Source organism: Thermovibrio guaymasensis (assembly GCF_003633715.1).
In the GTDB taxonomy this organism is placed as follows: domain Bacteria; phylum Aquificota; class Aquificia; order Desulfurobacteriales; family Desulfurobacteriaceae; genus Thermovibrio; species Thermovibrio guaymasensis.
Genome location: NZ_RBIE01000004.1, coordinates 1 through 57671, shown reverse-complemented (window position 1 = coordinate 57671; position 57671 = coordinate 1). Strand labels below are relative to the sequence as shown.

General features: G+C 43.5%; 58 protein-coding genes, 2 tRNA genes and 1 rRNA gene (1 of these 61 running past the window's edge). 31 read left to right on the top strand and 30 right to left on the bottom strand.

Annotated elements, in window-relative coordinates:
- Positions 1–438, top strand: partial view of a PfkB family carbohydrate kinase gene (locus tag C7457_RS07705; protein ID WP_121171717.1) — the end only. The gene continues 549 nt to the left of window position 1, outside the view; 438 of the gene's 987 nt are visible here — the last part of the coding sequence; its start codon lies beyond the left edge, outside the window; its stop codon occupies positions 436–438.
- On the opposite strand, the gene C7457_RS07700 is transcribed toward C7457_RS07705, so the two are convergent.
- From C7457_RS07700 to C7457_RS07655, 10 genes are all read right to left on the bottom strand, one after another.
- The gene (locus tag C7457_RS07700) at positions 430–1713 is read right to left on the bottom strand and encodes a peptidylprolyl isomerase (protein ID WP_121171715.1); all 1284 of its coding nucleotides are present in this window, start codon (positions 1711–1713) and stop codon (positions 430–432) included. The genes C7457_RS07705 and C7457_RS07700 overlap by 9 nt on opposite strands.
- A gap of 77 nt (positions 1714–1790) precedes the next feature.
- Positions 1791–5885, bottom strand: coding sequence for a hypothetical protein (locus C7457_RS07695; RefSeq protein ID WP_121171713.1), 4095 nt, complete (start codon positions 5883–5885; stop codon positions 1791–1793).
- An 18-nt stretch (positions 5886–5903) separates the two neighbouring features.
- A complete protein-coding gene (locus C7457_RS07690; RefSeq protein WP_121171711.1) occupies positions 5904–6323 on the bottom strand; it encodes a hypothetical protein in 420 nt (139 codons plus the stop codon).
- 123 nt (positions 6324–6446) lie between these two features.
- Positions 6447–9089 (bottom strand): alanine--tRNA ligase, encoded by a 2643-nt coding sequence (gene alaS / locus C7457_RS07685; RefSeq protein ID WP_121171709.1) that lies wholly within the window; start codon positions 9087–9089, stop codon positions 6447–6449.
- 63 nt (positions 9090–9152) lie between these two features.
- Positions 9153–9593 carry a regulatory protein RecX gene (locus C7457_RS07680; protein ID WP_121171707.1) on the bottom strand — a complete coding sequence of 147 codons (441 nt, stop codon included), beginning with the start codon at positions 9591–9593 and terminating at the stop codon, positions 9153–9155.
- On the bottom strand, positions 9583–10680 hold the full coding sequence (locus C7457_RS07675; protein ID WP_121171705.1) for a type IV pilus twitching motility protein PilT: 1098 nt from the start codon (positions 10678–10680) through the stop codon (positions 9583–9585). The genes C7457_RS07680 and C7457_RS07675 overlap by 11 nt, the downstream gene beginning before the upstream one ends.
- Complete coding sequence (gene recA / locus C7457_RS07670) at positions 10673–11668, bottom strand: recombinase RecA (protein ID WP_121171703.1); 996 nt, start codon at positions 11666–11668, stop codon at positions 10673–10675. The genes C7457_RS07675 and recA overlap by 8 nt, the downstream gene beginning before the upstream one ends.
- Positions 11669–11700: 32 nt before the next feature.
- A tRNA-Ser gene (locus C7457_RS07665) sits at positions 11701–11796 on the bottom strand.
- Between the two features lie 4 nt (positions 11797–11800).
- The gene (locus C7457_RS07660; protein WP_121171701.1) at positions 11801–12244 is read right to left on the bottom strand and encodes a nucleoside deaminase; all 444 of its coding nucleotides are present in this window, start codon (positions 12242–12244) and stop codon (positions 11801–11803) included.
- 20 nt (positions 12245–12264) lie between these two features.
- Positions 12265–12341 (bottom strand) — tRNA-Arg (locus C7457_RS07655).
- Between the two features lie 94 nt (positions 12342–12435).
- Between C7457_RS07655 and C7457_RS07650 the strand changes: the two genes are divergently transcribed.
- The 14 genes from C7457_RS07650 to C7457_RS07585 all read left to right on the top strand — a co-directional run bounded on the left by C7457_RS07650 (position 12436) and on the right by C7457_RS07585 (position 25266).
- Entirely contained in the window at positions 12436–15063 is a 2628-nt protein-coding gene (locus C7457_RS07650) for a valine--tRNA ligase (RefSeq protein WP_121171699.1), read from the top strand.
- Between the two features lie 110 nt (positions 15064–15173).
- Entirely contained in the window at positions 15174–16235 is a 1062-nt protein-coding gene (locus tag C7457_RS07645; RefSeq protein ID WP_121171697.1) for a hypothetical protein, read from the top strand.
- 12 nt (positions 16236–16247) lie between these two features.
- Complete coding sequence (locus tag C7457_RS07640; protein WP_121171694.1) at positions 16248–16988, top strand: McrB family protein; 741 nt, start codon at positions 16248–16250, stop codon at positions 16986–16988.
- Positions 16981–17985 carry a hypothetical protein gene (locus tag C7457_RS07635; RefSeq protein WP_121171692.1) on the top strand — a complete coding sequence of 335 codons (1005 nt, stop codon included), beginning with the start codon at positions 16981–16983 and terminating at the stop codon, positions 17983–17985. The genes C7457_RS07640 and C7457_RS07635 overlap by 8 nt, the downstream gene beginning before the upstream one ends.
- Position 17986: 1 nt before the next feature.
- Positions 17987–18355, top strand: coding sequence for a hypothetical protein (locus C7457_RS07630; RefSeq protein ID WP_121171690.1), 369 nt, complete (start codon positions 17987–17989; stop codon positions 18353–18355).
- On the top strand, positions 18330–19412 hold the full coding sequence (locus tag C7457_RS07625) for a 5-methylcytosine restriction system specificity protein McrC (protein WP_121171688.1): 1083 nt from the start codon (positions 18330–18332) through the stop codon (positions 19410–19412). The genes C7457_RS07630 and C7457_RS07625 overlap by 26 nt, the downstream gene beginning before the upstream one ends.
- A 159-nt stretch (positions 19413–19571) precedes the next feature.
- On the top strand, positions 19572–20423 hold the full coding sequence (locus C7457_RS07620; protein ID WP_121171686.1) for a hypothetical protein: 852 nt from the start codon (positions 19572–19574) through the stop codon (positions 20421–20423).
- Between the two features lie 72 nt (positions 20424–20495).
- A complete protein-coding gene (gene ybiA / locus C7457_RS07615; protein ID WP_211321830.1) occupies positions 20496–20960 on the top strand; it encodes a riboflavin biosynthesis intermediates N-glycosidase in 465 nt (154 codons plus the stop codon).
- The gene (locus tag C7457_RS07610; RefSeq protein ID WP_121171682.1) at positions 20957–21616 is read left to right on the top strand and encodes a hypothetical protein; all 660 of its coding nucleotides are present in this window, start codon (positions 20957–20959) and stop codon (positions 21614–21616) included. The genes ybiA and C7457_RS07610 overlap by 4 nt, the downstream gene beginning before the upstream one ends.
- Positions 21613–21981 carry a gamma-glutamylcyclotransferase family protein gene (locus tag C7457_RS07605; protein ID WP_121171680.1) on the top strand — a complete coding sequence of 123 codons (369 nt, stop codon included), beginning with the start codon at positions 21613–21615 and terminating at the stop codon, positions 21979–21981. Before C7457_RS07610 ends, C7457_RS07605 begins: the two co-directional genes overlap by 4 nt.
- Positions 21978–23162: a WYL domain-containing protein gene (locus tag C7457_RS07600; protein WP_121171678.1), complete on the top strand. Its 1185-nt coding sequence runs from the start codon at positions 21978–21980 to the stop codon at positions 23160–23162. The genes C7457_RS07605 and C7457_RS07600 overlap by 4 nt, the downstream gene beginning before the upstream one ends.
- A gap of 199 nt (positions 23163–23361) precedes the next feature.
- Positions 23362–24192 carry a hypothetical protein gene (locus tag C7457_RS07595; protein WP_121171676.1) on the top strand — a complete coding sequence of 277 codons (831 nt, stop codon included), beginning with the start codon at positions 23362–23364 and terminating at the stop codon, positions 24190–24192.
- Between the two features lie 39 nt (positions 24193–24231).
- Positions 24232–24894: a hypothetical protein gene (locus C7457_RS07590; protein ID WP_121171674.1), complete on the top strand. Its 663-nt coding sequence runs from the start codon at positions 24232–24234 to the stop codon at positions 24892–24894.
- A 24-nt stretch (positions 24895–24918) separates the two neighbouring features.
- Positions 24919–25266: a hypothetical protein gene (locus tag C7457_RS07585; protein ID WP_121171672.1), complete on the top strand. Its 348-nt coding sequence runs from the start codon at positions 24919–24921 to the stop codon at positions 25264–25266.
- A gap of 140 nt (positions 25267–25406) precedes the next feature.
- Here the strand turns inward: C7457_RS07585 and argF are convergent, their stop codons facing one another.
- Genes argF through C7457_RS07565 form a run of 4 tightly spaced genes read right to left on the bottom strand, consistent with a single transcriptional unit; the run spans position 25407 to position 27905 of the window.
- The gene (gene argF, locus C7457_RS07580) at positions 25407–26336 is read right to left on the bottom strand and encodes an ornithine carbamoyltransferase (protein ID WP_121171670.1); all 930 of its coding nucleotides are present in this window, start codon (positions 26334–26336) and stop codon (positions 25407–25409) included.
- Positions 26333–26566: a hypothetical protein gene (locus C7457_RS07575; RefSeq protein ID WP_121171668.1), complete on the bottom strand. Its 234-nt coding sequence runs from the start codon at positions 26564–26566 to the stop codon at positions 26333–26335. Before C7457_RS07575 ends, argF begins: the two co-directional genes overlap by 4 nt.
- Positions 26542–27027, bottom strand: coding sequence for a type II secretion system protein (locus C7457_RS07570; RefSeq protein ID WP_121171666.1), 486 nt, complete (start codon positions 27025–27027; stop codon positions 26542–26544). Before C7457_RS07570 ends, C7457_RS07575 begins: the two co-directional genes overlap by 25 nt.
- Complete coding sequence (locus C7457_RS07565; RefSeq protein ID WP_170137389.1) at positions 27027–27905, bottom strand: N-glycosylase/DNA lyase; 879 nt, start codon at positions 27903–27905, stop codon at positions 27027–27029. Before C7457_RS07565 ends, C7457_RS07570 begins: the two co-directional genes overlap by 1 nt.
- A 78-nt stretch (positions 27906–27983) precedes the next feature.
- On the opposite strand from C7457_RS07565, the gene C7457_RS07560 reads away from it, so the two are divergent.
- From C7457_RS07560 to C7457_RS07550, 3 genes are read left to right on the top strand one after another with little or no spacing between them, the layout of a single operon-like run.
- On the top strand, positions 27984–29483 hold the full coding sequence (locus C7457_RS07560) for a tetratricopeptide repeat protein (protein ID WP_121171661.1): 1500 nt from the start codon (positions 27984–27986) through the stop codon (positions 29481–29483).
- Complete coding sequence (gene hemW / locus C7457_RS07555; RefSeq protein WP_121171659.1) at positions 29470–30567, top strand: radical SAM family heme chaperone HemW; 1098 nt, start codon at positions 29470–29472, stop codon at positions 30565–30567. Before C7457_RS07560 ends, hemW begins: the two co-directional genes overlap by 14 nt.
- A 40-nt stretch (positions 30568–30607) precedes the next feature.
- Positions 30608–31009, top strand: a complete 402-nt coding sequence (locus tag C7457_RS07550) for a YkvA family protein (protein WP_121171657.1) — start codon at positions 30608–30610, stop codon at positions 31007–31009.
- Here the strand turns inward: C7457_RS07550 and C7457_RS07545 are convergent.
- Positions 31002–32090: a WYL domain-containing protein gene (locus C7457_RS07545; protein ID WP_147422191.1), complete on the bottom strand. Its 1089-nt coding sequence runs from the start codon at positions 32088–32090 to the stop codon at positions 31002–31004. The two genes, C7457_RS07550 and C7457_RS07545, sit on opposite strands and share 8 nt — an antisense overlap.
- A 68-nt stretch (positions 32091–32158) precedes the next feature.
- On the opposite strand from C7457_RS07545, the gene C7457_RS07540 reads away from it, so the two are divergent.
- The 7 genes from C7457_RS07540 to C7457_RS07510 are packed head-to-tail and all read left to right on the top strand — an operon-like array spanning position 32159 to position 37326.
- Entirely contained in the window at positions 32159–32410 is a 252-nt protein-coding gene (locus C7457_RS07540) for a nicotinamide mononucleotide transporter (protein ID WP_121171653.1), read from the top strand.
- Complete coding sequence (surE, locus tag C7457_RS07535) at positions 32400–33161, top strand: 5'/3'-nucleotidase SurE (protein WP_121171651.1); 762 nt, start codon at positions 32400–32402, stop codon at positions 33159–33161. Before C7457_RS07540 ends, surE begins: the two co-directional genes overlap by 11 nt.
- Positions 33162–33746 (top strand): YqaA family protein, encoded by a 585-nt coding sequence (locus tag C7457_RS07530; RefSeq protein WP_121171649.1) that lies wholly within the window; start codon positions 33162–33164, stop codon positions 33744–33746.
- The gene (locus C7457_RS07525) at positions 33743–34324 is read left to right on the top strand and encodes a 4Fe-4S dicluster domain-containing protein (protein WP_121171647.1); all 582 of its coding nucleotides are present in this window, start codon (positions 33743–33745) and stop codon (positions 34322–34324) included. The genes C7457_RS07530 and C7457_RS07525 overlap by 4 nt, the downstream gene beginning before the upstream one ends.
- Positions 34284–35243 (top strand): DNA polymerase III subunit delta, encoded by a 960-nt coding sequence (holA, locus tag C7457_RS07520; protein ID WP_121171645.1) that lies wholly within the window; start codon positions 34284–34286, stop codon positions 35241–35243. Before C7457_RS07525 ends, holA begins: the two co-directional genes overlap by 41 nt.
- A gap of 8 nt (positions 35244–35251) precedes the next feature.
- Entirely contained in the window at positions 35252–36535 is a 1284-nt protein-coding gene (gene rseP / locus C7457_RS07515) for an RIP metalloprotease RseP (RefSeq protein WP_121171643.1), read from the top strand.
- Positions 36535–37326, top strand: a complete 792-nt coding sequence (locus C7457_RS07510) for a TlyA family RNA methyltransferase (protein ID WP_121171641.1) — start codon at positions 36535–36537, stop codon at positions 37324–37326. The genes rseP and C7457_RS07510 overlap by 1 nt, the downstream gene beginning before the upstream one ends.
- Here the strand turns inward: C7457_RS07510 and C7457_RS07505 are convergent, their stop codons facing one another.
- Positions 37327–38034, bottom strand: coding sequence for an N-glycosylase/DNA lyase (locus C7457_RS07505; protein WP_121171639.1), 708 nt, complete (start codon positions 38032–38034; stop codon positions 37327–37329).
- Positions 37997–38554, bottom strand: a complete 558-nt coding sequence (locus C7457_RS07500) for a DUF2062 domain-containing protein (protein ID WP_245939617.1) — start codon at positions 38552–38554, stop codon at positions 37997–37999. The genes C7457_RS07505 and C7457_RS07500 overlap by 38 nt, the downstream gene beginning before the upstream one ends.
- A gap of 74 nt (positions 38555–38628) precedes the next feature.
- On the opposite strand from C7457_RS07500, the gene rpmB reads away from it, so the two are divergent.
- Positions 38629–38817: a 50S ribosomal protein L28 gene (rpmB, locus tag C7457_RS07495; RefSeq protein WP_121171637.1), complete on the top strand. Its 189-nt coding sequence runs from the start codon at positions 38629–38631 to the stop codon at positions 38815–38817.
- A 23-nt stretch (positions 38818–38840) separates the two neighbouring features.
- Here rpmB and C7457_RS07490 read toward each other — a convergent pair whose 3' ends face one another.
- From C7457_RS07490 to queA, 6 genes are read right to left on the bottom strand one after another with little or no spacing between them, the layout of a single operon-like run.
- Complete coding sequence (locus C7457_RS07490) at positions 38841–39455, bottom strand: TlpA family protein disulfide reductase (protein WP_121171635.1); 615 nt, start codon at positions 39453–39455, stop codon at positions 38841–38843.
- A complete protein-coding gene (trpC, locus tag C7457_RS07485; protein ID WP_121171633.1) occupies positions 39440–40219 on the bottom strand; it encodes an indole-3-glycerol phosphate synthase TrpC in 780 nt (259 codons plus the stop codon). The genes C7457_RS07490 and trpC overlap by 16 nt, the downstream gene beginning before the upstream one ends.
- Complete coding sequence (gene glmU / locus C7457_RS07480) at positions 40216–41607, bottom strand: bifunctional UDP-N-acetylglucosamine diphosphorylase/glucosamine-1-phosphate N-acetyltransferase GlmU (protein ID WP_121171631.1); 1392 nt, start codon at positions 41605–41607, stop codon at positions 40216–40218. The genes trpC and glmU overlap by 4 nt, the downstream gene beginning before the upstream one ends.
- Positions 41608–41618: 11 nt before the next feature.
- On the bottom strand, positions 41619–42059 hold the full coding sequence (locus tag C7457_RS07475) for an NUDIX domain-containing protein (protein ID WP_121171629.1): 441 nt from the start codon (positions 42057–42059) through the stop codon (positions 41619–41621).
- Entirely contained in the window at positions 42059–42952 is an 894-nt protein-coding gene (locus C7457_RS07470; protein ID WP_121171627.1) for a DUF3108 domain-containing protein, read from the bottom strand. Before C7457_RS07470 ends, C7457_RS07475 begins: the two co-directional genes overlap by 1 nt.
- Positions 42882–43913 (bottom strand): tRNA preQ1(34) S-adenosylmethionine ribosyltransferase-isomerase QueA, encoded by a 1032-nt coding sequence (gene queA / locus C7457_RS07465; RefSeq protein ID WP_121171624.1) that lies wholly within the window; start codon positions 43911–43913, stop codon positions 42882–42884. The genes C7457_RS07470 and queA overlap by 71 nt, the downstream gene beginning before the upstream one ends.
- Positions 43914–43978: 65 nt before the next feature.
- Between queA and trpE the strand changes: the two genes are divergently transcribed.
- The gene (gene trpE, locus C7457_RS07460; protein WP_121171622.1) at positions 43979–45457 is read left to right on the top strand and encodes an anthranilate synthase component I; all 1479 of its coding nucleotides are present in this window, start codon (positions 43979–43981) and stop codon (positions 45455–45457) included.
- Positions 45454–46887, top strand: coding sequence for a replicative DNA helicase (gene dnaB, locus C7457_RS07455; protein ID WP_245939616.1), 1434 nt, complete (start codon positions 45454–45456; stop codon positions 46885–46887). The genes trpE and dnaB overlap by 4 nt, the downstream gene beginning before the upstream one ends.
- Here the strand turns inward: dnaB and C7457_RS07450 are convergent.
- From C7457_RS07450 to C7457_RS07425, 6 genes are all read right to left on the bottom strand, one after another.
- Complete coding sequence (locus tag C7457_RS07450) at positions 46884–47768, bottom strand: polyprenyl synthetase family protein (protein ID WP_121171620.1); 885 nt, start codon at positions 47766–47768, stop codon at positions 46884–46886. The two genes, dnaB and C7457_RS07450, sit on opposite strands and share 4 nt — an antisense overlap.
- A gap of 9 nt (positions 47769–47777) precedes the next feature.
- A complete protein-coding gene (gene plsY / locus C7457_RS07445; RefSeq protein ID WP_121171618.1) occupies positions 47778–48368 on the bottom strand; it encodes a glycerol-3-phosphate 1-O-acyltransferase PlsY in 591 nt (196 codons plus the stop codon).
- Between the two features lies 1 nt (position 48369).
- Positions 48370–48891 (bottom strand): CDP-diacylglycerol--glycerol-3-phosphate 3-phosphatidyltransferase, encoded by a 522-nt coding sequence (pgsA, locus tag C7457_RS07440; RefSeq protein WP_121171616.1) that lies wholly within the window; start codon positions 48889–48891, stop codon positions 48370–48372.
- Positions 48891–49985, bottom strand: a complete 1095-nt coding sequence (gene dnaN / locus C7457_RS07435; protein WP_121171614.1) for a DNA polymerase III subunit beta — start codon at positions 49983–49985, stop codon at positions 48891–48893. Before dnaN ends, pgsA begins: the two co-directional genes overlap by 1 nt.
- A gap of 255 nt (positions 49986–50240) precedes the next feature.
- Entirely contained in the window at positions 50241–51647 is a 1407-nt protein-coding gene (gene dnaA, locus C7457_RS07430; protein WP_121171612.1) for a chromosomal replication initiator protein DnaA, read from the bottom strand.
- Entirely contained in the window at positions 51647–52711 is a 1065-nt protein-coding gene (locus C7457_RS07425) for a glycosyltransferase family 4 protein (RefSeq protein ID WP_121171610.1), read from the bottom strand. The genes dnaA and C7457_RS07425 overlap by 1 nt, the downstream gene beginning before the upstream one ends.
- Positions 52712–52755: 44 nt before the next feature.
- Here C7457_RS07425 and C7457_RS07420 point away from each other — a divergent pair, with 44 nt between their 5' ends.
- The 3 genes from C7457_RS07420 to dxs all read left to right on the top strand — a co-directional run bounded on the left by C7457_RS07420 (position 52756) and on the right by dxs (position 57186).
- A complete protein-coding gene (locus C7457_RS07420; protein ID WP_121171608.1) occupies positions 52756–54465 on the top strand; it encodes a proline--tRNA ligase in 1710 nt (569 codons plus the stop codon).
- Positions 54465–55271: a RecB family exonuclease gene (locus tag C7457_RS07415; protein WP_121171606.1), complete on the top strand. Its 807-nt coding sequence runs from the start codon at positions 54465–54467 to the stop codon at positions 55269–55271. Before C7457_RS07420 ends, C7457_RS07415 begins: the two co-directional genes overlap by 1 nt.
- Positions 55272–55332: 61 nt before the next feature.
- On the top strand, positions 55333–57186 hold the full coding sequence (dxs, locus tag C7457_RS07410) for a 1-deoxy-D-xylulose-5-phosphate synthase (RefSeq protein ID WP_121171604.1): 1854 nt from the start codon (positions 55333–55335) through the stop codon (positions 57184–57186).
- Positions 57187–57588: 402 nt separating this feature from the next.
- Here the strand turns inward: dxs and rrf are convergent.
- Positions 57589–57671: ribosomal RNA gene (gene rrf / locus C7457_RS07405) — 5S ribosomal RNA — on the bottom strand; the annotation flags it as partial.

Sequence of the window (57671 nt, the reverse complement as noted above, 5' to 3'; positions counted from 1 at the left end):
CACATGCTCTTTATGAACAACCACGAGGCGAAGAGGATAAAGGAGATTTTAAAGATACGGAGTATCAAAGAGCTAATTAAGGAAGAAAAGGGACCAAACCTAATCTGCATCTCCTTAGGAGCCCAAGGCTCTGTAGTTTTATTTAAGTGTAAGAGCTTCAGAGTTCCGGCAGTTAAACCGGAAAAGGTGGTAGACCCAACTGGAGCAGGAGACTCCCACAGGGCAGGATTTATCTCAGCCCTCCTTAAGGGTTACACGATTGAGACAGCTGCAAAGATCGCCTCAACTGTTGCCTCTTTCACCATAGAGGCAGAAGGAGCCCAAAAGAGCCTTCCCAGATGGGAACAAGTAGTCAAGAGGTACGAGAACTTCTTTAAAGAGCCCTTCCCCCAGCCCCAAAAGAGCTGGGAAGAGATAAAAGAGGAACTCCTATCTTAAGCAGGACAGGTTCTCAAGCTTGACTTTGTACTCCTTCCAGAGCTTAGAAAGTTCTTTCTCTTCAGCCTCTCTAAGCTTTCTCTCTTTCAGCTTTAACTCAATAAACTTCTTTGCCTTCTCAAAAGGAATTGGTCCACCGAGAATATACTGAACCGGATAAGCCAAAGCGTACCTGTTTTCTGAAAGTGAAATAATTATAGCTTCCTTGCCCTTTGGATTACCTATTGAGAAGATAGCTACCCCTATAGGGTCTTTAGCGTCCTTATAGTAAACCCTCTCTCTAGCGTTAAACTGCCCAAACCTCTTAGCAACTTCCTGCCAAGACTTTCCCTTATCTAAGAGTTCTTTAGCCTCTTTTGCTCTCCTTTCGTCTGAGAAGTAGAAAACGACTGCCTTGACCCTCTCAGGCATCTTAAACTTTTCCTTATTTCTCCGGTAGTAATCCTCAACCTCTTCAGGCTTTACCTCTATTTTCTTTGAGAGCTCCCTCTTGAAAACTTCTATTGCCTTACCGGCAAAGTACTCTGTAAACATCCTCTTAAATTCAGGGTCTTTATCGTAACCTGCCTTTAAAGCCTGACTGTAGAAGTATTCAGTTAAGAACCTCTCCTTTAACTTCTCCTCCTGCTTCTTAGGGTCTTTCCCCAACTTCTCAGAGACCTTTATACCGCAACACTCAATTGTTAATTTACCGTCCTTCTTAACTACCTTTAACTTCTTCTCAATCTCCGAATACACCGAAGAGACGGCCCTATCATAAGCTTTAACTTGAAGTTCGTTTTTTATAAACTCCCTATCTCCCTGACTAATCTCCTTAGGGTCTTTGTTGGGAAAGAGCTCTCTAAACCTCTTCTCTATCTCCTCCTCGCTTATCGGTTTAACTCTCTTCCTGGCAAGGTCTGAAACAAACTTCCTGGAGAGGTATTCCTTCTTAAACTCCTCCATCTCCCTATCAAGACCGTACTCTTTGGCAAGACCGCTATCCTTAACGTAAGCCAGAACGAGGCGGCGGTTAACCATCCTCCTTAAGAGCTCTTCAGGATGGTTTTTAAAGAACTCCTTAGCTTTAGGGTTTAGGAGTTTCCACGTGCTCCTGTAATCGGCAAGGGTCACCTTAATGTTCTTCCCTTTAGCCAAAACCGTATCATCTGAACACACTCTACTTTGAAGGCCCTTTTCCTTTTTAACTTTTTCAGCTTTTGAAACTTTTTCACCGTTAGAACAGGAAAGAAGGAAGAGCGTAGCCGTCAGGAGAATTCCAAGTTTACCTCTCATATTTCCTCCAAATTTAGGTGAGCCAAAATTATAAAAGGGGGCGCAAGGCCCCCTCCCACAGGAATCAATTTTAGTACTTAATGCTTCTTCCTTCTAAATCTGAAGAGGCCAAGTAGGCCGGTTAAGAGAGCTCCAAGGTTAACTAGACCGTTTGCAGCACTTTGAGGAGCTCCCATTGAACATCCTCCTCCACCGCCTCCACCGGAAGAGGAAACTTCAGCAGTCGGAGTAGAGGATTTCTCACCAAGAACTGCAACTACCGCCTCTCCGTTCTCTTCAGACCTGGTTGTTAAATCAACCTCAGCTACAAGGTCATTTCCGGAAACAGAAGGTTTAACTTCAACCTCCGTTCCCTCTCCCTTCTTAACAGCAACAACAGCCTTATCAGGGTCAACCAAGGAAGCTGCACCCTTGAACGTCAACTTAAACTTCTCTGAAGTTGAAGTTAACTTAACTCCGAGAATAACTTTACTGAGTTCAAACTCCTTGGCAAGGTCAAGGAGCTCCCTGTAGGTTTGGGGCTCTTTTCCGAGAACTTCAGAAATTGAAGTTCCATCATCCTCAACTGCTATATCAACTGTATGCTCTTTGCCACTAACAGTTACCTTAACCTTCACCTCTAAAGCAGAAGGTTGGGAAACTAGAGTAATCCTTTCCGGAATAACTACTGTAGATTCCGGAGCTCTCATGAGGGCAAAGACGAGCTCTCCCTCTCCTGAAACACCTTCCCTTAAAGCTGCAACGTTAACTGTAAGTTCCTTTGTGTAGGAGTCGTACGAAGCCCAACCTCTACTTATAGCTTCACTCACAGAAATTGACGTTGGCTTAAAGTTATCCTTGTCAAGTTCGTAGTAGACATTCTCACCTTCAGATTTCCTTACCTTGTGGATTTTTGCACAGTTGATATAGAGACCCTCAGGACCTACAACTTGAAGTTTAGCAAGGTTAAACTTGATCTTCTCTATAAACTCAGAGGGAATTATCGGAGTAAATACTGGAACGAGGGTTTCACCCCCAGCATCAAGGATTTCCTCAGCGTGATGTTCAAAGCCGAGAAGTTCTGGAAGTTCATTCTTAAGTCTTAAGACAATAGCTCTCCTTGGAACTTCATCACCGTGGAGAGCTTCCGTTTCAACCTCTGCCTCAATTCCGTCAAACCTCATCTTCCACTGGGCCTTCTTACCAGGAAGGGCAAAAGCAACTCCATCTATTCCTGAACTTTCAACGGGAATAGGAACTAAATGTCTATCAACATCAACTCCATTTGTAAGGGCGTTAACGAGAATGTCTCCAGCAGTTGTAACCATAACCTCTCTACCGTTCATACTTCCATACTTAGGTGAACCGTCGGGGTTCTCCGGAGAGTTAAAGAAGACCTTAACAGCCTCCTTGTAAGCAGAAGGAGGAATCTTAACCGGAACTGTTACGATTTCCCTACCGAGTCCAAAGTACTTAACGTTTCCTTTCTCATCCCTTTCAATGAGCTCCTTTAGGCTACTTGAGTTAATATCAGCCATGTTAGCCTGAGGAAGTCTTCCCTCCTTTGCATCGTGACAGGACGAACAGTTAAGCTCTTCACCGTTCACAACTTTTCCTGAACCGAGAGCATACTCCTTAGGGAGAACTCCGTGATCAATGCTAAAGGGAGCAATCCACAGGTAGAAGACTGGGTCTGGATTCTTAACTCCTTCAGCTTTAAGAACTTCAGTTATAGCTGCCTTCATATCCTGATACTCGGAATCGGTATCAATTTCAGGTAGGTAGTCTCCATTGTCATCACAGATGTACTTACCGAGGATAGTCTTTACACAGACCTTACCGTCGTGGATGAAGTAGGCTGGGACTCTCTTTTCACTCTGGCCGGCTGGAAGAACTCCCTTTGAAGCTGAATCCGACTTAACGGCACCGTCAAGTGCAGCTGCCATCTCCCTAGTGTACAAGACCTTTCCTGTTGACTTGTCGTACCAAGTTACAAGTGTAAGTGGATCGGCAATCCTGTACATAAACTTCTGGCCTCCAGGAGAATCGGGCCTGAAGCCGTTGTTGATAATTACAGGAGCCCAAGCCCACGGGAAGGCGTTTTCAGGAATCTTCCATATACCAAACACGCTCTGCTTATACCTGAGTGCAGCCTGCCTTGGATCAAAGTCAACCTGGTAAATCGGAACTACAGTATCCTTTCCATTTTCCGTTCTAACTATGCAGAAGGGTTGGGGAGCTCCATAACCACCAATTGGCATAAACGGACCAAACCCAGGAGTAAACATACTCTCTGGTAGCTTTCTAACAGTTCCATTTTCTAAATCATAGCCGAGCATTCTGTTATCAAAGTTATAGGAGTACCCGAGAACGTCGTAGAAAGTCCTAAAAGTCCAGTGGGTCTTAAACGGAATGTGGCAGACCTCACAAGCAACTTTCTCCATATGGACAGCAGAAACTCCGTTTGGCCCGAAAGCGTTTAAGTGAACTTCAGCCGCAAGCTGCCTTGAACCGCCAAAGTGACAGTCTAAACAGGTCTTAAGTGATGGGTTATAGTCAAGGGACTGATCCCAGTGACCACCCCAGTCGTTCCCCTTAAGGAAGTCATGGTGGATTGGGTGATATTCCTTCTCCTCGGTAGACAGTGAACCTTCACCGTGGCAAGACAGACAAGTCATACTTCCCTTTTCACTGTCAAAGTGAACATCGTAACCGATAGGAATGTCATCAAAGGAAACTACCGACTTGGCTGTCAACATCCTTCCAAAGGCCTGTTGTTTCTGATTTTGATCACTAAAGTCTGTATTAACGAAAGCATCGTGGGGTAGGTTCCCTTTATTCTCTCCACCCCTGTGAAGATCGTAGGAGAAGACGTCTCCCCTCTTAACTACCTCAGCAGCAACCCCTAAAGTTCCCTTCCTCGTAACCCACGTATAGATGTCACCGTTAGAGGTCTCCCCACTCTTATAAGGAATCGCCATATGACAGTAGGAACAGACGTATCCCCATTCCCTATCCTTATTACCGTTAGTCATACTGGGGTAAGGATTATTAGCGTCTCCCAGTTTCGTTGGAACAGAATAGGTGTAGTCCTGAGGATGAACTTCTGTAGATGGAACGTTCTTATCCCCTACCCTATTTTCAAGGATTGGTAGATCAACCTCTCCTTTAGAGTTAAACTCATCAGAATCGTAGTAAACTTCCGGTCTCCAGAAACCCTTTTCATCTTTAACAAACCTTACGTAGGCAAGTGGAACGCCATCTCCATCAGTATCAACTCCCATGAGGGAGGCTGTAGAGATGTACTTAAAGAAGAATCCAGCAAAGGTTCTATAGACAACACTCCCGTTATCGTCCTTAAAGGTTACAGAACCTCCGTTTACGTAGACCTCTCCACCATCCTTATCCTTAGTAGTTTCGGGGTGTTCAAAGTAGGTAACCCTTGCAACTTCCCTAGTTGCACCGTTAGGATTGTTCGGATAGAGGTAGAACTTAAGCTCTTGATTGTCCTTATCCGTTATCCTACTCTTAAGGTTAGAATCGTTATAGACGCTATTTAGAACCGAAAGGGGAACTGAGTTGTAATAAGCTGAGTCAACTTTCTCAACTTTCTTTCCGTTTATAACCTCCCCAATCTTCGGTGGAAAACCAAGGGATATAACGATTGTTTCACCATCGGAGGTCATCCCCTTGAAAACCATAACTCTCGGGTTAGCAGGCATTATTGGGTAAACTTTCGTACCGTTAACTTCAGAGTAAATCCTCTTATCTGATGAGGCATCTGCATGGCACATAAAGCAGTCTGTATCGTTAACTCCTGACCTTTTGTAGTTGAAAACGCCCGGCTTTCCAATGTAACCTGCTCCTACTTCATACTCCGAATATCCCAGTAGATCTCCATCTATACCCGTCTTAGACAAGTACTCTTCATCGTGAATAAACCAATCTTTATCCTTAAGGTCTTCCCAAAGGTCCGCTCCTAATTTCTCTTCAAGAACCTTATCAAGGTCCTCTTCCTCCCTTCCAAACTGGGCTGCTCCCCCTCCAGCGTGACACGAGTTACAGGTTATGTTGTGATTCATAGTTCCCATGTCAAAGTTAAAACCTTTGTAGGAAGACATATTTGCAGGATTTACGCCGTCAACAGAGCCATCTGGAACTGCAGGGTCCTTTAGAGGTTTCTTTGCCGCCAACTGGCGGTAAGAGGGCGGTCACCAACCTCCGTAGTGGGACTTACTCCTGAAGTAGCGCATTTTAAGAACAGCGTTTGTAACGAAATCCTTAGTTCCTGTATCGTCTCCCTTCGTTTCGTGGTTATCCATCCAGCCCATATCGTGTAGGCCAACTGCACCGTGGTGAGAAGCCCTTACATCATCTACTATACCTTCGTGACACTGGCTACAGGTCTTCTCAAAACTAACGGGAGTTCCCCTAGGAAGGGTTACCGAACTACCGCTTCTACTTTGAACAGTTACGGTCTTTGAAGTGTCTAGGTTTTCAGAAACAGGATTTCCGTCAACGTCAATAAGCTTAACGGCAGGGTGCTGAGCAAGGGCCTGAGAAGTTAAAATGGCAGATAGTATAAAACCAGTTGAGAGAGTTAATTTCTGCCTCCTCCACTTTCTTCCCATAGACTACCTCCTAAGAATCCCAATTAATTTATAATGCAGGATTCAGTATTTTAGCAAATTTAGTTAAGTGGAGGAGGCATATATTCGGAATTTTTTATTCAACTTCCAAACAAAAAAGGAGGCCTAAAGGGCCTCCTCTACTTTCCTCTTAAACAGGTTGAAACCTTCTGATAGTTTTGATAGATCCTTTATTCCCCCTTGGGCCATATCGGGCCTTCCTCCCCCTTTACCTCCAAGAAGAGGAGCTATCTCCCTTATAAGCTGGCCTGCATGGAGCTTATCGGTTAAATCTCTAGTCAGGGCCACAAGAAGGCTTGCTTTACCATCCTTAATTCCGACGAGCATTACCGCGCAACTTCCCGCTTTACTCCTTATAACGTCCGCAATTTCTGCAAGCTCTTTACCGCCAAAACCATCTAGTTTAGCAGTAATTACCTTTACCCCCTTAACCGACGGGGAGTTTTCAACTATTGAATCAACCTGACTGGAGGCAAGCTTCTTCTTTAACCTCTCAACCTCCTTCTCCTTCTCTTTGAGCTCTTCAACTAAGCTAGAAACTTTCGTTAAGAGCTGACCTTCTGGAACCTGGAGCTCCCTCCTTAAACCTTCAACGAGCTCCTCCTTCTCCCAGACCCACTTCTGAGCTTCTTCTCCAACTAAAGCTTCAATTCTCCTGGTTCCAGCAGAAACTGAGGACTCAGAAGTAATTTTGAAAAACCCGATATCACCGCTCCTCTTAACGTGGGTTCCTCCGCAGAGCTCCACGCTAACGCCGCCAACGTCAACTACTCTAACAACTTTTCCGTACTTCTCCCCAAAGAGTGCTATAGCCCCCCTCTCTATTGCTTCGTCGTAGGGGAGCTCTTCAACTTTAACAGGGTAGTTATCCATAACCCACTTATAAACCAACTCTTCAACGTTCTTCAGCTCTTCTTTTGTAGGAGCTTCAAAGTGGGTAAAGTCAAACCTTAACCTGTCTGGAAGGACTAAAGAACCAGCTTGCTTAACGTGGTTTCCTAAAACTTCCCTCAAAGCCTTGTGGAGAAGGTGGGTTGCAGTATGGGCCCTCATAATAGCCCTTCTCCTTTCCTCATCAACTCTGGCCTCTACAAAATCCCCGACCTTTACACTCCCGCTCTCTACCCTTACCCTGTGGCCAATAAGGTTTTCGGTTATGTTCTGAGTATCTAAAACCTTACAGAAGCAGTTATTTCCCTCAATAACACCAGTATCTCCAACCTGTCCGCCCTTTTCTGGGTAAAAAGGAGTTCTATCAAGGATTAAGAAAGCCTCCTCTCCCTCTCTTAGCTCATCCACTAACTTATCATCCTTAAGTATCCCAACAACCTTCGCATACTCCTCAAGGTGTTCGTAGCCTGTAAATACTGTAGGATTCTCTTTTGATAGCTCTTGTAGTTCAGGTGAGACAACCTTCTGAGTTCCTCCCTTCCAAGCTCTCCTTGCCCTCTCCTTCTGCTCCTGAAGCAGTTTCTCAAAAGTCCTTAAGTCAACTTCCATATCCTCATCGTTTGCAACCTCAAGGATAAGATCCAGAGGAAAACCAAAAGTATCGTAGAGTTTAAAGGCCTCTTCTCCCGGAATAACTCTTTCTCCCCTTGACTTTAGCTCATCAATTACTTCTTGAAGTATATCTAATCCCCTCTCCAGCGTCTTTGAGAAGCGCTCCTCCTCCTTCTTGACTACCCTTTTAATAAGGTCTTTTTCCCTAACGAGTTCCGGATAGGCTTTACCCATAATCTCAACTACTTTATCAACTCCTTCAAAGAGGAAAGGCCCGTTTATACCAAGGAGCCTTCCGTGCCTGGAGGCCCTCCTTATAATCCTCCTTAAAACGTAACCCCTTCCCTCGTTTGAAGGAAGAACTCCGTCGGCAATCAAGAAAGTCATAGCCCTTAAGTGATCCGCTATTACCCTCATAGAAACGGAGCTCTTGTCATCCTTTCCGTAAGGAATTCCACTTACTTGGGACGCCCAATTAACAAGGGGAAAGAGGAGATCAGTTTCGTAGTTTGAAGGAACGTTTTGCAGGACAGAAGCAATCCTCTCAAGGCCCATTCCAGTATCTATTGAAGGCCTGGCAAGGGGCTTTAAGTTTCCTTCCTCGTCCCTCTCATACTGCATAAAGACCAAGTTCCAAATCTCCAGGTATCGGTCACAGTCACACTTCCCTATTCCGCAGTTCTCACCGCAGGCAAACTCCTCTCCCCTATCGTAGTAGATTTCACTACACGGACCACAGGGGCCCGTATCTCCCATAGCCCAGAAGTTGTCCTTTTCACCGAGCCTGTAAATCCTCTCCTCGGGAACGCCTACCTCGTCCCTCCAGATTTTGAAAGCTTCATCGTCCTTTTCGTAAACTGAAACGTAAAGCCTATCTTTTGGAAGTTTAAAAACTTCTGTAACCAGTTCCCAAGCATACTTTATTGCTTCCCTCTTAAAGTAATCTCCGAAGGAGAAATTACCCAACATCTCAAAGAAGGTGTGGTGACGGCCGGTTTTCCCGACGTTCTCCAGGTCGTTATGCTTACCCCCAGCCCTCATACACTTCTGGCAGCTAGTAGCCCTCTTAAAGGGCGGTTCCTCCTTTCCAAGGAAGTAGTCCTTAAACTGAACCATTCCGGCGTTTGTAAAGAGAAGGGTAGGATCATTTTTAGGAACCAAAGGAGAGCTCTTTACAACAACGTGCCCTCTCTCTTTAAAAAAGTTAAGGAAAGTTTCCCTTATCCTGTCTGAACTCCACTTCATCTCTTCTCCCGAACCTAATTTCTTAAGGGAAATTCTATTAGAACTTGAAGTAAGTTGTAGGCTTTAAGATAGTTGATTACCCTGTGCCAAACTCAGGATCTTTTCAACCTCAAGGAAGGAAAAACCCCTCTGAAGTAAAAACCTCTTGGCCTTAAACTTATCCCCTGGGTACTTTTTCTTAACCTCTTTAATGATGAACGAGTAGTCGTAGGGAAAGGAGAGTTCCACTTCCCTTATAACTTCAGACTTAAAACCCTTCTGTCTTAGACTGTAAACTATTTTCCTCCTTCCCCATCCCTTTTTAACCTTTGACTCAAAGTAGTTCCAAACGCTCCTATACTCGTTAATGAAACCTTGAGACGATATTTCCCCTACAACCTTTGAAATTTCCTTGTCTGGAACTTCAGGGAACTTCTCCTTTAGCTTTTCAGCTAGAGCTCTTTCTGAGTAATCCTTCCTAAGGAGTAACTTAAAGGCATAGGAAGTGAGGTCTTTAAAACTCATCAGCTCCGCCTGAAAAGATACCTTCCATCTTAAGCCTCAAGTCATCAGGTCTTGTTGCATACTTAAGGGCATCTTCCTTAGTAATTAGACCCTTCTTCCAGAGTTCATAGAGGGACTGGTCAAAGGTCTGGGAACCGTAAACCTCGTGCCCTTTCTCAATAAACTCAGGAATTTCATCGGTAAGCTCAGGATTCATTATCCTTTCCCTTATTGCCTCAGTAACAATCATAATTTCAACTGCAGGAACCCTTCCCTTCCCGTCTGCCCTAGGTAGCAACCTCTGGGATATGGTAGCTTTAAGGACAGAGGCCAACTGAAACCTTATAGCCTGCTGCTGGTCAAGGGGGAAGAAGGAAACTATCCTGTTTATAGTTTCCTTAGCGTCAAGGGTGTGAAGAGTTGAGAAGACCATATGACCAGTTTCTGCAGCGTCAAGGGCAGTCCTAACCGTTTCAGGATCTCTCATCTCACCAACGAGAATAACGTCTGGGTCCTCACGAAGGGCTGCCCTTAGAGCGGTAAAGAAGTCATCCGCGTCGTTCCCTATTTCCCTCTGGTAGAAGAGACACCTCTTATCCTTATGTAGGTACTCTATGGGGTCTTCAATAGTTATAACGACCCTTGAATCCTTTTCGTTTAATTCCTCCAGCATTGCAGCAAGAGTTGTTGACTTACCAGAACCTGTAGTACCTGTAACGAGTACGAGGCCCCTTTGGTAAAGGGCTATCTCCTTAACAACTTCCGGAAGGTTAAGGTCCTCTATCTTTGGAACCTCAACCGGAATTGCCCTCATGACAATTGCAAGTGTTCCCCTCTGTCTGAAAAGGTTAACTCTAAACCTACAAACTCCCGGGAGAGAGTAGGCAAAGTCAAGGTTCTTTATGTACGGGAGCTCCTTTCTCTTCTCTATCGGAAGGATCTTCTTAACGAATGCATCAATATCACTAACCTCTAAAGGAGGAAGGTCTAACTTTACCAGTTTTCCATTAATCCTTAGTATAGGTGGGGCCTTAACCCTAAGGTGAAGGTCGGAAGCCCCAAGTTCATAGGCCCTAGTTAAAAGCTGATCAAGGTCAACCTTAGCCACCTAAAGCCTCCAGTATCTTCTCTTCTATCTCCTTGGCCACTTCTGGATTCTCCTTAAGGAACTGCCTTGCATTCTCTTTTCCCTGTCCCAACCTCATATCCCCAAACGAGTACCAAGAACCACTTTTCTTAACAAGGCCCAGTTCTTCCCCAAGGTTAAGGAGGTCAGCCTCACTGGAAATTCCTTCACCGTAGTAGATCTCTACTACAGCTTCTCTAAAAGGAGGAGCCAGCTTGTTCTTAACTATTTTAACTTTTGCCTTATGACCGATCCTCTCATCACCTTTACCCTTAATCTGACCTACATTCCTTATCTCCATCCTCATTGAAGAGTAGAACTTCAGAGCCCTTCCACCTGTAGTTGTCTCCTGAGGCCCCCCGTATCCCATCATTCCAATCTTTTCTCTTACCTGGTTAATGAAGATCAAAGCACAGTTACTCTTACTGACTGCAGCAGTCAACTTCCTTAAAGCTTGGGACATCAACCTAGCCTGAAGACCAACGTGTGAATCTCCCATATCCCCCTTTATCTCAGCTTCGGGGACTAAAGCAGCAACAGAATCAACAACTATAACGTCAATAGCTCCGCTCCTCACTAAAGTTTCAGCGATCTCAAGGGCCTGCTCTCCACTGTCTGGCTGAGAAACGAGGAGCTCCTCAAGGTTTATCCCCAACTTCTTAGCGTAAGTAGGGTCAAGGGCGTGTTCTGCGTCTATAAAAGCTGCAATTCCTCCTTCCTTCTGAGCGTTGGAGATAACGTGAAGGGCTAGAGTTGTTTTACCTGAGGACTCTGGACCGTATATTTCGGTAATCCTTCCCCTGGGAATTCCTCCGATTCCCGTTATCCTGTCAATCGCAATTGAACCGGTAGATATTGCCGGAACCTTCTCTACGGGCCTCTCGCCGAGGAACATTACAGATCCTTCGCCGTACTCCTTCTTAATTCTCTTTAACGCGTCCTCTAGTACTCTTTTCCTCTCTTCTTGCATAGGTACTCCTCAGAAAAGGGGTTTTAAGAATGTGGCGGAGAGGGCGGGATTTGAACCCGCGGTGGAGGTTTTTGCCTCCACACCCGATTTCGAGTCGGGCGCCTTAAGCCGGGCTCGGCCACCTCTCCTTAATTAGCGTAAAAGCTTAAAAAATTCCTTTAAAAGCTTAAGGGCCTCTGGTAACTCCAACTTTAAAACTTCAGGCCTGTGGTTTACCCTCTTATCCGAAAGGATTTTAAATATACTCTCTACCCCTCCAAACTTTGGGTCGGGAACGGAGTAAACGACCCTATCAACCCTTGATTGGATTATAGCACCAGCACACATAACGCACGGCTCAACGGTGGAGTAGAGGGTACAGCCCTCTAACCTCCAGGAGTTTAATTTCCTTGAGGCTTCTCTGATTGCAAGGATTTCAGCGTGGGCGGTAGGATCCTGAAGGAACTCCTTTCTGTTGAAAGCTCTGGAAATTACCTGCCCGTCCTTAACAACAACAGCTCCAATAGGAACTTCGCCGTAAGAAAAGGCCTTTTCAGCCTCTTTGAGAGCTTCCCTGAGGAAGAGAAGGTCTTCCATTAGCTAACTCTGATCAAGAATGGCGCGCCCGGCAGGAGTCGAACCTGCAACCTTGGGATCCGTAGTCCCACGCTCTATCCAGTTGAGCTACGGGCGCGGATTTCGGGAATAAATTTATCCCCGCAGTATAAGTTTTCAACCTCAAAAAGGGCTAAAATTTGCAAAGCTTTAAAGGATAATAGGAGGAGGAAATGGAACCAACGTACAATCCATCTCTCTTTGAGGATAAGTGGTATAGGAAGTGGCTTGAAAAGGGATACTTCCACGCAGACGAAAAGAAAGTCTTAAGGGGAGAAAAGGAGAAATTCAGCGTAGTTCTCCCTCCACCAAACGTTACAGGAGTTCTACACGTTGGCCACGCCCTTAACTCAACCCTTCAGGACGTTATATGTCGCTGGAAGAGAATGAAAGGGTACGAGGTCTGCTGGGTTCCAGGAACTGACCATGCGGGGATTGCAACCCAGTGGGTAGTAGAGAGGGAGCTTGCAAAAGAGGGCCTTACAAGACACGATGTTGGAAGGGAGGAGTTCTTAAAGAGAGTGTGGGAGTGGAAGGAAAAGTACGGAAGCAGGATAATAAACCAGCTTAAAAAGCTGGGAACTTCCTGTGACTGGGAGAGGGAAAGGTTTACTATGGACGAAGGCTTCTCAAAGGCGGTTAGAAGGGCCTTCGTCAGACTTTACAAAGAGGGACTCATCTACAAGGGAAAGAGGTTAATAAACTGGTGTCCGAGGTGCCATACGGCTCTTTCCGACCTAGAGGTAGAACACGAAGAGGAACAGGGCAACCTCTGGTACATCCGATACCCTATAGTTGGAGAGGACGGCTACATAGTCGTTGCCACGACTAGACCTGAAACTCTCCTCGGAGACGTTGCAGTAGCGGTAAATCCAAAGGATGAAAGATATTCACACCTTGTAGGAAAGAGAGTTCGCCTACCTATCGTAGGAAGGGAGATTCCTATAATCGCCGATGAGTACGTTGACCCTGAGTTTGGAACTGGAGCAGTAAAGATTACTCCAGCCCATGATTTTAACGACTATGAAGTTGCTCAGAGACACGGCCTGCCTGAAATCCAGATAATGGACGACTGGGGAAGGATTACGGTCCCTCCTTTTAAAGGAATGGACAGGTTTGAGGCAAGGGAAGCCATAGTGACGATGTTAAAGGATGAGGAACTCCTAGAGAAAGTTGAACCTCACATCCACTCTGTAGGCCACTGCTACAGGTGTAAAACAGTAATAGAGCCTTACCTAACAGAACAGTGGTTCGTAAAGACAAAGCCACTAGCAGAAAAAGCAATAGAGGCAGTTAAGACAAACGAAGTAAAGTTTATACCGAAACAGTGGGAAAACACATTCTTTGACTGGATGTACAACATAAGGGACTGGTGCATATCAAGGCAAATCTGGTGGGGACACAGAATTCCTGCATGGTACTGCCTTGAGTGTGGCCACGTTAACGTTGCAGAAGAGGCACCAGAAAAGTGTGAAAACTGCGGGAGCTCCAACCTAAAGCAGGACGAGGACGTCCTTGACACTTGGTTTAGTTCCTCACTTTGGCCTTTCGGAGTATTCGGCTGGCCTGTGGAAACTGATGACCTTAAGGCCTTTTACCCTACAGACCTTCTGGTCACCGGCTTTGACATTATCTTCTTCTGGGTAGCCAGGATGATGATGATGGGCTACCACTTTACAGGTAAGAGGCCCTTTGCAGACGTTTACGTTCACGCCCTCGTAAGGGATGAAAAGGGCCAGAAGATGAGTAAGACCAAGGGGAACGTCATAGACCCCCTTGAAATGGTGGAGAAGTACGGGGCAGATACCTTAAGGTTTACCTTAACTGCCTTGGCCGCACAGGGTAGGGATATAAGGCTCTCAGAGAAAATTATTGAGGGTTACCGCCACTTTGCAAACAAAGTTTGGAACGTTGGAAGGTTCGTCTTAAACGCTACAAAGAATATAAAAACAGAAGGTTCTGTAGCGTACGCTCCAGAGGATATGTGGATCCTAACCAAACTCTCCGAAGCCGTTGAAGAGTACGATAGGGCCCTAGAAAGCTACAGGTTTAACGATGCCGCAAAGGCTGTCTATCAGTTCATATGGAACGAACTTGCCGACTGGTACTTAGAGTTCACAAAGCACAGGATCTACAAAGGAACAGAAGAGGAAAAGAGGACCGCAGCCCACACTCTACTAAAGGTTCTAAGGGACTCTTTAAAACTCCTGCACCCAATAATGCCATTCATAAGTGAGGAAATCTATCAGAAACTCCCAAACAAGGATTCTGAGTCAATAGTTATTTCTCCCTGGCCGGACAAGGAGTGCTGCGCCTTCCCAGAAATTGCAAGACTCGTTGAATCTGTTAAAGAGCTAATAAGGGGAATTAGGAACGTTAAGGCAGAACTCTCAATTCCTCCGTCAACTGAAGTTGAAGTATTCGTTAAAACAGAGGACGAAAAACTCCTTGAGACCGTTGCGAAGATGGCACCTGCAATTAAGCAGATGGCAAGGGTTTCACAAATTCACAAAACAGATAAAGCTCCTTCAGGTTCAGTCTCCTTCTTCCTTCCAGGAGTTGAAGTTTACGTAAAGGTCGGCCAGCTGATAGACGTAGCAAAAGAGATTGAGAGGATTAAGAAGAAGCTTGAGAAGATGGCAAAGGAAATTGAGAAGCTGGGAAAGAAGCTCTCAAATGAGAACTTCTTAAAGAGAGCTCCAAAAGAAGTTGTTGAGAAGAACAGAGAGGAGCTAAAGGAGCTCAAGGAACTCCACGCCAAACTCTCCTCTACCTTAGAGCAGCTTAAGAACATGGAATAAAGCTCGGAGCCCTCCGTGGGCTCCGTCCTTCAAAAATTCCGCTTTATCTACCGGATTTTGTCCTATTTAAAGGAGATAATTAAGAAAAAAATTTCAGCAAGGAGAAAGAAATGGAAGGATTAATGGAGGAATGTAGAGAAACTCTATGCCGCATTATTGAGAATTACCCCCAAGGAATTACACTGGGAGAACTTTTGAGCCTACTGTCTCAAGAGCTCGGAGAGGAAAATCGCGAAGTACTAAGGGAATGCATCCACAAGGAAACTGTAAATTACTGCGGTAGAAGTAATCTCGGAACAAAGTCTCAAGGTTGTATTTTTGTAGTAACGGAGAACAGAATAGATGAGGAGCTCCCAGATCAAGCCAAACTTGAGCCCTACAATCCGGAAAAACATGGAAGATGGGAGTTAAACAATGAAAGAAAGCGACCATGCCTAAAGAAACTTCCAGAACTTAAGAAGTACCTAAAGTGGGTAGCCCAACTATCAGGAAAGAGCGACGAGGAAATCAAGCAGAGTTTGGAGGAGATCAGGAGAGAACTCCTAAACCAGATTAACGCCAGAAGCTTTGACGGAGAACGCCTCAGAGAACTATCAGAGCCCATTCCGTACGTAAAATATTGGTTGGGGCAGGGACGGGGAAGAGAAAGAGTAAAGAATCTTATCACCTCACAGACAGAAAAAATTGAAGAGCTTTTAGAGATAATAAACACCTGTAACGAGAACAACTATAAAGAAGTAATAGAAAGATACGCTACAAAAGTAGACGAAATAAATAAAGAGCTGGGAAGTGAAACAAATAAAGCAAAACTAAATACCTTTCTTACAACCTTCGCTCACGTAATCAACCTCGACTTTTTTATACCGATATCTGAAGCGATATCTACGACTGTTATGAAAAGGTGGTGGGAAATAACAAACGAACTTAATCCAAACTACAAGGGACAAAAAGAGAGGTGCATAGGAAGTGACTCACGAAATACCGACTGTCTTAAAAAATTCCTGAGCGAACTAAATAGAATAAGATTAGAAGGAGATCTCAAACTGACCGAAGTAGCGTGGGGACTTAGCAAACTCCGCAGCCACGAACCTAAAATAAGACATTACAACAGTCCCCATCCTGAAGACTGTCTCTCGTTTACGTGTAACGTGAACCGCAATAAAGAAAACTAATCTTTAAATCTCATCTTCTACGGACCGCCGGGAACCGGAAAAACGTTTAAGGCAAAACAGATTGCCGCAAAAATAGTTGGAGTGGAGGAGAAGGACCTTTCCAAGTACCTGTTTACAAATCCCGACAAGACCGACTGGAGGGTAATCTTCACGACATTTCATCCCTCAACCTCCTACGAAACGTTTATTGAGGGCATCTGGGCTGAAGTTGAAAACGGTCAGTTAACCTACAAAGTCAGAGACGGCCTCTTCAAAGTTGCAGTCTATCAGGCCCTCTGGCTGGCCTACACCCAAAAGCCCGAGAAAACGCCGGACTACGAAGGAAGAAAGGAGGAGCTAAAAGAGGCTATCAAAAAGTACCTGAACGGAGAGAAGGAGCTCTTCAACTTTGACGATGCAGACAGGGTGGTAGTTATTATTGACGAGATTAACAGGAGGAATATCCCTTCTATTTTCGGGGAGCTTATAAGTCTAATTGAAAATAACAAACGATTAGGTAGTAAGTCAGGAAATAAGAAAGAGGAGCTCCACGCAGTCCTTCCCTACTCAAGGGAAACCTTTGCAGTTCCCCTAAACCTTCACATAATCGGAACGATGAACACGACAGACAGAAGCATTGTCCTCCTTGACGCAGCCTTAAGAAGGAGGTTTGAGTTTGAAGAACTCCTTCCCGATACCGAACTTCTTAGAAAGGAAAACATAAAAGTCGTTCTTCCTTCTTCACAGAGTTCCCAGGAGGAAGAAAATGAGTAATCCCAAGGAGTTTTTCGTCTATCCTTCGATAGTAAGGGAGGGTATAAAGGGAAACAAAGAAGGGGCAGAGGAGGGGCTAAAGAGAGCCTTTGAGCAGACAAAGGGGCTCCTTCTTAAAAACTTAGAGGAGGGACTTAACCAGGAGAACTGGGAAGCGGTTTTAAGTCTTCTTGAGGAACTCCTCACTCTCTACCACCTTCTGCTGGAAAAGGAGAAGGCAGCGGAGCTCACGGACGAAGGGATAGGCTTTAACGAAAAATTCCTTGAAAGGATTGCCGACGCCATAGCCTACGCAGAGGCCAACTTCGTTGAAATTACTGCAATGGCCGGAATTTTAATAAACTACCACGACCAGGAAAAGGAGCTCTTTCACTACTGGGTAGAGGAAGAAGAGAAGGAGGTAATTGAGGCATTTACAAGAACTTCCGTTGAGTGGGGAAACTATCTATCTGCAAGAAAGCTCTACTCTACGGCCGACAAAAGCCTTCGGTTAACAGCAGAAGCCCTCTTCGGCCTTACGAAGTGGTTCAAGGCCTTAGAAAGGGTGGAGGCTCCATACTTGGAAGGAGAAATCCTCTTCCTCAAAGAGCTCTTAACCGAGGCAATATCCTCAAAAGAGAGGCCGAAGGGAAAGCTCTTTCTAACGAAACTTACCTACCCTTTAATAGAAATTCCCATGATTTTTAAACCCTCAAAGGAACTCCTTCAAGTAGGAATTCTCTTAAAGGATTTTCTCCTCAAGTTTTCCGAGGAGTTTACAGAGTTCTTTGAGAGCGTTTTAGACAGGGAGCTCCCGTCCGACGCAGCAAGACCTCAGCTCCTTTTTGTAGTAAAAGCCCTCGTTGAGTTTATAGCCGATTCTGGAGGGGATTACGACAAAGCCTTTAAAGAGCTGAGCTTCTTCTTTAAGAGGTACGGAGTTTCTAAGGAGGAGTTAAAGGAGACGAGAACCTCCTTTAAAGAGCAGCTGACATACCTACCGGAAAAGGAGGAGTAGTATGAGCGAGTTAAAGGTGTGGAAATTCTTTGAAAAGCTAAACAACGAAATAAAAGAAAAAAAGGGTAAAGACTTCACAATCGGCCACGCTTACTTTCTGCCCTTAAAAGAAGACATGACGCCGGAGAGGTTTGTAGAAATCTTGAGAAAATCGGTATTTCCCCTGCTTCAGGAGTACTTCTACGACGACTGGGAAACTCTAATCTCCATACTTACCGGAGGAAGTTCTCAAAGGGATAAGATAAGCAAGTTAATAATTGACAAGTACGGCGAGATAAAGCTCCCTAAGGATAAAACCTACGAGATAGTTGAGATATTAATCAACTTCACGGAAAGGAATAACAATGAGCAAAGTACTAACCAAGTTTGAGCACCAGTTGATTGAAAAGGATGAGCTGAGCCGGGAAGGGTGGGAGGAGCTTCAGGAAGTAGTTAAAAGGGAGAAGTTCCAGTTCAAGCTGAGAAAGAAAGGAGTAAAACTCTCAAGCCACATAGGCCTTATAAGCCTATCAGACGGAACGGTTATTGAAATTCTCCCGAAAATCTACTACAGCGAGAGTAAAGAAGAGGGCAGGCGCCTTGCTACTCTACTAATGGTTAACCTGATTGAGAGAAACCTCCGCCAACTAAAGGGAGTTGCGGGAGCTCTCGACCTTAAAGTTCCTTTCCTTGAGCTTGTTATGTACGCAACTCTTCTCTACGCAGAGAGGAAAATCGTCATCCCCGGAATTTACAGAAGCTACGAAAGACAAGAGCTCCTGTCAAGGAACCTGTCGGGAAGGGTTCTAGTTTCAAAGAACCTAACGAGAAATCCTTTTAACAGAGAAAAGCTTTTTATTGAGAGGGAGCTCTTAACTGCAGACGTCCCGGTAAACAGGCTTCTTTTAAAAGTAGCCGAGCTTGTGGGGAAGAGAGCTACCTTTAAGAAGCTCAAAAGCCTCGCGGGAAGGATAATCCTCTATCTGAAAGACCTTGAAGTTGAAAACTGGCCGACAGGAGAGAGCCCCGGCCGGATAAAGCTAAACAGAATGAACGCCCACTACGAGCCTATAGTTGAGTTGGCAAAACTGCTGAAAGAGGGAAGAGGAAGGGGCAGAAGGGGAGGGGCCATAACTTGGCTTTACAATATGGACTTCCTCTTTGAAAGGTTAATAAGCACTGCTCTTCCCGAATCCGAGTACCAGAAGGAGTTTTCCGTCGGAGAGGGTTTCAAAATAAGGCCGGACATACTCTTTAAAGACGCAGTAATAGACGCAAAGTGGAAAAGAGTAGACGAAATACCCAATAACGACTGCTTTCAAGTTATCTCCTACGCCTACCTCCTTGAAAAGAGGTTCAGAAGGCCGATAAGAAAGCCCCTTCTCGTCTACCCGGAAATAGAGAGCAGGGAGCAGTTAACCTGGGACATAAGGGAAACCTCAACATGAGGGAAATTATGGAGAGTATAAGTAGGGAACTCCCCTTAGACGAGCAACTGGAGAGCCTGAGACAGAAGGTAAGGGAGAAACTCCTACGGCTCCTCCAATAAGACTTTTTTTGTCCTTTTAAGTGGCCACATTAAGGTTAAACCACTTCAGGAGGAGCAGGTGGAGGCCGTAGAGCTCGTAAGTAAAACGAGGGAAGAATTAGGAAATAGGAGGGGGTGCATAAACGAGTCAGGGCTTTATTCCCTAAACCGATTAACCTCTCTCTTAAAACGCAGGGAGCTCCCCCTCACAGACGAAGTAGTTGAAGAGCTTAAGAAGTTAACAAAATTCCTAATGAGAAAACAGCAGAAGAAAAACAGATTCGTTAAACACGGAGGCTTTTGGCAGATTGAGAAATTCTGGGGAGGTTTCTTAAACGAGTTCTTGGGAATTGTAAGGGTTCCTACCGCTCAAGTTCTCTCCTTCCTAACCACTGCCTTCTTAAGGGTTCCGGGGCTCTCAAGGAAAAGGAAGTTAAGAGAAGCCACCTTAAAAGGCCTTGCCTTTGAGGGAGTCCTCTACGTTAGCTATCAGGGAGACTTAGGAGAAGATCCCCTCTTTTGGGGAAACAGGCTTATGGAGATGATAGATAACCTCTTCCCCGGGCTGGTTGCTCAGTTTGCAGCCCTACACAGGAATGACAGAAGGGCTCTTCCTGTTTTAGCTGCCTTGGTAAAGATTTATAGGGAGGCAAAGAGGGAGCTGGCCTTTTACCACTTCCTCTTGGAGGGAGGAGTTCCGAGAGACTTTCCCCACTTAGACCGGGATTTGGAGCTTGAGGAGTTCCTCAAAAGGCTCCACAAGGAGCTCTCAAAAAACATCTACAACGAAGAGAAACTGATTGACAAGTTCTACCCTGAATCAAAGAGAGAGAGAATCAAGGAGTGGGAGCTCAGAGTTAAAGACCTTGAAGAGCAGTGGAGAAAAGCCGGATTCTACCCCCTTTTTTCAAAGAGCCCCGATTCCACTTAGAGGAGTTTTAAAGGACAAATTTTGTCCATTTAATCTGATATCTTCAGATTTGAACCCGATTAGGAGGGGATTTTGGAAAAGATTTTGAACTTCAGGGGTAAGTACTTTTTCCTTTCAAACTTCTACCCCTGCAAGGTTGAGTATGAAGGTCTCGTTTACCCCAGTGTTGAGAATGCCTTTCAGGCTGCAAAGACGGCTCCCCACAGGAGAATGCCCTTTACGAGGGTCTTCCCGAAAGAGGCAAAGAAGATGGGAAGGAAGGTTCTCCTCTTGGGAGGGGTCGGCCACTGGGAGAGCAGGAAGGTAAAGGTAATGGAGGAGCTCGTAAGGAGGAAGTTTAATCAGAACCTCGATTTAAAGGAGAAGCTCCTTGAGACGGAAGATGCCCTCTTAATTGAGGGAAACAGGTGGGGAGATGAGTTCTGGGGGGTAAACCTCAGAAAGCCCGACCCTGACTCTCCGTGGGGTTATAAGGGAAAGAACATGCTGGGACAGATTCTCATGAAAATCAGACAAGAGTTAAGGGAGGAAATATGATAAGAGGCCGGCTTGAGGAAAAGAGATTCTTTGACGTAATCTACCCCGTTTCAGAAGATAGAGTAATCATTGAGGCTCCCCACGCTGGGGGCCCAAAAAGGGAGTACTACACCGGCTACATAGCCGTGGAGCTCTGCGGTAGGTACGGCTGGGGAGGAATTATCTCAAGAACTTCAAGATTAATTGTTGACTTTAACAGAGATGAAGAGTTTAGAGCAAAGTTCGGGAGCTATCAGAGAGAGGGAATAGAAGCCAGGAACGGAGCTCTTAAAAAGCTTGTTAACAGGCTTAATCGGGAGGGAAGCTCGCCCCTCCTCTATCTTACGCTTCACGGCGTAAGCGATGAAAACGCAAACAGTTGCGGCGGAGATTTCATCGTAGGAACAATCAACGGACAGCTGTGCCCGCCAGAGTTCAGAGACGGGTTCACTCAAAGGCTCAGCCAAGCCCTTAAAACCTGCGGAGCTCCCCACAGAGGAGTGAAAGAGGTCAGATATTCGGGAGACCCTTCGTTAATAGAAATAAAGAGACTCTTCGGTGAGAAGTTTTACTTGATTCAACTTGAGCTCTCAAAAGAGCTCAGAGAAAGGTTTACTGACGAGATTATCTCATCTTTATTCCTTGCAGTAAAAGGAACTTTAAGGGAGCTAAGATGAGAGAGCTTGTCTTTGTTTACGGAACCTTAAAGAGAGGCTTCTGGAACAACGCACTTTTAAAGAGGGCGAGGTTTATCGGTAAGGGTATTACTCTTGAGAAGTTTAAGCTCTATACTGTGGGCTTCCCTTACGCGGTACCTGACGAAGAGGGACTTCCCTTAAAGGGTGAGGTCTATGAGGTTGACGAGAAAACACTCCTTGAGCTTGACAACCTTGAGGGCTACCCGATTCACTACAAAAGAAAGAGAGTAAAGGTTAAATTAAATACGAGAAAGGAAGTTGAAGCCCTCATGTATTATAGGAAGGAGCCCAAGGGAACTCCCGTTCCACCTAAGGGCAAATTCTTCGTCTGGGAAGGGGAATGAATAGGGGTAAGCGGATAGACAGAATCTATATAAAAGTAATTCAACTTTTATTAGAGAAGCCCGAGCCACTTTCAACAAAGAAGATTTTAGAAGCCCTTGCAAGGGAGGGGATACTCAATAGGAGCGAGGGAGATAAGAAGAGCTTAATCAGAGCCCTTAACAGGCTTGAAGAGCTGGGCCTGATTATCTCGGAAGGGGGAAGGGGAAGGAGCGGTAAAAGGTGGGAGCTCACCCCCGAAACCGAGGAGATGTTCAGCCAGATTAACGACGAGGACGGAATAGGGCTACTCGTTCTCCTGGCCCTCCTTCCGGACGAGTACAGGGGGCTCCCGATTTTTAGTTCCGTGGAGAGAATTGCTCTGAGCATCTCAAAAAGGCTGGGAGAGAAGAGAGTAAAAGACCTAAAGGAAAGGTTTTTCTACCAAAAGCCCTACACAATGAGGTTCGCTCCCATTTTAGATAGCAAGATTGCAGAAATAGTCAAGGCAATAATTGAGGAACGTCCTGTAGAGGTAATAAGAAAAGACCTCCCAATAGACCGGCCCTTTAGGGAGAACCTTCCAGGAATGAGCAACCTGAGAAAAATCTACCCGATAAGCCTCTTCTACTACGATGGAAACTTCTACGTAGGGGCCATCAGAAGACACGGAAACGGGTGGAGGTACAGAACGTACCTACTGGGAAGTTTAAGTCTCTACGGAGTACTCTACGAAAGCTTCCCTCGTGATAGAGAGTTCGTAAAACTGGTTGAGAAGAAGAGAAAGACGGGAATGGACTTCCCCGAGCCCAAACCCTTCCTCTTTAAGGTGGTCCTTTCAGAAATAGGGGGAAGGGAGCTGAAGATAGAGGGAGCTTTAGCATTTACAACCCAGATAGAAGCAAAGAAAAGAAGCGACGGAACCTTTGAGGCCTTACTGGTTGGCTACGCAGAGCCCCGCTTCTGTAACGAGTTCCTCCAGAAAGACTTTATAGAAATAATATCTCTAACTGAGGAGGAGTTTGAGAGGATAGACCATGAGCTCATTAAAGAAATGTTTAAGAGAAGGGGAGTAAACCTTCCCCTACCGCCGAGAAGTTTTAAGCAAAATACTAAAAATTTTAGGAAATTCTTGAAGTATCTAAGGGCTCTAACAAGTAAAAAAGACAACGCAGTAAAATTAGCACTCAAAAACTTAAACTAAGGCATTTAACAGTTGAAATACTCTTACTCTTGAGGCAAGAGAAAAACCTCCCACCCTTTCACTTAACAGCAAGAGACTAAGCAGTATAGGTTTTGAAGATACTCTTCGAACTTTGAAATTCCTTTTTATCAAATTGGACAAAATATGTCCCATTTAGGGATTAACATAAAAGAACAACGAAAAATTAGAGGAGGAGAAAATGAAAGTAATTACTCCACCTAACGATCCGATCGTAAACTACTTCCAAAACGTGGATAGGGCCTGCAGAATTAAAAAGCCGGTGCCAGTTAGATTACCGACCGGCCTCGGAGTAATAGGAATATGCATAAACAGAGCTTATTCTGGGAGCTCTGTGGCTAGAGTCTGCAGGGGGATAGGAAATAACGCAGTTTACACAAGCGGAAACTTTAGAGAACAGTCTGTAAAGCAGATAATGTTTAACGAAGTAGCGAGGTTTTTAATTGACGTGTGCAACGGTTCAATTAAATCCAAGAGAGATTTTGATAACCGCCACAATGCCCTATGCACTAGCCTCGTTGGAAATTACCAATATACCAAGAGCGGAAAGAGAGGCAAAGGTCAAGTTACCTACGGAATTGCACAAAAACTGCTGAACATGGCTCTAAAATACCTGTTTGTTGAACACAACAATGGGATAGTTACCATTCCAAACAGCGCTTACGACTGGTTTCACTGTCCTATAGACGGGATAGTTCTTAAAAACCTATCCTTTATTTACAGTGGAACCCATCACTTCAGGGGAATAAGAAGAGTAAATGGCGCTTATACCTATAGCGGAAAAACCTGGTCAAAGATGGATAGAAGCTCTTACCTCAGTTTGAAAGACGAAATAGAGAGAGTAATAAACTCGGCTCCCAATGGCAAATTTACCCCTATTACTCCCCTCGAACTTGATTTTTTAATCCGGAATCCCAACGGCTCAAAAGAATTGAACCCTTTGATAGCAGGTAGACTCGGAATAAACAGAAACAACTCAATAAAAGTATTAAGAGGAATAGTAATAGTTTAAGTTTAGAGGCGCTTCCGCCCCTACCTTTTAGGGAGGGATATGAGTAAACAGAGTAGACTGAAAATAGAACTCCTTACTATCCTGGCAAGAAGTTTAAAAGATTTAAAAGAGATGAAAACTTATCAACTGTTAAAGGAGCTTTACAAGAGAGGAATCATAGACTCTCCAAATTCGCAAAAGAATCAAAAAGCCACTACAAGAGCCCTGAGTTGGCTTGAAGATGAAGAGTTAGTTAACTCAAAAGGAGGAGTAGGAAGAAGTGGTAAAAGGTGGAGAATAAGCAAACTGGGACTTTCAAAGTTTTATCACTTCAGTGAAGAACTAACTTTAGCACTATCTATTTTCTCTTTTATTCCTGACGAGTTTAGGATTTTGAAGAAATTAAACAAATTTATAAGGTGGATTAGTAATTTTATAAAAATTGCCATTCCAAATACCCCTATTTCTGAAAAAGAGATTACAAACAATTTTTACTATCAGAAACCCTACACTGCCGTTTACTGTCCCATAGAAGAGCGAATTTTAGAAAAAATAATAAAAGCGATAATAACTAAGAAAGGACTTAGAGTAAGAAGGAAGGAGCTCTACATAGAAGAGGACTACAAAGAGAGTCCAAAAATTCACGGCTGGAGAGAGGTTTTTCCGATAAGTCTCTTTTCTTATGAGGGTAACCTCTACGTGGGAGCTCTGAGAAAACACTAAGGGAGTTGGACCTACAGAAGTTACTTGTTAGGTAGCCTTGACCTCTACCCCTCAGAAGAGGAGCTCCCTCAACCCCAAGACAAAGAATTTAAAGAACTTGCAGAAGAGAAACTGAGAAGCGGAATAGATCACCCAGACCCTAAACCCTTTATTTTCAAAGTAGTTCTAACTAAAAGCAGTGGAAGGATTTTGGAATGTAGCTCAAAGGCTAGAGTTTTCCTGACCCAGATTGAGAGTCAGAAGAGGGAGGACGAAAACCACGAAATTACCCTCGTTGGCTACGCAGAACCGAGGTTTTGCACAGAGTTTATACAGAAAGACTTTGTAGAAATCACTCCGTTAACCGCCAAAGAGTTTAAAAAAGCTTTTTGAAGGGGAAAAGATTCCCCTACCCTTACCAAATTCAGACTATACAAAGAACCAGAATAACCTAAAGTTCTTCCTGAAATGCATGGAAAAGAGGATAAAAATACAGGAAAAGGCCCTTAATAGGGCCCTTGAATCTCTGTAACCTACGGCTTAGGCTTCCTTACCAGCTTCAGAATTAAGGCTTTCTGGGTGTGGAGGCGGTTTTCAGCCTGGTCCCAGACAACCGAACGCTCACCTTCTAAAACTTCCTCACTTACTTCCTCTCCCCTGTGGGCAGGCAGGCAGTGCATAAAGAGATAATCGGGCTTTGCGTGCTTTACAAGTTCAGAGTTAACTTGATAGGGCATAAAGACTTTTCTCCTCTCCTCAGCTTCTTCTTCCTGCCCCATACTTGCCCAGACATCGGTATAGACAACGTCTGCGTCTTTAACAGCCTCAACAGGATCATGAGTTACAACTATTTCAGCACCCGTTTCCTTAGCTATTTCCTTTGCCCTTTCTACGTAGAACGGTAGGGGCTCGTAGCCTTTAGGAGTTGCAGTGTAGAACTTCATACCCATATAGGCAGCACCGATAAGCCAAGAGTTACACATATTGTTCCCATCCCCAAGGTAGGCAACTTTAAGGCCTTCCAGTTTCCCTTTGTACTCCCAAATCGTAAAAAGGTCAGCAAGGACCTGGCAGGGATGTTCCTCATCGGTTAAAGCGTTTATAACCGGAACTGTTGAGTAACGCGCAAGCTCATTAACCCTTTCTTGGCCGAAAGTCCTAATCACTATCAGGTCAACGTAGCGGGAAAGAACCCTTGCTGTATCCTTAATAGGCTCACCTCTACCAAGTTGCGAGCTCCTGTTATCCATATAAACCCCATGTCCACCAAGCTCGAAAACTCCCACTTCAAAAGAAACCCTGGTTCTCGTTGAGGGTTTTTCAAAAATGAGAGCAGCTTTAAACCCTTCAAGGGGCCTGTAGAGTTCTCCTCTTTTATTCTTCTCCTTCAAAAAGGCCGATAGAGAAATTATGTTTTCTATAAAGAGTCTATCTGCATCAAGCATAGAAATAAAATCTTTCATTCCAAATCCTCCCGATATTTAGTCAAATCCTTATGAAGGAGGGAAACCTTAACCTCAAGCTGTTCTACTTTAGTCTTGAGGTCCGAAACGGTGCTCATCTCCTTAACTATCTCTCTTTCCAGCTCCTCATTTCTCTCGTCAAGGTCCTTAACTAGAGAGTATAAATTTACTAAAAAGAGAAATAGAATCAAAATAGCAATAAGGTTCAGTACGAGTAATAGCTGAACCATTCTGTTACCCTCCCCTTTTCCACCTTATCCTTGAGGGTTTCTTCTTCAGATTCCTTAAGGTTCAGAACTTGAGTTTGACCCGATGGAAAAATTGTAAATAGGATAAGATATCCCTCTTTTCTCTTTAGATTCAAGACAAAATAGGTAAATCCTGAAGGAGTAAAACAGTAGCGACTGAAAAGTTCCTTGCTAACAACTTTCCCTGGAAGGACTAAAGTTTCTGGAGGGAAAGGAAGGTCTAAAGTTTCTTTGTCAACCGATACTTTGTTTTTTCTAAAGTCCACACAGATTTCCTTCCCCTTACCAAAGGAAAAAGAACTCTGTAGAAGGCTTTTAACTCTATTCTCAAACAAATCAGGAGAAGATAGGTTCTTTGAGTAGAAAACTGGGAATACTAAAGTAAGGACGACACTAACTATCGCCAAAACTATAACCAGCTCAAGTAAAGTAAAAGCCCTCATCAGGTATCAATCTCCACCCTACTTGAGGTAACTACAACTTTACCCTCTATGCAGAACTCCTTAGCCGGGCACTGATTTAGCTTCGGCCTTTCATCGTTTTTCCTGTAATGGCAACCGTACTTACTCAAAAGCCAAAGGGGCCTAAACATCTCTATAGGAGCAATTCCTGTCCCCCTAAGGGCTTGTTCCCAGAGCTCTATAACTCTCTTCCTTACAGTTTCATTAATTCCCTTTGAAGTATACTTCCCAGTTATACAACCCGTCGTAAACGTGGCTCTAGCAACGTGAACATCAACAGGGATTGGTAACTTTTCAACGTTTTTAAAGGGAATATTCAATTTATCTCTTAAACTCCTTATCCAGTGGGGAAACAATTTTATTCCCGAAATACTCGGAAACTCTTCCTTTCTATTGGTCTGGAAATCCTTAAACATCTTATCAACATCGTAATCGTACTCGGCAAAGAGCTCTTTCAAATTCCCTCTGTACTTCTCCGAAAGAGTCTTAGATATTGAGTGCCAGATTTCAACGTCTCTAACTTTCTTCTTAGCTAATCTGTACTTTTGAAGGGCCTTTGATAGTTCCTCTTTTCCCTTACGAACAACCTCGTTCGGGTTAAAAACCCACTTTATCTCTTCATCCCTGAAAGTGGCAATGGAACTCTTCCACAACTCATCAGCATTTCTCATATAGTCTAAAGCTGTTGTGAGAGTTACAAGTAATAAAATTTCCTCATCTTTCAGCCCATCTATAATTTCCCTCACTGCATCATCGGGAAGTTCCCTATGACCAAAAATTCCTTCTTTTTTATAGATCTCTCTTAAATGGTAAGCAAGAGTCCTTCCCCTATCGGGATGAAGTTTAAGCTTAACCTTCATTAAAAACTCCATTATAATTACGTTCTGGTGTATTATAATACCTTTAAATTTTCTTACTTCCTTACAAACGGAGGAAAGTTGGGACTTTTTGACCTCTTCAAGAAAAAGTCCGAAGAAGAGCTATTTCAGGAAGCTGTTTCTAACCAAGATTACATGGAGATAGCCAAACTAGGAGAAAAGCTACTACAAAAGTATCCGGATAACCTATCCATTCTCAATCCTTACGTAGATGCTTTAGTTAAATTAGGAAAAAAGGAAAAAGCCGTTCAAATTTTAGCTGACTTTGGTGAAAAAAAAATAAGAGAGGAGTATTACGACATAGCAATTCCAGTCCTTAAAAAGGCCTTGAAAATTGATCCCCTAAACTTAAAGGTTATAAAATTACTGGCAACCGCATATAAAAAGAAAGAACTTTATTACGATGCATTTAAGACCTTTATAGAAAGCTTAAAAAAATATAAAGAAGCAAACTTAAGCACTGAAATAATAAAGGAGTATTTAGAAGAATTTATACAGGAACAATTTCATCCTCTATTTTACGAAAAGTATGCAGACCTCCTTTTAGAAGAAGGAAACAAAGAAAAAGCATTAGTAAACTACGTTCTTGCAGCTAACATGTATATAAACCTTAAAAATTATAAGTCTGCACTCCGATCCCTTTTAAAAGCACAAAAAATTAAAAGAAATGAAAATCTTGATAAACAACTTATTGAAGTTTTAGCTCACCTTATCGGTACTGAACCTCAAATAACAGACCTTTTGATTACTCTCCTAACTAACTACAAGGAAAATGTTAATTTCATTAAATATGTAATTGATACATTCAGAGAAGTTGGAAAACTTGAGATCTTAAAGAGTATAGCTGAAAACATTAAAGTACCTAAGTTAAAATATGCCTTACTTGCGCTCATAAACTTTGAACTTGGGGAAATTGAAGAAGCTCAAGATTACCTCAACAAACTGCGTTTGATTGATAGAAATATGTACGAACAAGCATTAATACTTATAAAAACGAAACACGAAACTTCTATACCAGAACTTCCATTAACTTCCAAAGAAGAGGAAATACCTGAAGCTGAGGAAATCCTTGAAGTACTTGACCAGGTCCTTGACCTTAATAAGGTAGTAACTGAATACATTAATAAAGTTGATACTGAAGAGAAGTCAGAAAAAATAGCAAAAGAAGTTAATGCTCTAAAAGAACTAGAAAAGGATGGAAAGCGGTCTATCTCCTCTGCTGAAGCTCTCTTTGGATTAGGAAATTACGATGAGGCCATAAAAATAGCAGAAAAAGCACTTAACACTGAGGAGGCCTTTAAAGCCGCAACAATAATAGCAGAATCTTACAGAAAGAAAGGTGAAGAGAAAAAAGCACTATCTTTCCTCTTTGACCAAATTAAAAATCCCAAACTATCAGAAGAAGAAAAGGCAAAACTTAAAGCCCTAATAGGGAAAATCCATGAAAAACTGGGAGATAGAGAGAGGGCGCTAGTATGGTACAGAGAAGCAAATAAAATCCTGAGTGATAAAGATTTAGAGGAGAAAATAGAGAAACTTCAAAGTAATGAACAGGTTTAAAGCTCTGTACATCCACACTCCTTTCTGCAGAAGGAAGTGCCTTTACTGCGATTTTTACTCTGAATCTAAAGTCTTAAATGAAAAAGATCTAAAGAAGCTGGTATTATCTGAACTATCCCTCCTTAATCCTAACCTTTCCCAATTTCCAACAGTTTACTTTGGAGGAGGAACTCCCTCTTTACTAACCCCCGACTTCTTTGAGGCCATCTTATCAAAGGTTGGCCAGTTCTCAGAAGTTACGGTTGAGTTTAACCCTGAAGACGTTACATCAGAAAAGTTAAAGGCCCTAAAGGAGATAGGAGTAAACAGGATTAGCTTAGGAATTCAGAGTTTATCAAGTAAAGTTCTGAGGAAGCTCGGAAGAACTCAAAGTCCAGAGGACAACCTCAAAGCCTTAGAAAGTGTACTTTCAGTATTTTCAAACGTATCTGTTGACCTTATTTACGGGGCTCCAGGTCAAAAAGCAGATGAAATCTTAGAGGAAGTAGACAAAATAACTGAATACCCGATAAAACACTTATCCCTATACGCTCTTACTGTTTACGAGGAAACCCCTCTCTCTCAGCTGGTTAAGGAGAAAAAGTTGGAACTTCCACATGAAGAGGAAGTTAGAAAGTCTTACTATGAAGCTGTAGAGATACTAAAAGAGAAAGGGTTTACACACTACGAAATATCAAACTTCGCCGTAAAAGGCTTTGAAAGCAAGCACAACTTAATTTACTGGAAACTGGAGAACTACTTAGGACTTGGACCCTCAGCAGCTTCCTTTAAAGGCGGTCTCTTCTGGAGGAACTACTCAAACTACAGTAAATATAAAGAGTCCCTTGAAAGGGGAAAGTTACCCATTGAAGAGAGAGAAGAGTTTAAAGGTAAGGAACTGATTGAGCTTAAAATAACGATGGGCCTACGCTTAACAGAAGGGATAGAGAGAAAACTTATTCCTGAAAGAGCCTTAGAGAGTGAGAGAGTAAGGAGGTTAATTGAAGAGGGCTATTTAGAGGTGTCAGAAGGAAGGGTCCGGTTAGGGAAGAAGGGACTCTTCATCTCTAACGCCGTAATAGGGGAACTCCTATCCGCTCTTTAACTCAAGTAGAATAGTATAAACCTAAAACGGAGAGATTCCCATGGATGAAAGAAAGAAGAGAAAAGCCCAAAGGAAATTTGAGGATCAGATAAAGAAAGTAAAATCAGAAGACGTTGAAAAAGTGTTAAAGAAGAGAGAGGAGATAGAGGAAAAGTTAAAAGGTCAGTTAAGGAAGTTTATCTATGAAATAAAACTCTTATTTGAACTCCTATCTGACTTTAAAGGTGGAAAGTACAGAGAAGTCCCTTGGCATACCATAGCAGCAACTATTGCTGCTCTTTTATACGTATTAAATCCCTTAGACGTTATACCTGACTTTATATCCGTAGTAGGCCAGATTGACGATGCTTTCGTCTTAGGTCTTTGTCTAACGTTAATTGAAAAGGACCTAAACAAGTATAAGGTATGGAGGGAAGAACGAAAGGAAGAGAAAACTAGTTAACAAGAGAAGAGTAAAACTCCATTCTCTTTTCAAGAAAATTTTTTAATGCCTTTTTAAAGTGACTAAACCTCCTTATGTTCTCTTTAGGGTTATAAGTTAAACCTTCATAAAGTTCCTTTAACTTCCTTTCTTTAGCAATCTCTATATCTTCCAAAGAAGGAGGATAAACAGCCTTCAACTCGTCAAGTATTATCCAGCTTGCGAAACGGTAGCTGCTAAAGGCTACAAGCCAAACTGTTACCTTCTGGTTATCCCACTCAATATGAAACTGCGTAGGGTAGAGAAAAACCGAGTGTTCTCTTTTGAGGTTGGCCATGTAATCGGCCGGAAGCTCCACCTTCATAATAAAGGGTTCTTCAGAGAATGAGAAGAACTTATCCTTATACCTCTTCCAGTAGTAGAGGGGATACTCTCTCCCCAAACCGTAAACCCTCATCTTTACGATGTGGAGGTGCCTATACTTCCTTTCCTGAGGAAGGTAGGAAGAGAGGTAGAAAATCCCATTGTAGTTAAAGACTTTTATCGGGTAAACAGTAAACTGATTCCCTTCATAGTTAATAAAGAGCTCCCTCCTTTCAACAATTCCCCTAAAGATCATCTTTAGAGTTTCTGGAGCAATGTTTGTAAACCTCTCTACTGGAACAGGTAGATAATCAAACGATTCCATAGCAACTTCTTTCTTCTCCCTATCAAGCAGCTTTCCCAATCTATTAACTGCCCGCAATCCGGGCTCTAAAACCTCTAAATTCCTATATTTCCTTGGAACAAAAGAGATTAAAGTAAAGAGGGAGAGGAGTTCTTCTTCGGAAAGAGAAACTAAGTAAGGAACGGCCTTAACTTTGAGCCGCCACATCTGGGGCTTTCTTCCCTTAACGTTATCAAACCTTGACTCAACGTAGCCCGCCTGAAGGAGATCTGAGAGAGTTCTGTTCAACTTCTTCCTATCGGCCGAAGGATTGGTTCCGGAAAGAACCCCTCTTAAGGTTAACTTATCCTGAATTTCTGTGGTTGAAATAAAGGAGCTCCCGTTTTCTGAAAGGTACTTAAGAACCTCAATAGCTAGATATAACCTCTTTTCCAAATACTTTGGCAAAACCCTCCCCTTTGGTCTATTTTAAGGCTGCACGATTATACAGAAAGGGGAGTTTAATGGAAAGGACAAGGTTTCAGAAAGCCCTTGAGATAGTTGCATCTATCGTTGGAGTAGTGGCCCTCTTCATAACGGCAATTGGCTTCCCCCAGGTAGGTTTCGTTGTAGCCCTGTTTGCCTCAATGTTGTATGCCGTCTACGGCTACCTTACAAAACAGTACGGAATAATGGTGAGCTCTCTAATCTACGGAACTGTTGAAGTGATAGGTATAATAAGGTGGGTTTTTATGGGAAAAGGCCATGGAGCATAGAGAAAGACCGAAAATTCTCCTATCAAACGACGATGGAATTCGCTCTGAAGGTCTAAAGGCCCTCTATGAGGCACTTTCAGAGTTTGCAGATGTTGTTGTCGTTGCACCAGACAGGGAAAGGAGCGCAGTAGGTAGGGCATTAACCCTCCACAGACCTTTAAGGTGCGAGCAAGTTGCAGAGAACTGGTTTGCAGTTGACGGGACCCCAACCAGCTGCGTCTACATCGGAATCCACGCAATCATGAAGGGGAAAAAACCAGATATGGTAATTGGAGGGATAAACAGAGGACCTAACCTCGGGGAGGACATCACCTATTCAGGAACAGTCTCAATCGCAATGGAAGGAGCCCTCCTCGGAATACCAAGTATAGCTTTCTCCTTAGCAACTTTTAAAGACTTCCTCTGGAAAGACGCAGCCACGTGGGCAAAGAGAATAGCAGTGAGAGTTTACGAAAAAGGCCTACCTGAAGGGTGCTGCTTAAACGTTAACATACCGAACATTCCCTACAGAGAAGTTAGAGGAGTAAAGGTTACAAGGCAGGGGAAGAAGAACTACACCGAGAAAGTTGAGGCAAGGAAAGACCCTTGGGGAAGGGTTTACTACTGGATAGGTGGAGAGGAACCAGACTGGATTCCAGAGCCGGGAACGGATTACTGGGCAGTAAAGAACGGCTACGTTTCAGTTACACCTATCCACCTTGACCTAACAGACTACAGAGCCCTTGAAATCCTCAAAAGCTACGAGTGGTAAATGGTAGAACTCCTAACGGTTGCTTTCTGGAAAAGCTTAACCCTTAAATATGGAGTTTACGCCCTTGCCTTTAATGCCTTCATTGAGGCAATATTCTTCCCAATTCCCCCTGACGTCCTGTTAATAACCCTGTGTTCGGTTAACCCTGAAAGGAGCTTCTTTTACGCCCTAGTGACTACCATCTTCTCAACCCTCGGAGGAGTTGTAGGGTACTACCTGGGGTACTTAGGAGGTAAGCCACTTGCAAAGAAGTTCTTCGGTAAAGAGAAAGTAAACAGGGTCCACAGGCTCTACGAGTCCTACGAATCCCTTATTATCCTACTTGCAGGTTTTACTCCGCTACCCTATAAGGTATTTACAATAACCTCCGGAGTCCTCTTTGCCTCCCTGTGGAAGCTCATCGTCTTTTCCCTCCTTGGAAGAGGAATAAGGTTCTTTGCAGAAGCTTCCCTCTTTTACTTCTTCGGAACACAGATTTCCACTTCCATTACTAAAAACTTAAACCTAATATCCTTAGCATTTGGAATTCTCTTGGCGATAGCCTTCTTAATTTACAGAAGGTACAGGAAAGGAGTCCTACCTTGAGCAGAAGGAGTTTCTTTAAATTACTAGGAAAATCAATAGCACAGGCGGCAGCAGAGTTTACTTACGAGGCAACAAAACCAAACAGAGTTTACTTAAGGCCACCTGGAAGCGGAGAAGAGGATGAGTTTTTAAAGCTTTGTACAAAGTGTAAAACCTGTATCTCTGCTTGTCCTACCGGAGTTCTTGAAACGGTTAAGGAGATGCACCCAGTAGTTTTTGAAACTCCGGTGATGAACTTTGATAATAACTACTGCGAAAGGTGTTACTCCTGCATAGAGGCCTGCAAAAGCGGAGCTCTCAAAAAGGAAAACCTTGAGAAGTACAGAGTTTACGCAAAGTTAATTGTTCAAAGGTGCGTTGCCTACCAGGACGTCTTCTGCCAGAGCTGTTACTGGTCGTGTCCAAAAATTGATAAAGCCATAACGCTAAAGGACTTCGCTTACCCTGAATTTAACAGTCAAGAGTGTACAGGATGCGGAAGGTGTATTCACGCCTGTCCTACCAATCCTAAAGCTATTGAATTGGTAAAGGAGAAGAATGAAGATAAAGGTTCAGGAAGCTCTCAAGAGAGAGATTAAACCGGGAAGAGTTTTCATCTACGGTAGCGAAGAGTACTTAACGAGGCAGTTCCTTAAGAGGGTTCTTAATGGAGTAAAACACCAGCTCTTCTACCCGGACTCTTTAGAGGAGTTCATGGAATTTACAGGCTCTACCCTTTTTGACGGAGAAGTCGTTCCCGTCCTGCTTCACGCTGAGGAGCTCCCTTCAAAGCTTAGGAAAAAATCCCAAAAAGAGGCCTTCATCAAGAAACTAAAAAGCCTAAACTCCTTCATAGTTGCAGCCTTTGGAAAACTTGACTGGAAGAGTTTAAAAAGCGAGATATTTAAGGGAATCCTTGAACTATCAAACTTAGTAGTTGAATCTGAGCCCTACAGTGAAAAGCAGATTTACGGGTTAATAGCCAAGAAATTTAAAAGTGCAGGTAAGGAAATCACTCCAGAACTCATTAAATACATAGTTAAATTAGTAGGAACAGACTTAACTGAGCTAAAACACGAAACCGACAAACTGCTCCTCTACCCCGGCAAACTGACAAAGGAGGCTGTAGAGTCCCTCCTTTTCTCAAGTGGAAGGGTAGACCCATTTGAAGTTGTCTTCTCGTTGGTTGAGGGAAGGAGTAGGGAGTTCATTAAAAACGTCAATCACCTCCTAACGGAGGGTAGTGAACCCCTACAGATAGTAGGACTCCTTCAAAGTCAAGTAAGGAACATGATTGAAGTTGCATGTGGAAGGAGCGTTAGGCTACCAAAAGAGGTAATCGGAACGTATAAAAAGAGCGCTAAAAAGGTAGGGCTCTTAGAACTTCTAAAGATTTTGAAGGAGCTCCACGAAGCTGAGTTCTCAATAAAGATTGGGTTAAAAGGAGGAAGAGAAGCTCTAACTGAGCTTGCCTTTAAAAGAGAAGAAAGTAGAATAAATTTCTCTCAAAACCGCTAGGAGGTTACATGCAGACTATCCTCTACTTTGTAATAGCTCTAGGTATCCTAATTTTCGTCCACGAGCTCGGTCACTTCTTGGCAGCAAGGTTATTTGGAGTCAGAGTTGAAACATTCTCAATTGGATTTGGACCAAAACTGTTTAAGTTCAATTGTTGCCAGACTGAGTTTGCAGTAAGCCTCATTCCACTCGGTGGCTACGTAAAGATGGCAGGTGAGGACCCCGATAAACCTCCCAAGTCCCCTGACGAGTTCTACGCAAAACCTCCCTGGCAGAGGATAGTTATAGCTTTAGCAGGACCTATGATGAACCTCTTACTCGCAGTCCTTTTCTTTACCCTATCGTACAACCTTGGACGCTACGTTCCGTCCTACCAAGTTGAGAAAGTAAAAATAGGGGCAGTAGCTTCAACTCAGATACCCTTAAAGCCGGGAGACACGATAATTTCCGTTAACGGTGAAAAGGTTAAAAACTGGAAGGAGTTCAATCAAATAGTTGCCCTAAACCCAAACAGGGAAATTAAGGTAAAAGTTAAAAGGGATGAAAGAGTTGAGGAGTTAACGGTAAAAACTGGAATAGATGAGGAAAACGGAATAGGAACCCTAGACGTAGTTCCGGCGATAAAACCGAAAATCGGAAAGGTTATAGAGGGCTCTCCTGCCCAGAAAGCAGGCCTTAAGCCCGGGGATGTAATACTAAAGATCAACGGTCAGGATATAACCAGCTGGAGACAAGTTGTTGAGATAATTGGAAACAGCAAGGGAAAAGAGGTAGAACTTTTAGTACTGAGGGGTAAAAAGAAATTAAGGGTAAAGATAAAACCAAAGTTCAACGAGGAAGTTGGAAGGTATACGATAGGAATAGTTCCAAAGTTTGAGATGGTCTACATAAAGTATCCCCTACCGGAAGCCTTCAAAAAGGGTATAGAGGAGTTTAAAAACCAAACTGCACTCTTCTTCACTTTCCTTCTCAAGCTAATAACGGGTCAAGCCTCTATAAAGAGCCTCGGAGGACCAATTTTAATAGCCGAAGTAGCTGGAAAGGCGGCAAAAGCAGGGATATCAAACTTCATCTACTTCATGGGCTTTATAAGCTTACAGCTTGGCTACTTTAACCTACTGCCTTTACCGGTCCTTGACGGAGGGTTGATTTTAATGTTCTTAGTTGAAATGATGAGGAGGAGACCACTCTCTCCCTTCTTTAGAGAGAAGTTCCAGCAGGTAGGACTCTTCCTACTTGCCCTTTTAATGATTATAGTCTTCTACAACGACATTATGAGGGTAATCAGGTAGTGAAGAAGGAAAGGCTTGACAAACTCCTAGTTGAAAAGGGACTAGTAAAGAGCAGAGAAAGGGCTAAAGCCTTAATAATGGCAGGTAAGGTCTTGGTTGACGGTAAAGTTATAGATAAAGCAGGAACTTCCGTTCCTGTTGACTCAAAGATTGAGTTAAAAGGGGAGGACATCCCTTACGTATCAAGGGGCGGTTTGAAGCTTGAAACCGCCATTAAGGAGTTCGGCCTTAAAGTTGATGGATTTACCTGCCTTGACGTAGGAGCATCAACCGGAGGGTTTACAGATTGTCTCTTAAAACACGGTGCTAAAAAGGTTTACGCAGTTGACGTTGGAAGGGGTCAGCTAGACTGGAAGTTAAGGAAAGACGAAAGGGTAGTGTCCATTGAAGGATTTAACGCAAGGTATTTAACAGAAAAGGAAGTTCCAGAGAAGGTTGACTTGGCAGTTATTGACGTTTCCTTCATATCACTTACGAAAATCCTACCGGTAGTAAAGAATTTCCTAAAGTCCCAAGCAAAAATAGTTGCACTCATTAAACCTCAGTTTGAGCTTACAAAGAGGGAAGTTGACAGGGGAAAGGGAGTTGTTAGAAACCCGGAACTCCACAGAAAAGCGATAGAGAAAATTCTTTCCTTTTCAAGGGGAATCGGACTTTACCCTGAAGACTTAACACTTTCAAAGCCAAGAGGTCCCAAGGGAAACAAGGAGTTCCTCGTTCTACTCTCCCAGAACAGAGATGACGATAAAGTAGATACAGAGAAAGTTAAAGAGGTTATCTCTCACGAATAGCTAACTTTCAATTAGAACTCCTTTTAACTCGTTCAGCTTATCCTTCAAATCCTCTGGAAAAGGTGTAAGGTTTCCCATCGGAACCCAAACAAGAGCATCAAGGTGAATTGGAGGAATGTTAACTTCTCTAGAAAGCTCCCTCCACTCCCTAACGGTAGGTATAACCTTCTTAAGCCTTGAATCAAGAGGTATCTCTATCTCCCAGAGGCCTTCCGGGTACTTTCCGAAAACGATTCTATATCCGTACATAAACATCTTTGCCGCAAAGACAACAGTCTTTGCCTCCTTTTTCTGCCCCATACACTTTGATAGATAATCAACAAGGAGTTTCAAGTCCTTCCCTAAGTCATCAACAGAAAACTCCTTAAAGAGTTCCTCTACACACCTTTTAGCCTTCTGAAACCTCTTGAGCTTTGCACTTAGAAACCGCCTATTGTAGACGGAAAGGAACTCCTGAAAATCGCCTATATCTTTCCCCTTCTTGAAAAACTCAGAGAAAGCTTCCCAGTACTCTTCACCTTTCATTTGAAGCTGATAGGAAAGAAGAGCATTTATAATTACAAGCTTTAAAAACCTCTCCGGATTTTTAACCTCCTCGTAAAGTTCCTTAAGAGCCCTAAACTGCCTGTCAATCTCTTCAACCTTTTCAACATCCTCTAAAGAAAACTTCTTAAGAACCTCTTTTAACTTCTCTTTCTTTCCTTCCAAAATCCTCCTTTAACCTCCCTACGTAGCCCCTTATTAGACCGACCTCTCTTTTTAGGAGTCTCTTAACTCCAAAGTAGGAAAGAACAGAGAAGACCGTACCTAGAAGAATCCCACCAACAAACATGGGAACTATTATTTCCTTTCCCGACTCAAGTATTGATGAGAAAGAGGAGAAGTTAACGTGGGGAAATCTTAAATCCCTCCCCAAAAGAAGACAACCTACGTAGTAATCAAGGATTAGAATCGGAATTGTCGTCCATGGATTAGTAACGTGGGTACCGATAGCAGCTGCTACCTTACTAACCCTGGTTATAGCTGCAATTGTAACAGCAATAAGAACCTGAAAACCGTTAACTGGAAGAAAGCCTATAAATACCCCTAAGGCAAGGCCCTTAGCGGTCTCGTCGGGCCTGTCTCTCATCTCTAAAAGCTTGTCAACGTAGAACTTGAAGGAGAAGAGCCTCTTTACTATGTTCTTCATAACATATTTAAGTTTATTGAATAAAAATAAGAAAATCAATAGAAAGTTCTCCTTGAAACTTCAAAGAAAGGGTGTTAAATTTGCCACTGCACTTTAAGGTAAGGAGGAGAGCTATGGCAAGGTGTGCAATATGTGGAAAGACAACTATTTTCGTAAACAAAGTCAGCCACTCCCACAGGGTTACAAGCAAAAAGCAGAAGGCAAACTTACAGAAAGTAAGGGCGATTGTAAACGGTGAGAAGAAGAGAATCTGGGTATGTACTAAGTGCCTAAAGGCCGGTAAGGTTCAAAAAGCTATATAGGGCCAGCTACAAACAGCTGGCCTTTAGGCCTTACTCAGAGTTTTTAAAATCCCTTTTATTTCAGCCTTTACGATCTCCGGTTTATCCACCGAAAGTTTTGGAGAGAAGAACCTGATAAAGCCGTGTTTATCAATAATTACTATTGAAGGAAGGGAGAGCTCTTTAACGTTTTTCCTAAACTGTTCAAAAATGTAACTATCTGCTGTTACCACCACTCTCTTCAGTGAAAGAAGCTTTTTAAACTTCCTTAAATATGCAAAGTCTGAGTCATTAACGTCAACTATAATAAAAACGTTTCCTTCTTTTCTACTAAGTTCTTCAAACTCTTTAGCAAGCTTTTCTGTACCAGGTGAAAAGAGTTCATCAACAAAGAGGATAACAACGTTCTTTCCTAGCAGTTCCTCCTTCTTTAACTTTCTATTAGAAGTGTGAATAACGAAAGAGGGAGCAAGGATTTTCCTAACTTCAACAGAATATGGTTTTAGTGGAGTTTTCTTCTTCTTTAAAACTTGGATATGAACTTCCTTTGGAGGAACTCTCCTCTCTTTCCTCTCTTTCGGTAAGAGAATGTACCAGTCGGCAAAGGCTGGAGAGGATATGAGAAAAACTAGAAAATAAACTATCAGACGGAAAGCCAACTTCTTAAAACCTCCTCAGGTTTCTTAGATCTCATCAAAGTTTCCCCAACAAGGAAAGCATCAACTCCAGCTTGCTTTAGCTTTTGAATATCCTCTTTTCCCTTTATTCCACTTTCAGAAACTGCAACTTTCTCTTCAGCTTTAATTATTGGCAAAAGCCTGAGAGTCGTAGAGAGGTTTACTTCAAAAGTCTTTAGGTTACGGTTATTAATACCTACTATTTCAGCCCCTGCCTTAAGGGCTCTCTCAACCTCCCCTTCATCGTGGGTTTCAACTAGGGGCTCCATTCCAAGCTCCCTACCGAGCTCTATAAAGTCCCTAAGCTGAGAATCTGAAAGGATTGAGACTATTAGGAGAAAGGAGGAAGCTCCTAGAACTTTGGCACCGTAAATCTGGAATGGATCAATGATAAAGTCTTTCCTCAAAACGGGAAGGTTAACCTCTTCAGCCACCTGTCTTAGGTAAAAGGGTGAACCTTTGAAAAATTCTCTATCGGTTAAAACCGATATCGCCTTTGCCCCTCCCCTCTCATAGGCCTTTGCAATACTTACAGGATCAAAGTCCTCCCTAATAACGCCCTTTGAAGGAGAAGCCTTCTTAACTTCAGCTATTACGTTAATACCTTCTCCAGAGATTGCCCTCTTAAAGTCGTGGGGAACCTTTAACCTTTCAGCCTCCTCCCTCAAAAGGGAAAGGTTAAATTCCCTCTTCTTCTCCTCAACCTCAGCTCTTTTATGCTCAACTATCCTATTAAGGATGTTCAACTCCTTTCCTCCTTCCTTTTCCTTGCTTTTTCCCTTATAACTTCCGCCTTTCCAGGGTAGTTAACCTGCCTTGAGCGGGCAACTGCTAGAGTACTCTCAGGAACGTCAAAAGTTATCACCGAACCGGCAGCAGTTATTGAATTATCACAAACTTTGACCGGAGCAATAAAGAGGGTGTTACTCCCAACGAAGACGTTGTTCCCTATATCTGTAAACCACTTATTGAAACCGTCGTAGTTACAGGTAATTGTACCAGCACCGATATTTGTGTTTTTACCAACTCTACAGTCCCCCAAGTAGGAAAGATGGTTTGCCTTTGCTCCCTCTTCAAGGAGGGCGTTCTTAGTCTCAACGAAAGTCCCTACTTTCGCTCCACTCTTTAGAACTGTCCCCGGCCTCAGTTTTGCAAAAGGTCCAACGGAAGAACTTTCCTCTAACCTCGCCCCCCTAATCCAGCAGTGGCTCTCAACTCTAACTCCGTCAGAGATTGTAGAATCGGCTATATCGCAGTAAGGACCTATATAACACCCCTGACCTATCCTCGTTTTCCCCCTCAAGTATAGAGGTCCAAAGAGTTCAGAATCCCTACCGACTTCAACCTCAGGCTCAACGTAAACGGTTTGAGGCTGGTGAACGGTTACTCCTGAAAGCTGGAGCTCCTTAACAATTCTATCCCTCAAAATCCCTTCAACTACCAAAAGTTCGTACCTGTTATTGACCCCCCTAAGAGAGTCAAAATCCCTACCCTTTACAGCAGTAACTTTATAATCCTTCCTTTTAAAAACTTTTAAAAGGTCTGGAAGGTAGTACTCACCCTGAGCGTTATCGTTGGAGAGCTCCGAAAGTGAAGAGATCAACTTTTCACAGTCAAAAGAGTAAACTCCGGAATTAACCTCTTTTATTTCTTTTTCCTTCTCGCTTGCATCCTTCTCCTCAACTATGTAGAGGACTTCATCTCCATCCCTTATAACTCTACCGTAACCTGTAGGGTCCTGAGCCTGTGCAGTTAGAACTACCATATCACCTTCAGTTTCAGCAATCGCCCTCACATCCTCAGGCCTTATAAGTGGAGAATCTCCATTTAGGACAACAACCTTTCCTTTATAACCTCTAAGAAGACCTTCAGCACACATAACTGCATGGCCAGTTCCAAGTTGCTCTTCCTGATAAACTACTTTAACGTCTGGAAACTCCTCTTTTAAGAAGTCCTCAACAAGCTTCCTCTTATGTCCAACAACAACAATTACGTCCTCAGCTCCAGCCTCCTTAGCAGCCTTTATAACGTACCAGAGCATAGGCTTACCGAGAACCCTATGGAGAACCTTTGGAAGATCTGACTTAAATCTAGTTCCCTTTCCAGCTGCAAGGACAACTACCTTAAAGCCCAAAGCTACCTCCTCTATAGCCTCTTAAAGACTGCAAGTGGATCAGACAAGTACTTCTTTAAAATCTCCCTGTGGTCAAAAACGAGACTGTCAAAGGGAATTTCTTCGTAGCTGAAAACTTTAGCAACCTTTGCATCATCTTTCCCTTTAGGATTTCCCCTTGCAACGCACTCAAAGACGACAGAAACCGTATGGAACCTAGGGTCCCTATCTGGCTTTGAAAAGACCCTAAACTGCCTTAAAACAACAACGTCAAGGCTTGTCTCTTCCTTCATTTCCCTAATAACCGCCCTCTCTACACTCTCCCCCACCTCAACAAATCCCCCAGGAATTGCAAGGCCGACGGGAGAGTACTTCCTCTCAATGAGAACTATTCCAAGCCAATTTCCAAATTCATCCTGTAGGTTAATTATTCCGTCAACGGCCAGGTAAGGAGTCTTAGGTTCAAAGGCCATTACTCTCCTCCAAACTCACCGGTTAAAACCTTCTCAATTAAGGCCTTCTTCTTCCTCTCTTCACACTCTTTCCTTAAATCAAACCCTCTTCCCTTTGCACTAACTAAAACCGCACTAACGCTACCAATTGCAACCTCAGCAACTGCCTTTACAGGAATGTGCCTCTCATCTGCAGTAAACCAGAAAACAACCTTTCCCTTCCTCTTAAAAGCCCCTTCAGGAGAGAGGTTATTGGAAGGAATAACCCTGTAAGCTTCTAATTTTCCAAAGAGGGTATCAATTTTTTCCCTCTTAACAACTTTAAATCTAACGTTCTGAAACTTTCCACCTGCAAAGAGGGGAAAAACAGTTTCCTCACCAACTTTAAAAATGCCGTAGCGCCTAAAGTAGTAAACGGCGCTGACTATATCCTCAAAAGGAACCGTAGGAATCTTTACGTACTTTATCTGAACTTTCTTCTTTTTAGGGTTGATCTTTTCGTACTTAACAATTCTCCTTTTAAGGTCGTAGGTGTACACCTTTATCCTTTGGTAATCCCCTTCGTGCTGGTAAAGATAAGTCTTTAAGGGAGTACTTAACTCTTCACTCCAAACTGAGTAACCTTCATCTGAAATCTTCCTAAACCACGAGGCCACTCCTGCAGTTGAAGCCCTTCCCCAAAACTTTAACTTTCCACCGTCAATCCTCTTAACCTTTGAAACGCTGTCTGCAACGTGGAAAATAGTCCAGTACAGCCTAAACTTTAGCTCCTCACCGTCAAAGTCATAGCTTGAGGGCTTCTTTGAAACCCTATAAACAGGCTCAAAAGTTTCAGGGTAACCCTTAGTAGATAAACATAGCGTCACCAAAACTGTAAAAGCGATAACCTTCTTTAATAGCTTCCCTATAAGCATTCAGCACCTTCTCCTTTCCGGCAAATGCACAGACGAGCATCAGCAACGTTGAACGGGGCAAGTGAAAGTTGGTTATAAGGGCGTCAATAACCTTAAACCTATATCCGGGATAAATGAACAAATTTGTAATCCCTTCACCGCTTTTAACAGTTCCCCCTTCACTTGCCACGCTCTCAAGGGTTCTAACTACAGTAGTTCCAACCGCTATAACTCTCCTCCCCTCCTCTTTGGCCCTGTTAATTTCCTCTGCCGTCTCTTCAGGAACTGTATAGGTCTCATAGTCCATCTTATGCTCTTCTACCCTTTCAACTTTAACCGGCTTAAAGGTTCCAGGACCTACGTGGAGAGTAACGGTTTTTATTATAACTCCCCTCTCCTCAAGTTCTTTTAGAAGTTCCGGGGTAAAGTGCAATCCTGCAGTTGGAGCTGCTACTGAACCCTCCTCCTTCGCAAATACAGTCTGGTACTTTTCCCTATCCTCAGGCCTCTCCTCCCTCTCAACGTAAGGAGGAAGGGGAACATGACCAATACGGGAAAGAATTTCCATAAAGTCCATACTCTCCGGATAGGAGAACCTTAAAAGCCTCCTCCCTTCGCCTAAGTAACCAACAACCTCTGCAGTTAGCTCAGGGGAGAAAATTACTTTCCTTCCGGGTCTTAACTTCCTTGCAGGCTTGGACATAACCTCCCAAACTGAAGGCTCAACTTGCCTAATGAGGAGGATCTCTACTTTCCCGCCCGTTGGGAGCTCCCCGTAGAGCCTAGCTGGTATAACTTTAGTGTTGTTCAAAACGAGAACGTCTCCTTCCTTCAGGTACCCCTTTATATCCCTAAAGATCCTGTGCTCAATTTCCCCGGTCCTCCTGTTTAAGACCATCAACCTTGAGCTATCCCTTGGTTCAGCCGGGAACTTTGCTATGAGCTCCTTAGGTAGAGTGTAGTCAAACTCACTAACTTTCATCCTAACCCCATCTCAAAGAGTTGGTGATAAATTTAACCTGCAAAACGGAGAGTGCGAGGATAGAGATGGTAAGCCTTGAAAAGGCAAAAGAGCTTGACAAAGAAGGTTTTAACTTAATTCCCCTATTTAAAACCCTCTTTGCAGACACAGAAACTCCCCTTTCGGCCTTTATAAAGCTGAGGGAACTTGGGGCAAACATGCTCTTAGAGAGTGTTGAAGGGGGAGAGAAGTGGGGAAGGTTCTCAATAATAGGACTAGGAAGGCTCGTCAGCGTAAAGTCTAAAGAGAGGTTTGTTGAAGTAAATAGGCTTGGAAGGGTTGAAGTAAAGGAGTTCAAGGAAAATCCCCTTGAGGTTCTAAGGGAAGTTTTTAACGAATTTAAACCTTACCGCCTTCCTGAACTTCCAAAGGTTTGGGGAGGTTTTTTCGGATATTTAGCCTACGATGCAGTTAAGTTCTTTGAGCCAAGGGTTAACGTTAACCCAAACAAAGAGGATTCCTACCTGTACGATATGTTCTTCTCACTTCCTGAAGCCCTCGTTGTATTTGATAACGTTAAAAATACAATTAACGTAATAACCTTCGTTCTGACCAGAAAGGGCGAACTTGAGAACGAGTACAGAAGGGGCATTGAGAAGCTCCAATCAATAGAAAGGGCTCTAAGGGAAGGAAAGTTAAACGTTGAAACTCCTCCTGTAAAGAGCTCCTCCCACTGGAAAGTTAACTTCTCAGACAAGGAGTTTATGGAAGCAGTTGAGAAGGCAAAGGAGTACATAAAGGCTGGAGATATTATTCAGGTTGTTCTCTCCAGACGCTTTGAAAAACCCTTCTACGCAGAGCCCCTAACCTTATACAGGGCAATAAGGCATGTTAACCCCTCACCTTACATGTACTACCTTGACTACGGAGACTTCCAGATAGTAGGAGCTTCACCTGAAGTCTTGGTTAGAGTTGAAAACGGCAAGATTGAGACGAGGCCTATAGCCGGAACGAGGAGGAGGGGAAGGACTCCCGAGGAAGACCTTGCCCTTGAAAAAGAGCTCTTAGCCGACGAAAAGGAGAGGGCGGAACACATAATGCTCGTTGACCTTGCAAGGAACGACGTGGGAAGGGTTGCGAAAGTAGGAACTGTAAAAGTAAACGAACTTATGGTTATAGAGCGCTACTCCCACGTAATGCACATAGTCTCAAACGTAATGGGAGAGCTCCGTGAGGATAAGGACGCCTTTGACGTACTTAAGGCCTGCTTCCCTGCTGGAACGGTTTCCGGAGCTCCAAAGGTAAGGGCGATGGAGATAATTGACGAGATGGAGCCATCTGAAAGGGGAGTTTACGCCGGAGCTGTAGGGTACTTCTCCTTTGACGGGAACATGGATACGGCAATAGCCATAAGAACGGCAATCGTTAGGAGGAACAAGGTTTACGTTCAGGCTGGAGCAGGAATTGTTGCAGATTCTCTTCCCGAGCTTGAGGCAAAAGAGACGCTAAATAAGGCTAGAGCTCTATTTAAAGCAGTTGAACTGGCTGAGAGGGGGCTAAGTTGAAGCTCTTTGACCTTGAAGCTGAATACTCCGTACTCGGAAGTATGATAGTTCAACCCTCATTCGTATTTAGGGGAGTTGAGTTACTTAAACCTGAGGAGTTCTTTAAACAGGAGCACAGAGTACTCTTTCGCTTCATAAGGGACCTTGTAGCCGAAGGGTATACAGAATCTCAGCTAAACGAAATCTCATTCCTTGACGAGCTTGAAAAGAGGAACCTAATTGATAAAGTGGGAGGAGAAGAACACGTCTCGCTCCTCGTTGAGTACGCCCTTGAAAACTACGAGAAGTTTGAGTCTGCCTGCAAAATCGTAAAGGACAAAGCCCTCCTGAGACAAATTGTTGAAATAGGAAAGTTCATAAACGAGAAGGTAGAGGAAACTCCAGACCCCGACCTCCTCCTTGACAGCCTTGAAAAGCAGATATTTTCCCTTTCAGAGGAGAGGATAACAAACACTCTCGTTCACGTTGGCGAAGTTATTCCAGAGATAATCAAAAAAATAGAGGAGACTGCAAAGAGGGAAGAGGCAATAACGGGCCTACCGTCTGGATTTTACGAAATAGACAGGATGACCTCCGGCCTTCAACCCTCAGACTTAATAATCCTTGCAGCAAGGCCTTCAATGGGTAAAACCGCCTTCTCCCTCTCAATAGCATACAACGTAGGCTTAAAGGAGGGAAAAACTGTTGCCTTCTTCTCCCTTGAAATGTCAAAGGAGCAGCTGATAACCAGGCTAATAGCCCAGGACTCAGGAATTCCCCTCCACAAAATTAGGGACGGTTACTTAAGGCCCGATGAGCTTAAGAGGGTAGTTGAAGCGGCAAGCAGAATAGAGCAGGCCTCTATCTACATTGACGATACCCCAGGCATCTCAATCCTTGAAATGAGGGCAAAGGCAAGGAGGTTAAAGTCGGAAAAGGGGCTTGACTTAATCATAGTAGACTACCTACAGCTTATGAGGGGAATTAGGAGGACTGAGAGCAGGCAGCAGGAAGTCTCCGAAATTTCCCGCTCCTTAAAGGCCTTAGCAAAAGAGCTTAACGTTCCAGTAATAGCCCTCTCTCAGCTTTCAAGGCAGGTTGAACACAGGGCAGACAAAAGGCCTCAACTCTCAGACCTTAGAGAAAGCGGAAGCATAGAGCAAGATGCAGACATTGTTATGTTCATCCACAGACCTGAGGTTTATAAGAAGAACCCTGAACCGGAAGAGGAGGGAATAGCCGAAATCATAATAGCAAAACAGAGAAACGGCCCTACCGGAACGGTTAAGTTGGCCTTTATAAAGGAGCTAACGAGGTTTGAAAACGTTGAAGAGACAGAAAGTTCTGAAGTTCAATCGGAAAAGGAGGAAAGGGAGCTCCCAACCCCACAGCCTGAGGAAGAGGAGGCTTTTACATTTGACGACGAAGAGGACTACAACTTTGACTTCTAGTACTCCCTCTCAACTATGAAACGGGCTATTCCTTCTAGAGGCTCCCTTTTATCCTTCGGAAAGACCTTCAGGAACTCAACTGCCCTTTCAACCTCCTCCCTAGCCCTCTTCTTAGCCCCGTCAACTCCAAAGAACTTAACGAAAGTTGTTTTACCCTTTTCAACATCAGAACCGACGTTCTTTCCAATCATTTCCTGATCGCCGACTACGTCTAAAACGTCATCTACTATCTGAAAGGCTAGACCGATTGAATCCCCATAGTTCCTAAGTGCCCCAATCTCCTCTTCACTCCCCCCTCCCGTTATTCCGCCAACAACGACAGAAGCAGTTATTAACCTTCCCGTCTTATGTCTGTGGATAAAGAGGAGCTCCTCCAGAGAAACGTCATCCCTACCTTCAGCGTCAAGGTCACACTGTTGACCGAGAACCATTCCAAGCATTCCAGAGGCCCTTCCTAATTCAGAGATAACCTTAATCTTCCTTTCACAGTCAAAGTTCCAATCTGCAAGAACTTCAAAAGCCCTATTCAAGAGAGCATCACCTGCAAGGACGGCCGTAGCTTGACCGAACTTAACCCAAGTTGTTGGATGTCCCCTTCTGAGAGTATCGTCGTCCATCTCCGGCAGGTCATCGTGAACCAGTGAGTAGGTGTGAATCATCTCTATGGCACAGGCTGGAGTTATAGCATCTTCAACCTTCCCTCCAACAACTTCACATCCAGCCAAACAAAGAATTGGCCTTAGCCTCTTTCCTCCAACGGTTAAGGAGTACTTTACAGCCTGATAAAGCTTTTTCCCGTAAGGAGGTTCAGGAGGTAAGTACTTTAGTATCTCCCTATCTATTAACTCCTTCCTCTCCTTTAAATACTTTTTAAGCTCCAAAGTACCCTCCTAGAAAAACTTCTTCTCCTGACCTTTTAAGAGCCTCCCGATGTTTGAGTGGTGTTTAAGGACTATCAAAAGGGCCCCTAATGTAACAAATATAAAAGAAAGAGGAGAAGGTTTTTCAAAGAACTTATATAAAAGGGGATAAGAAAGGGCAGCAGTTATTGAAGAGAGGGAGACGTAACGGGTTAAGATTAAAACTGTGAAAAATATGAAAAATGAGACCAGAGTTGTTAGCGGAGAAATTAACAAAAAGGCACCAAGGGCAGTTGCAACTCCCTTCCCTCCCTTAAAGCCAAGCCACGGAGAGAAGCAGTGGCCTGCAATTGCTGAAATCCCGGCAAGGACCTGATACTCAACCGGCAACCCTAATAACTTACTTATTAAAACGGCCAGAGCTCCCTTTAGGGAATCAAGGAAGAGGACGAGCAAACCGTACTTCTTTCCTAGGATCCTTGAAACGTTCGTAGCTCCTATATTACCGCTTCCATGTTCTCTAACGTCAATCCCCTTTATCTTACCTATCAGATAGCCAAAGGGAATAGAACCGAAGAGGAAAGAAAGGATAAAGACGAGAAAAAGGGCAAAAGGCTCCATACTACTGCTCCTTCAGTCCTGTATAGAATTTAAAGAAGTATAAGATTCCTGTATAAACGGCAACAAAAGCTGAAGCTACGAGGAAAAACTCCCCCCAGGGCTTAACCCCGAGGAGTATAAGTGAAATTGAAAGCATTATTAAAACTGTCTTAATTTTTCCTCCGGTAGAAGCCGGTATAACAATTCCTCTGCTTGCAGCAATTGCCCTTATACCTGTTACAGCCTCTTCTCTTCCGACTATAGCGATAACGGAGAAAGGGTCACAGAGCTTAACATAGGTCAGTGAAATTAGAGTTGAGGAGGTTAGAAGTTTATCTGCCACTGGATCAAGAAGCATTCCAAGGCTCGTCACTAAACCGTACTTCCTGGCTATATAACCGTCAAGGAAATCCGTAAGGGAGGATATTAAGAAGAGGATAAGGGCTACAGTGTAGTAGCCCCAGAGTATAGCAACAACTATAAAGGGAAGCAGAAAAACCCTTAAGAGAGTTAGAATGTTTGGAACGTTTTTGACCTTTCCCATTACACCTTCATAGGCATAATTACGTTCTTTAGCTGTGGCTCTTCCTGAGAAGTAACTAGAACCGGAGATACGGGTTCCTCCATATGAACAGTTATGCTATCTCCATCAAAGGAGCCTATAGATTCAATCATGTGAGCTATGTTAAAGCCTATCCTAAAGGGCTCTCCAGAGTACTCAACAGGAATTACAACCTCGGCCTCCTCGCTGGTTTCTCCCTCTAAGCTCTTTGCAGTCAACCTTAAAGAGTTCTCCGTTAAGTCAAAGATAACAGCCCTAACCTCTTCCCTATCAAATATTACAGAGACCTCCTTAAGGGCCGAGAGGAACTCTCCTCTATCTACGGTAAAGACTTTACTGTTTCCCTCAGGTATCACTTTTGTGTAGTCCGGATACTCTCCCTCTATGAGGGAGCTCCACATAACAGTATCACCGCTTCTAAAGTAGATCTTATTGTGCTTTTCTACAATCTCAACCTCATTGCCCTCTCTGAGGAGTCTCTTAAGCTCGCTGAGGGATTTTTTCGGTATTATGGCACTCCACTCCTCAGACTCAACAAAAACCTCATAGAGAGCCAATCTGTGGCCGTCAGTGGCTACTGCGTGAAAGCGGTCTCCGAAGGAGCGAAGGAGAACCCCGGTAAGGATGTACTTGGCCTCATCTTTACCGGCCGCATAAGAAACTTTTTTAAGGGCTTTATCTATCTCATCAGAGGGAAGTTTAACAGAGAAGTCCTCAGGAACCTCAACTTCTGGAAACTCTTCAGGAGGAAGTGAAGCCAATGAAAACCTTGAGTTCACCGATTTTACCACTACTTTACCCTCTTCCCTCTCTAAAGTTAACTCCTCTCCCGTTAGCGATGAAAACAACCTTACTGCTTTACTAGCGTTTACAGTTGCTTTCCCTTCTTCTTCAACAATACAGTCCACAACTGTGGAAACTCCAATTTCAAGGTTTGTTGCGGTCAACCTGAGGAGGTTGTCTTCAGCCTCAAGGAGGATGTTTGCAAGGATGGGAATTGCTCCCCTCTTATCGGCGGCCGAAGCGGCAATTTTCGCTGCATCCCTGATCTTATCTTTTTTAATCCTTATTTTCATTCTTTCCTCCTATTATTTCTATTACTAGTATTCTTTATATATCTACTTACTACTTAAGTAATAATAATAAGAGTGCACAATTTTTGTGCACTAAAGAGAAAAAAGCTTTTCTATCAAGGATTTTCTCCACAAAAGTTATCCACATAATGTGGATAACTTGCCGTTTTGATTGTGGATAAGTGTGTGGATAACTCTTTACGTGTGGATAACTCAATCCTGAATGCTTCAAAGTTATCCACATAGTTATCCACAATTTTAATTATCCACATGGTTATCCACATAGTTATCCACACCGGTGTGGATAACTTTAGAGGAACGCTCAACAGCTTCCCTCACTTTAAGTTCAAGTTTTTCTAGAAGGGAGGAAACCTTTTCGTCCTCCTCTATCATTTCTTCAATTTTCCTTACAGCGTGCATGACTGTTGTGTGGTCGTCCCTATTAAAGGAGACGGCTATTTGAGTATAGGGGTAACCGCCTATCTTCTTTGCAAGGTACATGGCTACCTGTCTTGCAAAAGCTACTCTCTTTTTCCTGGTCGGACTGTCAAGGAGCTCCACTTCTACACCAAGCTCGCTGCTTACTGTCTCCTTTATAATCTTTATTGATATTTCCCTGATCTTCTCTTTCCTCTTTTCTTCAGGTTTCTCTTCAGAGAAGAGTTCCCTAACCAGTTTTTCCGTTATGGGCCTTCCCTCAAGTGTGGCCTTTGCCTTCAGTTTTATGAGGGCTCCCTCAAGCTGCCTTATGTTTGACTTAATTATCGTGGCAAGGAGTTTTATTACTTTATCACTGACCTCAATGTTCTCTACCTCAGCCTTCCTCTTCAGAATTGCCACTCTGGTTTCAAAATCTGGAGGCTGAATGTCTGCTATTAAACCCCACTCAAACCTACTCCTCAACCTTTCAGTAAGTGTAGGAATGTCTTTTGGAGGCCTGTCGCTCGTTAGAACGACCTGTTTTCCCGCATCGTAGAGAGCGTTGAACGTGTGGAAGAACTCTATTTGGGTTCTCTCCTTTCCCCCTATAAACTGGATATCATCAATCAGGAGGACATCTATGTTCCTGTACTTTTCCCTAAATGAAGATATCCTGTCTCCTTTGAGTGCCTCAATTAACTGGTTCATGAACGTCTCTGTAGTTGTGTAGAGTATCCTCTTTCTAGGGTCCTTACTCTTTATGTAGTTTCCTATGGCCTGCATGAGGTGAGTTTTCCCCAGCCCTACTCCTCCGTAGATAAACAGGGGGTTGTATGCCTTTCCCGGATTTTCGGCTACCGCCCTTGCTGCAGCGTGGGCAAACTGGTTGCTCGCCCCAACTATGAAGTTATCAAAGGTGTACTTAGGATTAAGGTTTGACTGAATTTCTTCCTCTCTCCCTCTTGATTCAAAGAGGCCCAGTTCAAGCTGTTTAGGTTTTTCAGTTTCCTCTCTAGAGACTATTTCTACCTTAAGTTCCTTTCCAAATACTTCCTTTACAATTTCCTCTAAGGTCTTTAAGTGGAGTTTTAAGATCAGGTCTTTAACTGTCCTGTCCTTTACCTGAAGGGTTATTTTTTCCTCATCAACTGAGACCAGTTTAAGGGACTTAAAGACTACTTTATAGGTAGTCGGTTTAACCCTCTTTTTTAAGCCTTTAACAAGAGCTTCCCAGTTTTTATCCACTACTTTAAGACCTCCCCATAAACCTTCAGGTAAGAGTTTACCATTGACTCAACGCTAAACCTCTCTTTCACAAGAGCGTAAGCTTTTTTGGTTAGCTCTTCTCTTAAGTCTTTCCTCTTAGAGACTCCTAAAATAGCTTCTGCAAGGGCTCTAGGGTTTGAGGGGGGAACTAAAATTCCAGTTTCCCCATCTTTAACAACCTCAACAGTTCCGCCTACTTTAGTTGCAATAACCGGAACTTTTAATGCCATTGCTATCAGTATGGAACTCCCCAACCCCTCGTTCCTTGAGGGTAGCACAAATATATCAAGGGCCTTTGTGTAGTTTGGAACATCCTCTACAAATCCAAATAGTTTAAACCTTCCTTTAAGGCCTTTAACCTCTATTAACCTCTGGAGCTCCTTTCTTAACTTCCCCTCTCCAAATACGACGAACTTGGCCTTTGGGAGCTCCTTTAAAACTATAGATGCAGCCTCTATAAAGTTTGGAATGTCCTTCTGATGAGTTAAAGCTGCTAAGGTTCCAATTAAGGGCTCTCCCTTGAATTCACCTTTTATCTCTCTAACCCTCTCAGGATTTACTCTCCTCTCTATCTCTTCTGAGTCAACGACTGAGGGTATAACTTCAGGCTCAAGCCAAGGATAACACTCCTTTAAAATTCCTTTAACTGCAAAGGATATGGCAACTACCTTATCTGTTTTCCTGTACTTAAAGGAAGTTATAAAGTTATCCTTCGGTTTATAGTCAACTCTCCGGGTGTAGATTAAGGGCCTTTTGTGAATTCCTTTAGAGAGGGCAGAAATTGTGTGGGCTTTTGCAGAGTGGGCGTGAACTATGTCAAATTCTCTCCCTACTATACCTAACCTCAGTACGTCCGATGTTTGATTTCCCTTTAGTGGGATTACCTTAAAGCCTTCCGCCTTACACCTTTCCTCAAGCTCACCCTTTACCCTACATGCAACGGCACACTTTATACCCTTTTCCCTAAGTCCTCTAATCAAGTAGAGGAGCTGCTGTTCTCCTCCTCTCCATCCCTTCTCTGTGTCAACGTGTAGAATTTTCATGTCTCACCCTTAAATTTGACCCTAGGAAATTTTGTGGAGGGAATATGAGGTTTTCAAGGCTCTTTGCCCCTACCAAGAAGGAGAGTCCGGCAGATGCTGAGATTCCGAGTCATAAACTTTTAACTAGGGCAGGGTTTATAAGGAAAGTGGCTTCGGGCCTTTACGATATTCTACCCCTTGGAACGAGAGTTATTCTTAAGGTAGAGAAAATCGTTAGAGAAGAGATGAACTCTGCAGGGGCTCAGGAGGTTATCCTTCCGATAATGCACCCTTCAGAGCTTTGGCAGGAAAGCGGAAGGTGGGACGTCTACGGTAAAGAGATGATTAAGTTTAAAGACCGCCACGAGAGGGATTACGCCCTAGGGCCTACTGCTGAAGAGGTTATAACAGACCTTGTGAGGAAGGAAGTAAAGTCCTACAAAGATTTACCGCTGAACCTTTACCAGATTGGAAGGAAGTTTAGGGATGAAATCCGTCCCCGCTTTGGTCTTATGAGGGCAAGGGAATTCATAATGAAGGATGCCTACTCCTTCCACACCAGCGACGAGGATGCAGAGAGAGAGTACTGGAACATGTATGAAACTTACAGCAGGATTTTTAAGAGAATGGGCCTTGAGTTTAAGGCAGTTTTAGCTGATACCGGTGAAATTGGAGGTAATTTCTCCCATGAGTTCCTTGTTATAGCAGATACTGGAGAGAGTAAGCTGGTTTACTGTGAAAAGTGCGGTTATGCTGCGAGCACCGAAAAGGCCGCCCAGAGGAGACCTCAAGTTCCAGAGGGTAGGGCGACTAAGTTTAAAGAAGTTGAGAAAGTTCATACTCCTAGAATTAGGAGGATAGAGGAAGTTTCTGAATTCTTAAAAGTTCCCCAAGAAGATATTTTGAAACTGCTCGTTTACGTTGTTGATGGAAAGCCTGTTGCCGTTGCTATTAGGGGAGATAGGGAAGTTGAGGAGACAAAGTTAAAGAATGCCTTTAGGGCAAAGGAAGTTCGCCTTGCTACAGATGAGGAGATAGAGGAGTTTACAGGCCAGCCTAAAGGTTATCTATCTCCGGTGAACCTTAGTATTCCGGTTTATGCAGACTACTCTGTAATTCCTATGGTTAACTTTGTTGCAGGAGCAGGAGAGGAGGACTACCACCTGAAGAACGTTAACTGGGGAAGGGACTTTGAAGTTAAGGACTTTATAGACGTTTCAGAGGTAAGAAGCGGAGAGCCTTGCCCTGAGTGTGGAGCTCCCCTAGTCCAAAAAAGGGGTATTGAAGTAGGCCACATTTTCAAGCTTGGTACAAAGTACAGCCAGGCAATGGGTGCAACTTTCGTTGATGAAGATGGCCAAGAAAAGCCTATGGTTATGGGGTGCTACGGAATAGGGATAACTAGGGTTATGGCTGCTGCTGTTGAACAGAACCACGATGAGAACGGAATAGTTTGGCCCTTTGAGATAGCTCCCTTTGAAGTTATAGTAATTCCTACAAACGTGAAGAAAGATGAGATTAGGAGTTTGGCAGAGGATATCTACGAGAACCTTAAAAGGGAAGGATTTGACGTCCTCATAGACGACAGGAACGCCCGTCCCGGTTTTAAGTTTAAGGATGCAGACCTCATCGGTATTCCCTTCCAGGTTATCGTAGGTAAGAGAGCTCCAGAGGGAATAGTTGAGCTTAAAGTTAGGAAGAGTGGAGAGAGGTTTGAAGTTGAGGCAAGTAAAGTTGGAGAGAAGATAAGGGAGCTTCTAAACTCGGAGGTTTAATGGTTAAAGAGGGCCTTAAGGTTGAGCTTAGCCACCTTCGTCCTTGGTCGTTTTCAAAGGTTCAAAAGGCTACGAAGTGTCAGTACGAGTTTTTCTTTAGATACGCTTTAAAGCTTGAGCCACTTGAAAAAGCTGATTTCTTTGTCCTTGGAAGTGGCGTTCACTTTGTCCTTGAAAAGGCTCTAAATACTGCTTTTGAGGGTAGAGAGCCCTTAAGTAAGGAGCTCCTCTTTCAGTTTGCAGAGAAGTTTAAGGAGACAGAGCCCCTTGCAGATATTAAGAAGATTTCCGAGTTCTTTCCGAATATTCTTAGCTTTGTTAATGGGCAGCTGAAAAGGGCAAAGGGAAGTCCTCTAGTTGCTTCTGAAATTGAGCTTGCAGTTGACTACTCGCTAAACCTTGCTCCTTACTTTTCAGATTCTGTCTACCTTAGGGGAAAGTTGGACTTTATTTTCAGTAAAGGAGATACCCTTTACATAGTAGACCACAAAACCAGTAGGAGTTTGGACTTTAACAACAGAGTAAAGACTCAGCTCAGGTGGTATGCCCTCCTTGCAAGCATAAAGTTTCCCCAGTTTGATAGGTTTGCCTTAGAGGTTCACAACGTTAGGTACGGAAGTATTAAGAGGATAATATTTACGAAGAAAGACCTTCAGGGCTTTAAGGATAGGCTCTTTCCCCTACTTTCCCAAATTGAAAGTCAGTACGTAGGGAAGGAGTTTAGGGAGCTCCAGCCTTCCCCCTGTGAAGCTAATTGCCAATGGTGCGAGTACCGTCACGTATGTCCCCTTGGAAGTTTAGATTAAGGAACATGAAGGGCGAACTGGATAATTAACGGTTTAGAAACTAACTTTTAGGAGTTAAAAGGTGATTTTAGAGAGAGTGAACTCTCCGGATGATTTAAAGAAGTTAAGCTTTGAAGAGTTAAAGATACTTGCCGAAGAGGTAAGGGAGTTCATAGTAGAGACGGTAAAGAAGACTGGAGGTCACCTTGCCTCTTCTTTAGGGGTTGTTGAGCTCACAATAGCCCTTTTAAGGGTCTTCTCGCCCCCAAAGGACGAAATAGTCTGGGACGTTGGACACCAGTCTTATCCTTACAAAATACTTACCGATAGGAAAGATAAGTTTCACACTCTCAGGCAGTTTGGGGGAATTTCCGGTTTTCCGTCAATTAAGGAGAGCCCTTACGATGCCTTTGGAACGGGTCACAGTTCAACTTCAATCTCTGCCGCCCTTGGAATAAAGGTTGCAAAGAGGTTAAAGGGAGAGGATGGGAAGGTAATTGCCGTTATAGGGGATGGAGCTCTTACTGCAGGTCAAGCTTATGAAGGTTTAAATAACGCCGGCCAGCTCGGTGAGGACCTTATTGTTATTCTCAATGACAACAAGATGTCAATTTCAAAAAACATAGGGGCAATTTCAAATTACTTAACGAAACTAACTACGGGGGAGAACCTAAGGAGAGCAAAGGAGAGGTTAGAGGAGGTAACTAAAAGGATATTCGGTGAAAAAATCTACAGAGGATTAAAGAGGGTTGAGGACTTGCTCGTTAAAGGTCTCTTTCCACCTGGAATGCTCTTTGAGGAGCTGGGATTCAGGTACGTTGGCCCTATAGACGGCCACGACATAGAAACCCTTGAGACTACGCTGAGAAACGTGTCAAAGTTAAAAGGGCCTACTCTAGTTCACGTTCTAACTAAAAAGGGAAAGGGATACGAGCCGGCGGAAGAAAAGCCCGATAAGTTCCACGGAGTTTCCCCAAAGAGTTCCTCTTTGGAGCCTAGACCTCCTACCTACACTGAAGTTTTTTCAAATACCTTAATTGAAATAGCTAAAGAAGACAAAAGGGTGATCGGTATAACTGCTGCAATGCCTTCAGGAACGGGTCTTGATAAGTTTAGGGAAGTCTTCCCGAACCGCTACTTTGACGTTGGTATAGCTGAACAGCACGCCGTTACTTTTGCTGCAGGGTTGGCAAAAAAGGGGCTTAAACCTGTTGTTGCAATATACTCAACTTTCCTTCAGAGGGCCTACGACCAGATAGTTCACGATGTTGCCCTTCAAGAGCTCCCGGTAGTCTTTGCAGTAGACAGGGCAGGGCTCGTAGGGGAGGACGGAGCAACCCATCACGGGATTTTTGACCTTTCATACCTGCGCTCAATTCCCAATATGGTCGTTGCCGCTCCGAAAGATGAGGAGGAGCTCCGCCACCTCCTCTTTACCGCAATTAAATCGGATAAACCCTTTGCCGTTCGCTACCCCAGGGGAAGGGGCTACGGAGTTAGAATAAGGGAGCCCTTAAAGGAAATCCCTATCGGAACCTGGGAAGTTTTAAAAGAGGGAAAGGACGTACTGATTTTGGCAACGGGCTGGCCGGTTTACCAGGCCCTTGAGGCTGCTAAAGAGCTTGAGAAGGAAGGAATAATCGCCACTGTGGTTAATGCAAGGTTTATAAAGCCGATAGACGAGGAGCTCCTTAAAGAGCTCGCAAAGAAGTACAAGATAATAATAACGGTTGAAGAAAATACAGTTAAAGGCGGTTTTGGCTCCGCTGTTGACGAATTTCTCTCCCCGTGGTACTGCGGGAAATTAATAAACCTCGGAATCCCCGACAAATTCATTGAGCATGGAAGCCAACAAATCCTCAGGAGCCTTGTAGGTATAGACAAAGAAGGAATAAAAAGAGTAATTTTAGAAAATGTAAAGACGAAAACCTTCTGATTTAATTGAAAAAATCAGACTTTTCAAAACTGATTTTTCTGTGAATACTGCTTCAAAATTCCAATCCCTCGGGCATTTCACTGATGAGACCTGTTGAGGTTGCTTCCGTATTGAACGGTTTCAATCTCGCAAAGCAGGCATTTTACTAAGAAATCTCCATATTCAGATAGTTAAAAACTCTCATTGCTTTTCTAAGAATTACCAAATCGTTAAAGAGAGGTCAAGTGCAGTAAACTTTAATTAAGGTTACTCTAATTTTTAAATGAATTGGGATTTAGTTCTTGAAAAACAATGAGTTTTCAGAGTTTTACTTTAAAGGCGTTTCGCTGCAGATGGAAAGGGGAAAAACGGAAGGAGAGAAAAATAGGAAAAATCAGTAAAAAAGTCAGGAAAATAAAAAAAGCCTGGCACCGCCCTACTTTCCCACCCGCTCCCGCGGGCAGTATCATCGGCGCTGGCGGGCTTAACTTCCGAGTTCGGAATGG

Coding starts and splice junctions, on each gene's coding strand:
- C7457_RS07700 (WP_121171715.1), bottom strand. CDS start 1,713: ATGAGAGGTAAACTTGGAATTCTCCTGACGGCTACGCTCTTCCTTCTT.
- C7457_RS07690 (WP_121171711.1), bottom strand. CDS start 6,323: ATGGGAAGAAAGTGGAGGAGGCAGAAATTAACTCTCTCAACTGGTTTT.
- alaS (WP_121171709.1), bottom strand. CDS start 9,089: ATGAAGTGGAGTTCAGACAGGATAAGGGAAACTTTCCTTAACTTTTTT.
- C7457_RS07680 (WP_121171707.1), bottom strand. CDS start 9,593: ATGAGTTTTAAAGACCTCACTTCCTATGCCTTTAAGTTACTCCTTAGG.
- recA (WP_121171703.1), bottom strand. CDS start 11,668: ATGCAAGAAGAGAGGAAAAGAGTACTAGAGGACGCGTTAAAGAGAATT.
- C7457_RS07660 (WP_121171701.1), bottom strand. CDS start 12,244: ATGGAAGACCTTCTCTTCCTCAGGGAAGCTCTCAAAGAGGCTGAAAAG.
- C7457_RS07650 (WP_121171699.1), top strand. CDS start 12,436: ATGGAACCAACGTACAATCCATCTCTCTTTGAGGATAAGTGGTATAGG.
- C7457_RS07645 (WP_121171697.1), top strand. CDS start 15,174: ATGGAAGGATTAATGGAGGAATGTAGAGAAACTCTATGCCGCATTATT.
- C7457_RS07635 (WP_121171692.1), top strand. CDS start 16,981: ATGAGTAATCCCAAGGAGTTTTTCGTCTATCCTTCGATAGTAAGGGAG.
- C7457_RS07630 (WP_121171690.1), top strand. CDS start 17,987: ATGAGCGAGTTAAAGGTGTGGAAATTCTTTGAAAAGCTAAACAACGAA.
- C7457_RS07625 (WP_121171688.1), top strand. CDS start 18,330: ATGAGCAAAGTACTAACCAAGTTTGAGCACCAGTTGATTGAAAAGGAT.
- C7457_RS07610 (WP_121171682.1), top strand. CDS start 20,957: ATGATAAGAGGCCGGCTTGAGGAAAAGAGATTCTTTGACGTAATCTAC.
- C7457_RS07605 (WP_121171680.1), top strand. CDS start 21,613: ATGAGAGAGCTTGTCTTTGTTTACGGAACCTTAAAGAGAGGCTTCTGG.
- C7457_RS07600 (WP_121171678.1), top strand. CDS start 21,978: ATGAATAGGGGTAAGCGGATAGACAGAATCTATATAAAAGTAATTCAA.
- C7457_RS07595 (WP_121171676.1), top strand. CDS start 23,362: ATGAAAGTAATTACTCCACCTAACGATCCGATCGTAAACTACTTCCAA.
- C7457_RS07590 (WP_121171674.1), top strand. CDS start 24,232: ATGAGTAAACAGAGTAGACTGAAAATAGAACTCCTTACTATCCTGGCA.
- argF (WP_121171670.1), bottom strand. CDS start 26,336: ATGAAAGATTTTATTTCTATGCTTGATGCAGATAGACTCTTTATAGAA.
- C7457_RS07575 (WP_121171668.1), bottom strand. CDS start 26,566: ATGGTTCAGCTATTACTCGTACTGAACCTTATTGCTATTTTGATTCTA.
- C7457_RS07570 (WP_121171666.1), bottom strand. CDS start 27,027: ATGAGGGCTTTTACTTTACTTGAGCTGGTTATAGTTTTGGCGATAGTT.
- C7457_RS07565 (WP_170137389.1), bottom strand. CDS start 27,905: ATGAAGGTTAAGCTTAAACTTCATCCCGATAGGGGAAGGACTCTTGCT.
- hemW (WP_121171659.1), top strand. CDS start 29,470: ATGAACAGGTTTAAAGCTCTGTACATCCACACTCCTTTCTGCAGAAGG.
- C7457_RS07550 (WP_121171657.1), top strand. CDS start 30,608: ATGGATGAAAGAAAGAAGAGAAAAGCCCAAAGGAAATTTGAGGATCAG.
- C7457_RS07540 (WP_121171653.1), top strand. CDS start 32,159: ATGGAAAGGACAAGGTTTCAGAAAGCCCTTGAGATAGTTGCATCTATC.
- surE (WP_121171651.1), top strand. CDS start 32,400: ATGGAGCATAGAGAAAGACCGAAAATTCTCCTATCAAACGACGATGGA.
- C7457_RS07530 (WP_121171649.1), top strand. CDS start 33,162: ATGGTAGAACTCCTAACGGTTGCTTTCTGGAAAAGCTTAACCCTTAAA.
- holA (WP_121171645.1), top strand. CDS start 34,284: ATGAAGATAAAGGTTCAGGAAGCTCTCAAGAGAGAGATTAAACCGGGA.
- rseP (WP_121171643.1), top strand. CDS start 35,252: ATGCAGACTATCCTCTACTTTGTAATAGCTCTAGGTATCCTAATTTTC.
- rpmB (WP_121171637.1), top strand. CDS start 38,629: ATGGCAAGGTGTGCAATATGTGGAAAGACAACTATTTTCGTAAACAAA.
- C7457_RS07475 (WP_121171629.1), bottom strand. CDS start 42,059: ATGGCCTTTGAACCTAAGACTCCTTACCTGGCCGTTGACGGAATAATT.
- C7457_RS07470 (WP_121171627.1), bottom strand. CDS start 42,952: ATGCTTATAGGGAAGCTATTAAAGAAGGTTATCGCTTTTACAGTTTTG.
- queA (WP_121171624.1), bottom strand. CDS start 43,913: ATGAAAGTTAGTGAGTTTGACTACACTCTACCTAAGGAGCTCATAGCA.
- trpE (WP_121171622.1), top strand. CDS start 43,979: ATGGTAAGCCTTGAAAAGGCAAAAGAGCTTGACAAAGAAGGTTTTAAC.
- plsY (WP_121171618.1), bottom strand. CDS start 48,368: ATGGAGCCTTTTGCCCTTTTTCTCGTCTTTATCCTTTCTTTCCTCTTC.
- pgsA (WP_121171616.1), bottom strand. CDS start 48,891: ATGGGAAAGGTCAAAAACGTTCCAAACATTCTAACTCTCTTAAGGGTT.
- dnaN (WP_121171614.1), bottom strand. CDS start 49,985: ATGAAAATAAGGATTAAAAAAGATAAGATCAGGGATGCAGCGAAAATT.
- C7457_RS07425 (WP_121171610.1), bottom strand. CDS start 52,711: ATGAAAATTCTACACGTTGACACAGAGAAGGGATGGAGAGGAGGAGAA.
- C7457_RS07420 (WP_121171608.1), top strand. CDS start 52,756: ATGAGGTTTTCAAGGCTCTTTGCCCCTACCAAGAAGGAGAGTCCGGCA.
- C7457_RS07415 (WP_121171606.1), top strand. CDS start 54,465: ATGGTTAAAGAGGGCCTTAAGGTTGAGCTTAGCCACCTTCGTCCTTGG.